At 68.5% G+C, this 57,289-nt stretch carries 52 protein-coding genes and 1 pseudogene (1 of these 53 cut by a window edge); 15 read left to right on the forward strand and 38 right to left on the reverse strand.

From position 1 onward, the window contains the following. Positions 1–374: 374 nt before the first annotated feature. From AC5Y47_RS10590 to AC5Y47_RS10605, 4 genes are all read right to left on the reverse strand, one after another. Positions 375–1,370, reverse strand: a complete 996-nt coding sequence (locus AC5Y47_RS10590; RefSeq protein WP_473140180.1) for an NAD(P)-dependent oxidoreductase — start codon at positions 1,368–1,370, stop codon at positions 375–377. 283 nt (positions 1,371–1,653) lie between these two features. After that, on the reverse strand, positions 1,654–2,148 hold the full coding sequence (locus tag AC5Y47_RS10595) for a DUF456 domain-containing protein (protein ID WP_499943923.1): 495 nt from the start codon (positions 2,146–2,148) through the stop codon (positions 1,654–1,656). 15 nt (positions 2,149–2,163) lie between these two features. Beyond that, entirely contained in the window at positions 2,164–2,619 is a 456-nt protein-coding gene (locus tag AC5Y47_RS10600) for a nuclear transport factor 2 family protein (protein WP_499943924.1), read from the reverse strand. Next, complete coding sequence (locus AC5Y47_RS10605) at positions 2,616–3,092, reverse strand: DUF3237 domain-containing protein (RefSeq protein ID WP_499943925.1); 477 nt, start codon at positions 3,090–3,092, stop codon at positions 2,616–2,618. Before AC5Y47_RS10605 ends, AC5Y47_RS10600 begins: the two co-directional genes overlap by 4 nt. A gap of 92 nt (positions 3,093–3,184) precedes the next feature. On the opposite strand from AC5Y47_RS10605, the gene AC5Y47_RS10610 reads away from it, so the two are divergent. After that, positions 3,185–3,814 (forward strand): winged helix-turn-helix transcriptional regulator, encoded by a 630-nt coding sequence (locus tag AC5Y47_RS10610; RefSeq protein WP_499943926.1) that lies wholly within the window; start codon positions 3,185–3,187, stop codon positions 3,812–3,814. A 4-nt stretch (positions 3,815–3,818) separates the two neighbouring features. Here AC5Y47_RS10610 and AC5Y47_RS10615 read toward each other — a convergent pair whose 3' ends face one another. The 3 genes from AC5Y47_RS10615 to mtnA form a co-directional block, all read right to left on the reverse strand. Continuing rightward, positions 3,819–4,172: a VOC family protein gene (locus tag AC5Y47_RS10615; RefSeq protein WP_499943927.1), complete on the reverse strand. Its 354-nt coding sequence runs from the start codon at positions 4,170–4,172 to the stop codon at positions 3,819–3,821. Positions 4,173–4,251: 79 nt separating this feature from the next. Beyond that, entirely contained in the window at positions 4,252–5,838 is a 1,587-nt protein-coding gene (locus AC5Y47_RS10620; RefSeq protein WP_499943928.1) for a PE family protein, read from the reverse strand. 277 nt (positions 5,839–6,115) lie between these two features. Continuing rightward, positions 6,116–7,090 (reverse strand): S-methyl-5-thioribose-1-phosphate isomerase, encoded by a 975-nt coding sequence (gene mtnA, locus AC5Y47_RS10625; protein WP_499943929.1) that lies wholly within the window; start codon positions 7,088–7,090, stop codon positions 6,116–6,118. Between the two features lie 59 nt (positions 7,091–7,149). On the opposite strand from mtnA, the gene AC5Y47_RS10630 reads away from it, so the two are divergent. From AC5Y47_RS10630 to AC5Y47_RS10640, 3 genes are read left to right on the forward strand one after another with little or no spacing between them, the layout of a single operon-like run. Next, a complete protein-coding gene (locus AC5Y47_RS10630) occupies positions 7,150–8,460 on the forward strand; it encodes a VWA domain-containing protein (protein WP_499943930.1) in 1,311 nt (436 codons plus the stop codon). Between the two features lie 41 nt (positions 8,461–8,501). Next, positions 8,502–11,084: a flavin-containing monooxygenase gene (locus tag AC5Y47_RS10635; RefSeq protein WP_499943931.1), complete on the forward strand. Its 2,583-nt coding sequence runs from the start codon at positions 8,502–8,504 to the stop codon at positions 11,082–11,084. 45 nt (positions 11,085–11,129) lie between these two features. Then, the gene (locus AC5Y47_RS10640; protein WP_499943932.1) at positions 11,130–11,891 is read left to right on the forward strand and encodes an alpha/beta hydrolase family protein; all 762 of its coding nucleotides are present in this window, start codon (positions 11,130–11,132) and stop codon (positions 11,889–11,891) included. Between the two features lie 2 nt (positions 11,892–11,893). On the opposite strand, the gene AC5Y47_RS10645 is transcribed toward AC5Y47_RS10640, so the two are convergent. The 7 genes from AC5Y47_RS10645 to AC5Y47_RS10675 all read right to left on the reverse strand — a co-directional run bounded on the left by AC5Y47_RS10645 (position 11,894) and on the right by AC5Y47_RS10675 (position 18,885). Continuing rightward, a complete protein-coding gene (locus AC5Y47_RS10645; RefSeq protein ID WP_499943933.1) occupies positions 11,894–14,506 on the reverse strand; it encodes a LuxR C-terminal-related transcriptional regulator in 2,613 nt (870 codons plus the stop codon). A gap of 56 nt (positions 14,507–14,562) precedes the next feature. Continuing rightward, positions 14,563–14,751, reverse strand: a complete 189-nt coding sequence (locus AC5Y47_RS10650; protein WP_499943934.1) for a hypothetical protein — start codon at positions 14,749–14,751, stop codon at positions 14,563–14,565. Between the two features lie 63 nt (positions 14,752–14,814). Beyond that, positions 14,815–15,897, reverse strand: coding sequence for a hypothetical protein (locus tag AC5Y47_RS10655; protein WP_499943935.1), 1,083 nt, complete (start codon positions 15,895–15,897; stop codon positions 14,815–14,817). 14 nt (positions 15,898–15,911) lie between these two features. After that, positions 15,912–16,214, reverse strand: coding sequence for a DUF732 domain-containing protein (locus AC5Y47_RS10660; RefSeq protein WP_499943936.1), 303 nt, complete (start codon positions 16,212–16,214; stop codon positions 15,912–15,914). A gap of 110 nt (positions 16,215–16,324) precedes the next feature. Continuing rightward, a complete protein-coding gene (locus tag AC5Y47_RS10665) occupies positions 16,325–16,984 on the reverse strand; it encodes a class I SAM-dependent methyltransferase (RefSeq protein WP_499943937.1) in 660 nt (219 codons plus the stop codon). Between the two features lie 5 nt (positions 16,985–16,989). Beyond that, positions 16,990–18,480: a bifunctional phosphatase PAP2/diacylglycerol kinase family protein gene (locus AC5Y47_RS10670; protein ID WP_499943938.1), complete on the reverse strand. Its 1,491-nt coding sequence runs from the start codon at positions 18,478–18,480 to the stop codon at positions 16,990–16,992. A gap of 90 nt (positions 18,481–18,570) precedes the next feature. Further along, positions 18,571–18,885, reverse strand: coding sequence for a hypothetical protein (locus AC5Y47_RS10675; protein ID WP_499943939.1), 315 nt, complete (start codon positions 18,883–18,885; stop codon positions 18,571–18,573). A 95-nt stretch (positions 18,886–18,980) separates the two neighbouring features. Between AC5Y47_RS10675 and AC5Y47_RS10680 the strand changes: the two genes are divergently transcribed. Beyond that, entirely contained in the window at positions 18,981–19,211 is a 231-nt protein-coding gene (locus AC5Y47_RS10680; protein WP_499943940.1) for a hypothetical protein, read from the forward strand. On the opposite strand, the gene AC5Y47_RS10685 is transcribed toward AC5Y47_RS10680, so the two are convergent. Together AC5Y47_RS10685 and AC5Y47_RS10690 are read right to left on the reverse strand one after the other, a co-directional pair. After that, positions 19,208–20,080, reverse strand: a complete 873-nt coding sequence (locus AC5Y47_RS10685) for a glycoside hydrolase family 16 protein (protein ID WP_499943941.1) — start codon at positions 20,078–20,080, stop codon at positions 19,208–19,210. The genes AC5Y47_RS10680 and AC5Y47_RS10685 overlap by 4 nt on opposite strands. A gap of 62 nt (positions 20,081–20,142) precedes the next feature. After that, the gene (locus AC5Y47_RS10690; RefSeq protein ID WP_499943942.1) at positions 20,143–21,156 is read right to left on the reverse strand and encodes an NADP-dependent oxidoreductase; all 1,014 of its coding nucleotides are present in this window, start codon (positions 21,154–21,156) and stop codon (positions 20,143–20,145) included. A gap of 47 nt (positions 21,157–21,203) precedes the next feature. Here AC5Y47_RS10690 and AC5Y47_RS10695 point away from each other — a divergent pair, with 47 nt between their 5' ends. After that, positions 21,204–21,926 (forward strand): DUF3060 domain-containing protein, encoded by a 723-nt coding sequence (locus AC5Y47_RS10695; protein ID WP_499943943.1) that lies wholly within the window; start codon positions 21,204–21,206, stop codon positions 21,924–21,926. On the opposite strand, the gene AC5Y47_RS10700 is transcribed toward AC5Y47_RS10695, so the two are convergent. The 3 genes from AC5Y47_RS10700 to AC5Y47_RS10710 all read right to left on the reverse strand — a co-directional run bounded on the left by AC5Y47_RS10700 (position 21,927) and on the right by AC5Y47_RS10710 (position 25,850). Beyond that, a complete protein-coding gene (locus AC5Y47_RS10700) occupies positions 21,927–22,337 on the reverse strand; it encodes an Rv0313 family protein (protein WP_499943944.1) in 411 nt (136 codons plus the stop codon). Positions 22,338–22,407: 70 nt separating this feature from the next. Beyond that, a complete protein-coding gene (locus tag AC5Y47_RS10705) occupies positions 22,408–23,808 on the reverse strand; it encodes a DUF7159 family protein (protein ID WP_499943945.1) in 1,401 nt (466 codons plus the stop codon). A gap of 161 nt (positions 23,809–23,969) precedes the next feature. After that, positions 23,970–25,850: an Hsp70 family protein gene (locus AC5Y47_RS10710; RefSeq protein WP_499943946.1), complete on the reverse strand. Its 1,881-nt coding sequence runs from the start codon at positions 25,848–25,850 to the stop codon at positions 23,970–23,972. Positions 25,851–26,048: 198 nt separating this feature from the next. Here AC5Y47_RS10710 and AC5Y47_RS10715 point away from each other — a divergent pair, with 198 nt between their 5' ends. Next, positions 26,049–26,552: a nuclear transport factor 2 family protein gene (locus AC5Y47_RS10715; protein WP_499943947.1), complete on the forward strand. Its 504-nt coding sequence runs from the start codon at positions 26,049–26,051 to the stop codon at positions 26,550–26,552. 68 nt (positions 26,553–26,620) lie between these two features. Here the strand turns inward: AC5Y47_RS10715 and AC5Y47_RS10720 are convergent, their stop codons facing one another. After that, positions 26,621–27,289: a L,D-transpeptidase family protein gene (locus tag AC5Y47_RS10720; RefSeq protein WP_499943948.1), complete on the reverse strand. Its 669-nt coding sequence runs from the start codon at positions 27,287–27,289 to the stop codon at positions 26,621–26,623. Positions 27,290–27,331: 42 nt separating this feature from the next. Beyond that, complete coding sequence (locus tag AC5Y47_RS10725; RefSeq protein ID WP_499943949.1) at positions 27,332–28,033, reverse strand: phosphatase PAP2 family protein; 702 nt, start codon at positions 28,031–28,033, stop codon at positions 27,332–27,334. Here AC5Y47_RS10725 and AC5Y47_RS10730 point away from each other — a divergent pair. From AC5Y47_RS10730 to AC5Y47_RS10740, 3 genes are read left to right on the forward strand one after another with little or no spacing between them, the layout of a single operon-like run. Then, entirely contained in the window at positions 28,032–28,514 is a 483-nt protein-coding gene (locus AC5Y47_RS10730; protein ID WP_499943950.1) for a hypothetical protein, read from the forward strand. The two genes, AC5Y47_RS10725 and AC5Y47_RS10730, sit on opposite strands and share 2 nt — an antisense overlap. Before the next feature lie 24 nt (positions 28,515–28,538). After that, complete coding sequence (gene bluB, locus AC5Y47_RS10735) at positions 28,539–29,222, forward strand: 5,6-dimethylbenzimidazole synthase (protein WP_499943951.1); 684 nt, start codon at positions 28,539–28,541, stop codon at positions 29,220–29,222. Next, the gene (locus AC5Y47_RS10740; RefSeq protein WP_499943952.1) at positions 29,212–30,639 is read left to right on the forward strand and encodes a sulfatase family protein; all 1,428 of its coding nucleotides are present in this window, start codon (positions 29,212–29,214) and stop codon (positions 30,637–30,639) included. Before bluB ends, AC5Y47_RS10740 begins: the two co-directional genes overlap by 11 nt. On the opposite strand, the gene AC5Y47_RS10745 is transcribed toward AC5Y47_RS10740, so the two are convergent. Further along, positions 30,628–31,413: a trans-aconitate 2-methyltransferase gene (locus AC5Y47_RS10745; protein WP_499943954.1), complete on the reverse strand. Its 786-nt coding sequence runs from the start codon at positions 31,411–31,413 to the stop codon at positions 30,628–30,630. The two genes, AC5Y47_RS10740 and AC5Y47_RS10745, sit on opposite strands and share 12 nt — an antisense overlap. Before the next feature lie 153 nt (positions 31,414–31,566). Between AC5Y47_RS10745 and AC5Y47_RS10750 the strand changes: the two genes are divergently transcribed. Continuing rightward, positions 31,567–32,781, forward strand: a complete 1,215-nt coding sequence (locus tag AC5Y47_RS10750) for an alpha/beta hydrolase family protein (protein ID WP_499943955.1) — start codon at positions 31,567–31,569, stop codon at positions 32,779–32,781. On the opposite strand, the gene eccE is transcribed toward AC5Y47_RS10750, so the two are convergent. The 14 genes from eccE to AC5Y47_RS10820 all read right to left on the reverse strand — a co-directional run bounded on the left by eccE (position 32,768) and on the right by AC5Y47_RS10820 (position 51,265). Beyond that, on the reverse strand, positions 32,768–33,802 hold the full coding sequence (gene eccE, locus AC5Y47_RS10755; RefSeq protein WP_499943956.1) for a type VII secretion protein EccE: 1,035 nt from the start codon (positions 33,800–33,802) through the stop codon (positions 32,768–32,770). The genes AC5Y47_RS10750 and eccE overlap by 14 nt on opposite strands. Further along, complete coding sequence (mycP, locus tag AC5Y47_RS10760; RefSeq protein WP_499943957.1) at positions 33,799–35,196, reverse strand: type VII secretion-associated serine protease mycosin; 1,398 nt, start codon at positions 35,194–35,196, stop codon at positions 33,799–33,801. Before mycP ends, eccE begins: the two co-directional genes overlap by 4 nt. Continuing rightward, entirely contained in the window at positions 35,193–36,593 is a 1,401-nt protein-coding gene (gene eccD, locus AC5Y47_RS10765) for a type VII secretion integral membrane protein EccD (RefSeq protein WP_499944087.1), read from the reverse strand. Before eccD ends, mycP begins: the two co-directional genes overlap by 4 nt. A gap of 81 nt (positions 36,594–36,674) precedes the next feature. Further along, entirely contained in the window at positions 36,675–37,532 is an 858-nt protein-coding gene (locus tag AC5Y47_RS10770) for an ESX secretion-associated protein EspG (protein ID WP_499944088.1), read from the reverse strand. 8 nt (positions 37,533–37,540) lie between these two features. Beyond that, positions 37,541–37,831: a WXG100 family type VII secretion target gene (locus tag AC5Y47_RS10775; RefSeq protein ID WP_499943958.1), complete on the reverse strand. Its 291-nt coding sequence runs from the start codon at positions 37,829–37,831 to the stop codon at positions 37,541–37,543. A 28-nt stretch (positions 37,832–37,859) separates the two neighbouring features. Beyond that, on the reverse strand, positions 37,860–38,153 hold the full coding sequence (esxG, locus tag AC5Y47_RS10780) for a type VII secretion system protein EsxG (protein ID WP_499943959.1): 294 nt from the start codon (positions 38,151–38,153) through the stop codon (positions 37,860–37,862). A gap of 36 nt (positions 38,154–38,189) precedes the next feature. Beyond that, entirely contained in the window at positions 38,190–39,710 is a 1,521-nt protein-coding gene (locus AC5Y47_RS10785; RefSeq protein WP_499943960.1) for a PPE family protein, read from the reverse strand. Between the two features lie 2 nt (positions 39,711–39,712). Further along, the gene (locus tag AC5Y47_RS10790) at positions 39,713–40,021 is read right to left on the reverse strand and encodes a PE family protein (RefSeq protein WP_499943961.1); all 309 of its coding nucleotides are present in this window, start codon (positions 40,019–40,021) and stop codon (positions 39,713–39,715) included. Then, positions 40,018–44,010, reverse strand: a complete 3,993-nt coding sequence (eccCa, locus tag AC5Y47_RS10795) for a type VII secretion protein EccCa (RefSeq protein ID WP_499943962.1) — start codon at positions 44,008–44,010, stop codon at positions 40,018–40,020. Before eccCa ends, AC5Y47_RS10790 begins: the two co-directional genes overlap by 4 nt. Continuing rightward, complete coding sequence (gene eccB / locus AC5Y47_RS10800; protein ID WP_499943963.1) at positions 44,007–45,605, reverse strand: type VII secretion protein EccB; 1,599 nt, start codon at positions 45,603–45,605, stop codon at positions 44,007–44,009. The genes eccCa and eccB overlap by 4 nt, the downstream gene beginning before the upstream one ends. Next, positions 45,602–47,434, reverse strand: coding sequence for a type VII secretion AAA-ATPase EccA (gene eccA / locus AC5Y47_RS10805; RefSeq protein ID WP_499943964.1), 1,833 nt, complete (start codon positions 47,432–47,434; stop codon positions 45,602–45,604). The genes eccB and eccA overlap by 4 nt, the downstream gene beginning before the upstream one ends. A gap of 272 nt (positions 47,435–47,706) precedes the next feature. After that, positions 47,707–48,609 carry a class I SAM-dependent methyltransferase gene (locus AC5Y47_RS10810; RefSeq protein ID WP_499943965.1) on the reverse strand — a complete coding sequence of 301 codons (903 nt, stop codon included), beginning with the start codon at positions 48,607–48,609 and terminating at the stop codon, positions 47,707–47,709. A gap of 30 nt (positions 48,610–48,639) precedes the next feature. Further along, the gene (locus tag AC5Y47_RS10815) at positions 48,640–50,223 is read right to left on the reverse strand and encodes a PPE family protein (protein ID WP_499943966.1); all 1,584 of its coding nucleotides are present in this window, start codon (positions 50,221–50,223) and stop codon (positions 48,640–48,642) included. A gap of 133 nt (positions 50,224–50,356) precedes the next feature. After that, positions 50,357–51,265, reverse strand: a complete 909-nt coding sequence (locus AC5Y47_RS10820; protein WP_499943967.1) for an oxygenase MpaB family protein — start codon at positions 51,263–51,265, stop codon at positions 50,357–50,359. 95 nt (positions 51,266–51,360) lie between these two features. On the opposite strand from AC5Y47_RS10820, the gene AC5Y47_RS10825 reads away from it, so the two are divergent. Next, positions 51,361–52,026 (forward strand): TetR/AcrR family transcriptional regulator, encoded by a 666-nt coding sequence (locus tag AC5Y47_RS10825; RefSeq protein ID WP_499943968.1) that lies wholly within the window; start codon positions 51,361–51,363, stop codon positions 52,024–52,026. Here the strand turns inward: AC5Y47_RS10825 and AC5Y47_RS10830 are convergent. Continuing rightward, on the reverse strand, positions 52,023–52,604 hold the full coding sequence (locus AC5Y47_RS10830) for a VOC family protein (RefSeq protein WP_499943969.1): 582 nt from the start codon (positions 52,602–52,604) through the stop codon (positions 52,023–52,025). The two genes, AC5Y47_RS10825 and AC5Y47_RS10830, sit on opposite strands and share 4 nt — an antisense overlap. A 70-nt stretch (positions 52,605–52,674) precedes the next feature. On the opposite strand from AC5Y47_RS10830, the gene AC5Y47_RS10835 reads away from it, so the two are divergent. The 3 genes from AC5Y47_RS10835 to AC5Y47_RS10845 are packed head-to-tail and all read left to right on the forward strand — an operon-like array spanning position 52,675 to position 56,658. Next, entirely contained in the window at positions 52,675–53,313 is a 639-nt protein-coding gene (locus AC5Y47_RS10835; protein ID WP_499943970.1) for a TetR/AcrR family transcriptional regulator, read from the forward strand. Continuing rightward, entirely contained in the window at positions 53,310–54,425 is a 1,116-nt protein-coding gene (locus AC5Y47_RS10840; RefSeq protein ID WP_499943971.1) for an alpha/beta hydrolase, read from the forward strand. The genes AC5Y47_RS10835 and AC5Y47_RS10840 overlap by 4 nt, the downstream gene beginning before the upstream one ends. 58 nt (positions 54,426–54,483) lie before the next feature. Beyond that, entirely contained in the window at positions 54,484–56,658 is a 2,175-nt protein-coding gene (locus AC5Y47_RS10845; RefSeq protein WP_499943972.1) for an acyl-CoA dehydrogenase family protein, read from the forward strand. Between the two features lie 263 nt (positions 56,659–56,921). Here AC5Y47_RS10845 and fadD2 read toward each other — a convergent pair. Beyond that, positions 56,922–57,289, reverse strand: a pseudogene (fadD2, locus tag AC5Y47_RS10850) (long-chain-fatty-acid--CoA ligase FadD2) (its annotated part continues 1,294 nt past the right edge of the window); the annotation flags it as partial.

Raw genomic sequence — 57,289 nt, forward strand, 5'->3', positions numbered from 1 at the left:
TTCATTAACTCCTGCCATCTCATACCTGCGGCCAAAGTTTCCGCCATCGCGCCGAGCATTCGTCGCCCACAACGGCGGTCCGCAGCACGCCTGCTGCTCTCCGGGTCCAATTGCCGCTGCTGCGCTTCGGCACCGATCAGCCGGAACGCCGCGCCCTCAACCCTCCTCCGATACGAACCGCCCCACCACCACTACGTGGCGGCGGGGTCCAAATTCGCGCGGTCGGCCTTCGTGGCGCGTCAGTGGGGACCGTCGTCCAGGCCGTTGCCGGCCACGACACCCGGCGCGATGAAGTCTGCGACCTGATCCTTCGCTGCGTCGATGTACTCGCTGATTCGCGCACTGGGCCACGCTTCCCCGCTAAGAGCAACGCGTCAGCTACCGGCAACCACCGCGTTCGACGGCGATCCTCCACTCAGGAACGTGCGTATCTGTTCTGCGGCCACGGCGTAGCAGAGGGCGTTCGTTCCTGGCACGGTCCGCGCCATGTGAGGGCTGATGATCGTGCCTGGGCAATCCCAGAGGCGATGGTCTTCCGGCAGCGGCTCAGGCTCAGTGACGTCGAGGGCCGCCCGCAGTCGCCCAGTCTGCAACTCCGCTACGAGTGCGTCGGTGTCAACGATCTTGCCGCGGGCGGCGTTGACGACCAGGGCGCCATCCGGGAGTGCACCGAGGAATGCCACGTCGACCATGCCCTGCGTCGAGTCGGTCAGCGGCGCGGTAATAACGACCGCATCGCACGTCGGCAGAATCTCGGGCACTGCTTCCGGGCTGAGCACGCCGGCGCGTTCCCGACTGGCAATAAGGACAGGTAGAGCGTCGAATGCCCGCAGTCGCTCGGCGACGGCCCCACCAATTGCACCCGCTCCGAGAATCAACACCCGGCTCCCAGCGAGAGTGTCGGCGGCAACGCGACGATGCGCCCACGTGTGCTCCCGCTTGAAATCCACGAGCGCCGGCCACTGACGGTAGAGGCACAGGATCGCTGACAGCACCCACTCAGAGACGGGTCCGGCATGTGCCCCGCGGGCGGTGGCCAGGATGACGTCAGGCGGCACGTCAGAAGCCCACTCGTCGGCCCCCGCGGACAGAAGCTGAACCATGCGGAGGCCGCGGAGTTCTTTCAACAGCGGGATCGGGCGATGGCTGCTGCGGTACGGCGGGATCAGGATCGCAGCGTCGCACTGCTCAGGTGAGAGTGGCCCGCTGGGGTCGTAGATGACGACCTCGAGTCCGTCGACGCGACCAAGCAGGTCAACGCCGACTCTGTCGTCGTCCTCGTGACTGACGAGCACTCGCATCGGAATGTTTCTCCTCAGTTGCCGGTCGAACGGACGGATGAGCGGCGAAGTCGCCAGACCGGGAACCATACTGCTACCGGATGCGGGTCATGCTCCTTCCGACCCACCCCAACGCCCCTCGCAAATCAGCACCTCGTTGTCACACCGATGTCACAACTGAGGCCCACAACCCCGGACTTGGGCGGACAGGACCAGACGATTCGCCCAGCTCGGCAGACCAGCGCAAACCTCGACAGAGCCGACCAGACGCCGCCGTTCGACTTCCCAAGCTGAATACGCGGGTTCGATTCCCGTCATCGGCTCCACGACAGCGCATTTACCGGCGCTGCGCATATCGGGCTGCCGAGATGAATCAAGATGCCAACTGGGTTAGGCACACCCCGAACACCCACGCAACCGTGGCGAGCAGCGCGCCGGCGAGCTCGACACCCATCGACAACGCGACGCCTTTCACGGCGTGCTTCGTCGATGCCCATGCCAGCCGCTGGTCTCCGCGGGCGGCCAGTTCCGCCGCGTAGACGCCCAGCACGAAGCCGATCGCCAGGCCGATCACCGGGATCACGAAGAAACCAATGATGCCCAGTCCCGCGCCCGCCGCCAAACTCAGCGTGCGCACGTCGGCGGCACGCATCCGCTTCACCGGCCAGGTGTACTTGATAAATGTCGCCGCACCGAGCAGCACGACCACCACGCCGAGCGTCACCCACGCGGTGATGTTGTTCTCCACGACGGCCCACACCACGATCGCACCGAGCACCAGCAGCGTGCCCGGCAATACCGGCACCACGATGCCGATGATTCCGACGGCGATCGCGAGTGCTACGAGGACGATGCCGACAGCACTCATCTTCTCAAGGTATCTCTAGTGGTCGCTACGGTTCGTGTCCACCAGCGCGGGAGCAGCCCGATCCTCAACAAACGTTTTTCGCGCGCTGACGAGGCGCCCGAAGGCGACACCGTCGACGAACGTGTCCTTGCGTGCCACCTGCCAATCGTCGGTCACGGTCACCAGATCGATGCAGTCCCAGCTGACCGCCCGACCGGGTCCGTCGCCCTCCGGCAATAGACAGGTCAGCGTCCAATCCAAAACCCAATGCCGAGAACCGAATTGGGTTCGGTGGACGTCGAACCCGAAGCCGGGGAGTGCGGCGAACATGGCCGTGAACTCGTCATGCACGGCGACACGACCGGTCACCGGGCCTCGGCCGTGATGCAGCCAGAACATGGTGTCTGCGGCATGGAGCGCGACGATCGCGTCGACGTCGCGGGACTCCCAGGCCAGTAGGTAGCGCCGGTAGAGGGCGCGTAACGCGCTCATCGGACCGCGAAAACTCGGTAGCGGACCTCAGAAAGCGACACCTCGTTGATGGCCACCGTGTGAATTGCGTTGAGCCACCGGTAGCGGGGATCGTCGGTGTCGAACAGGGGGCTGGATCGGGCGATCATCTCGTCGTGCCGGATCAGCTCGCCCGCGGCGAACCGGTCGGTCGCCGCACGACTCATGTGCACCCGGCCGGTGTTGGTGACGTGGATGTGCGCCCCGTCGTCCGTCCGCAGCGTGGCCCGAACATCCAGTCGTGCCACCCGGTCGGTGCCGAACAGTATCCAGTCGCCGCCGCCCGGCAAGATGTCGCCGGCGATGCGGGGACCCTCGCAGCGCCCGCGCCGGACCACGTAGGTGAACCGGGTGCCTACCGGCGTCGGGAAGATCTGCACCGGGTCGAATTCGATGCGAATGTCGAGCAAGTGCTCCAGCGACGGGCGTGCGTCGATATCGACGAGGACGGTCATAGTGGTTCCTTCCGACACTCCGAAGCTACGCCTATCACTTGGAGAAACCAAGTGATAACTTGGTATAGGCAAGTATCTGATACGGTCATGGTGTGGCAGCCAAGTCGTACGGTCAGCATTGCGCGCTGGCGAAAAGCCTTGACCTGGTTGGCGATCGCTGGACATTGCTCGTGGTGCGGGAGCTGCTCGACGGTCCGCGCCGTTATGTCGATCTGCTGCATGGGCTGTCACCGATCGCGACCGACATGCTGGCGGCACGGCTGCGGGATCTGGAAAACAACGGCTTGGTCGCGCGTCGCGACCTGCCGCCACCGGCCGCGGCGAAGGTCTACGAATTGACCGACGAGGGCCGTGCGCTCGAGGACGTGGTCAATGCGTTCGCCCGATGGGGCCGTCGTCTGCTCCACACTCGCAATCCCGGCGATCAGGTGCGTCCCGAATGGCTCGCCAGGGCGGTGCGGGCGTACGTGCGAGCCGAACGACCCGGCGTCGACCTGGTGCTGCAACTGACGACGCCGGAGGGATCGACCACGTTGCACATCGACGAGAACACCGTCGAACCTACGACGGCAGAGCCGGACGTCACCTTGAGCGGCCCGGTGGAAGCCCTTGCGGCAGCGACGAATCCAGCTCATTTCGCCGACTTGGTCTCGTCCGGAGCCCTGACCGTCGAGGGTCGCCGCGCCGCCGTGCGTCAACTCGCGGTGATATTCGGTCGATAGCCGGTTAATAAACTTCGCGAAAACCGCTGATCAAGGTGATCGTGTTGCCATCCGGGTCGATCAGCGCCGACAGCCGCACTCCCTTGTTCACGTCCTGGATCTCCCCCGGCGCGTATCCGCGCTCGGCGAGATCACCGACCGCCGCATCCAAATCCTCGACGGCGAGGTTGACCGCCGTCCTGCCGGCCTTCTCCGCGTCGGCGAAAACCTGGATCCAGCCCGTGCTGGTCGACCGCCACTCGGCCAGTGTCGGCATCGGGTTGTTGCTAGGCGGCGCACCGAAGAAGCCGGAGTACCAGTGCGTTGCCGCTTCGATGTCGGTCACCGGAACGACCGCCAGCACATGCTGTACCTGCATTGAGTGCCTCCCTTCCGGTTGGTAAGACTCCGACCGGAAGGCAAATTCATCGGCAGACCAGCAGTAGCTCAGGATCGGACTACGGAACCCCGGGCGATCCGTCCAAACCGAGCACCCCGCCGGTGCCGCCGGCGCCGGCCTTTCCGGCTTTGCCCGGGTTGACGCTGGTGCCGCCGCTGCCGCCGTCACCGCCATTGCCGATCAGCAGGGCGTTGCCACCCTGACCACCGTCGCCGCCGACGCCGCTCGGGTTGATGGTGACGTTCATCCCGCCGTCACCACCGTGGCCGCCGTTGCCGATCAGCCCGGCCGTGCCACCAGCCCCGCCCTTCCCACCGATAATCGCGCTGGTACCGCCGGCGCCGCCGGCGCCGCCCTCGCCGAAGAGCAATCCCGCCTGGCCGCCGGCCCCACCGTCCCCGCCGATCGCGGCGTTCGAGGCGGCACCACCGCCGCCACCGCTGCCGCCGGTTCCGATGAGCATGCCGGCGCGGCCGCCGGCCCCGCCCTTCCCGCCGATGGCGGCTGATGTGCCGCCGGCACCGCCCGTGCCGCCGGCTCCGGCGAATAAGCCGGCCGCGCCACCGGCCCCACCGTCACCGGCAAACAAGCCCCCACCGCCACCGGCGCCGCCGTCCCCGCCATCGCCGAAGAACATGCCGGCCGCCCCACCGGCCCCGCCACTACCGTTGATCGCGCCGCCGCCTCCGCCGGTGCCGCCGGTCCCGCCGTCACCGCCGAAGGTGCCCCCGTGGCCACCGGCCCCGCCATCACCGTTGATTGCACCGGCTTTGGCGCCCGCACCGCCGAAGCCGCCGGTACCGCCGCTACCGACGAACCCGCCGGCACCGCCGGCACCGCCCGGGCCCGCGACGGCGGTCTCGGTGTACCCGCCCATCCCGCCAGTCCCGCCGCTGCCGAACAGCCCCGCGGTGCCACCGACTCCGCCCGCCCCACCGTTGCCTCCGACGCCGTTACCGCTGCCACCCGCGCCACCGGCGCCGCCCGAGCTGAACAACCCGCCTGCCCCGCCCGCGCCGCCGTTGCCGCCGGAGCCCGCGGCGTTGAATCCGCCGGCGCCACCGCTGCCACCAGCGCCGAACAAGAGCCCACCGGCTCCACCGGTGCCGCCGTTGGTGGTGCCCGGACCGCCCGCCCCGCCTGCCCCACCGGTGCCCAGCAGCCCCGCGGCGCCGCCGGCACCTCCGTTTTGACCGGCCCCGCCGGACCCGCCGTTGCCGCCGCTGCCGATCAGGATTCCGCCGGCTCCGCCGTTGGCCCCACTGCCCGGGGCTCCGTTGATTCCGTTGCCGATCAGGGGACGCCCGGTCAGCGCCAGGAAGGGCGCATTGATCGCGGTGAGGACAGGTTGCAGGGGTGTGGCGGCGGTGGCTTCAGCACTGGCATACGAGGCCGCACCGGTAGTCAAGGTCTGCACGAATTGATCATGAAACGCCGCCGCCCGGGCGCTGATCGCCTGATATCCCTGGCCGTGCCCGGAAAACAGCGTCGCGATTACTGCTGAGATCTCGTCGGCGCCCGCCGCCAGTACCGCCGTCGTCTGCGCTCTCGCGGCAACGTTGGCGGCGTTCAACGCCGATTCGATATCGGCCAGATTCGCTGCTGCCGTTGCCAGCGCCTCTGGCGCTGCGAATAGAAACGACATATTGGACACCTCCCAGTGCGCCATGGCGCTCAGGCCATGCCCCCCCGGGGAATCGCCGCGATCAATATGCGGCTAGATACATGATCTCGCTTCAGAGCACGACATCGTGGGGTTTCGCCGAGATTGAGGGCTGACATCGACCCGTCGGTGTGAAACGTCGGCTTTGATTGTGAATCCACGGCTTCGCCGGTGAGCGCAGGGCGAAAAAATCGACGATTCCTCGCCCAGGCTTCACCCGCAACGCCCAGGCTTCACCCGCAACGCCCAGGCTTCACAGTCAAAGCGAGGGCGGGGCGTAGCGCCCGCGCTCGGTGACCACCGCGCTGATCAATCCAAACGGCGTCACGTCGAAGGCGGGGTTGAACACCGCGGCATCCAACGGAGTGACGGCAGACCCGGCAAAGGTCCGCAGTTCGTCAGGCGCGCGTTCCTCGATGGCGATTTCGGCACCCGTGCCAAGCGACCCGTCGATCGTGGACGAGGGTGCCACGACGACGACAGGCACATCGTGGTGACGCGCCGCGATGGCCAAGCCGTAGGTGCCGATTTTGTTGGCGACGTCGCCATTCGACGCGATCCGGTCGGCGCCGACGAGCACGCAGTCGACGAGGCCACGCGCCATCGCCGCCGCGGCCGCGCCGTCCGGTTGCACCCGGTACGGCACACCCGCCTGGGCCAGCTCCCAGGCGGTGAGCCGGGCGCCCTGCAGCAGTGGTCGGGTCTCGTCGACCAGCACCGACTCCACCAGTCCGCGCTCGTGCAGATGCCAGACGACGCCCAGCGCGCTGCCCCACGCCACGGTGGCGAGATGGCCGGCATTGCAATGACTCAGCAACCGCAGCGGCCGGCGACCGCACAACTCCAGGACGATCTCGGCGGCGCAAGCGGATGCGGTCCGGTTCAGCCGCTCGTCCTCGTCGAGAATTTCCAGGGCTTCGGCGAGCACGGCTTCGGCACCCTGGTCCAGCCGCTCCAGCGCACGTGCCACTCCCCAGCTGAGGTTCACCGCGGTCGGTCGGGCCGCCGCAACTCGATGAGCCGCAGCCCGGACGTCGCCGCCCTCGCAGACCGCGAGCACCACGCCGAGCGCGCCCGCCGCCCCCAGCGCCGGCGCTCCGCGCACGGCCAGGCGACGGATCGCGTCGATCAGCTCGTCGACCGTGCGCAGCCGCAACAGGCGGTAATCAACCGGCAGCGCGGTCTGGTCGATGATCGTGACCGCATCGCCGTCCCAGTCGATGGTCCTGTGCACCAGCCGACCCTACGCACGCCCGTTTACGCTGTAGCCACGATCGGACGAATCGGAGGGTCATGGCCGAGTTGACCAAGGGCGCCAACGCACCGGTACCCACTGCCGAGCTGACCGTCGAAGTCAGTTGGCAGGCCGTCGCCGGAGTCGATGCCGACGCCAGCGCGCTGCTGCTGACCACGGCGGGAAAGGTGCGCGACGACACCGATCTCATCTTCTACAACCAGCCCACCTCGCGTGACGGGTCGGTGCGGCACACCGGTTCGATCCAGACGGGCGGGGACCGCCTGGTGGTCAACGCACCGGCCGTCCCCGACGTCGTCGACCGCATCGCGTTCGTGGCCTCCATTCACGACGCCGCCGCCAAGCGTCAGTCATTCGCGCAACTGCCCGGACTGTCGATCAAGGTGTCATCCGGCGGCACACCGGTGGCGAGCTATTCGATCTCTGGGCTGACCACCGAGACCGGACTGATCTTCGGCGAGTTGTACCGCCGGCAGGGCGCGTGGAAGTTCCGCGCGGTCGGCCAGGGCTACGACACGGGGCTGGCCGGCATCGCGACCGAGTTCGGGATCTCCGTCGACGACAAACCGGCCACGCCGCCGCCCGCGCCCCAAGCGCCCCAAACGCCGCAAGCGCCGCCGACGATCGACATGAACAAGCAGCGACAGATCAACCTGCGCAAGGCCGTCTCGGACAAGTCGCCGGTACTGCTGAAGAAATTCGACGCCGCCACCGTCTCCCTGGAAAAGCGGGGATTCCTCGGCGAGCGCGCCGAGGTGATCCTGGTGCTCGACGTCTCCGGCTCGTCGCGCCCGTTGTTCAGCAACGGCAGCTACCAGGAACTCATCGACCGGTTCCTCGCTCTCGCACTGCTTTTCGACGACAACGGCACCGTCGACACCCTCCTGTTCGATCACCGCGTGCACGAAGGTGAACCCGTCACCCTGGCCAACCGCGAAGGCTGGACCGACCGCGCCATCAACCGCAAGGGCATCTGGGGCATGACGAAGTACGCCCCGCCGATCGAGCAGATCGCCGGCAATCTGGAGCGCGGCGCCCGGCTGCCCACCTACGTCGCCTTCATCACCGACGGCGGCAACAGCGACCGTAAGAACGCCGCGGACGCCGTCCTGCGCGCGTCCGGGTTGCCGATGTTCATCCAGTTCATGGCGATCGGGCGGGAAAGCGACTTCCCGTTCCTGCACAAACTCGACGAACTGACCGGCCGCGAGATCGACAACGCCGGGTTCTTCGCCGTCGAGCAGGTGCGGGCACTGAGCGACGAAGCGTTCTACGACAAGGTCATGACGGAGTTCCCGGATTGGCTGGGCGCGGCGCGTAATGCCGGCATTGTCGGCAGAGGGTTCTGAGCGCTCTACCAAAACGCGCCCCAGTGGCCAATGATGGGCGCATGAGTGATGTACACCACACCGATGTGGACGTCGTCGTCGTGGGCGCCGGCTTCGCGGGCCTGTACGCCGCGTATCGCTTGCGGTGCGCGGACCATTCGATGCGCATCTTTGAGGCGGGCGACGATATCGGCGGCACCTGGTATTGGAATCGCTACCCGGGGGCCCGCGTCGACATACCGAGCCTGGACTACATGTTCAGCTTCGATCCGGAGTGGTCGCGGGACTGGCAGTGGTCGGAGAAGTACGCCACCCAGCCCGAGATCCTGCGGTATCTGAACCACGTCGCAGACAAGCACGACCTTCGTCGCGACATGCAATTCGGCACCCGGGTCACCCACGCGCACTGGGACGACGATCTGCCCGGGTATCATGTGCGCACCGACGACGGCCGCGAAATCACCTGCCGCTACCTGATCATGGCGACCGGCTGCCTGTCGGTGCCGAAAGAGCTCGACATCCGCGGCATCGAGAACTTCGCCGGTGAGGTGTATTTCACCAGTCGCTGGCCACATGAGCCGGTCGACTTCACCGGTAAACGTGTCGGGGTGATCGGCACCGGGTCGTCGGGGATTCAGTCGATCCCGCTGATCGCGGCGCAGGCCGCGCAGCTCACGGTATTCCAACGGACGCCGTGCTTTTCGATCCCCGCGCACAACGGTCCGATCGCACCGGACAAGCTGGCCGCGCTCGCCGACGACGGTGCCTACCGGCAGGCGGCCCGGTACTCGTTCGGCGGGGTGCCGGTGGAACGCACCATCACCCCGTGGTTCTCGGTGCCCCTCGAGGAAAGGCAGCGACGATACGAAGAGTGTTGGCGGCGCGGCGAATTGCTGGAGGTGCTCAATCTCTACGCCGACACCATGAGCAACCCGCTGGCCAACGCCGACTTCGCCGACTTCGTCCGCGCCAAGATCCGCGGCATCGTGCACGATCCACAGACGGCGGATACGTTGTGCCCCACCACCTATCCCGTCGGCGCCAAACGACTGTGCCTGGACACCGGCTACTACGCCACGTTCAACCTGCCCCATGTGCGGCTGGTCAACCTGCAGCAGCAGCCGCTGCTGGGCGTGTCGAGCACCGGGATCGACACCGCCGGTGAGTCTTTCGAATTCGACGCGATCGTGTTCGCCACCGGCTTCGACGCCATCACCGGCGCGGTCGCGGCGATCGACATCGTCGGCCGCGACGGACTCGAGCTGAAGACAAAATGGTCGAACGGTCCGGACACGTACCTGGGGCTGACCACCGAAGGGTTCCCGAACTTCTTCCTGATCGCCGGCCCCAACAGCCCCTCGGTGCTGTCGAACATGGCGGTGTCGATCGAGCAACACGTCGACTTCGTCGCCGACACGCTGACGTATCTGCGCAACCGCGGCTTCGACCGGATCGAACCCACCGTGCTCGCCGAGGCCGGCTGGATGCAGCACGTGGCCGATGCGGCAGCCATAACACTGTTCCCGCAAGCGAATTCGTGGTACGTCGGCGCCAACATCCCCGGCAAGCCGCGGGTGTTCATGGCCTACGCCGCCGGGGTCGACTTCTACCGGGTGGCGTGCGACGAGTTGGTGGCTCGCGACTACCTGGGTTTCCGGTTGTCCGGCCAGGACGGTTCGCAATGCAACGACGGCATAATCCGCCGCTTGCAGCCCGACGTCCAGATGGTGCTGGAGCAGATGGCGTTGTTGGACCTGCCGCCGTTGGAGTCGCTCGGCGTCGACGGGATACGGGCCTTCATGGACGAGACCAACCTCGCGCGCCCACCCGGCCCCGACGTCGGCGCAATAGTCGACGGAACGCTACCCGGCGCTGCCGGCCCGCTGAACTACCGGTTGTACCGGCCCGCGAGTCCGGGTCCGCATCCCGTCGTCGTCTATTTCCACGGCGGCGGTTGGGTTCTCGGCGACGCGGCATCCGACGAGCCGCTGTGCCGCGACCTGTGCGTGCGCAGCGACACGCTCATCGTGTCAGTGGACTACCGACATGCCCCCGAACACCGATTCCCGGCGGCATTCGAAGACGGCTGGGCCGCTGCGCAATGGATCGCCGAGCACGCCGAAGAACTCGGCGGCATTCCCGGCCAGCTCGTCGTCGGCGGCTGGAGCGCGGGCGCCGGAATCGCCGCCGTGGTCTGCCAATTCGCCAGGGAGGCGGCCCGGCCGACCATTCTCGGGCAGGCCCTGCTCACTCCGGTCACCGATTCCGACCAGACCCGACCGTCTTACCTCGAGAACGCCGAGGGCTACGGTCTGACCGCCCCGCTGATGGCCTGGTTCTTCGACCAGTACGCCGACCCGGACGTCCGCACCGACCCGAGGATCGCCCCGTTGCGCACCCCGGATCTGTCGGCGCTGCCACCGGCGGTCGTGGTGGCGGCGGAGTTCGACCCGCTGCGCGACGAAGGTATCGCGTACGCGGAAGCCCTTGCGGCAGCCGGGGTTCCGACCGAGCTCGTGCGGGCGAGGGGGCACACGCATCTGTCGCTGACGATGGTCGACATGGTGGTGTCCGGAGCCCCCGTCCGGGCCCAGATCGCCGAGGCGCTGCGGGGTTTCTTCGCACTCAGCGCGGCCACGCACTGACGCCGCGCGTTGTCACGAGCACGGTACGACCACAGGCGATAGACGATGGGCGAACGCGTCACCTTCGAGAGTTCCACGGGCCCGAACCTGGCCGGGATCGTCGACCCGCCGGAACAGGAATCGCGCGGCTGGGGTGTGTTCGCCCACGGCTTCACCCTGGGCAAGGAATCACCGGCGGCGGCTCGCATCTGCAAGCAACTGGCCTCCGACGGGATCGGCATGTTGCGCTTCGACGCGCTGGGACTCAATGGCTCCGAAGGCGACTGGGGAGACGGGTCGTTCACCGTCAAGGTCGACGACATCGTCAAGGCCTGCGAGTTCATGGCGGACCGCGGCACGCCTGCCGACATCCTGGTAGGGCACTCGTGGGGCGGCGCCGCGGTACTCGCCGCGGCACACCAGGTGCCCGGTGTCCGCGCGGTCGTAACGGTAGCCGCGCCGGTGGACCCCAGCCACGTGGAGAAGCACTACGACGCGGTGGTGGACCGCTGTCTGTCCGAGGGCAGAGCCGAATGGATGGTGGGCGGGCGCACACTGACCCTCAAACGAGCGTTCGTCGAGGACGTCCGCGCGGCCCATCTGCACGACAGGATCAAGAGCCTGCGCCTGCCGCTGCTGATCCTGCACTCACCCACCGACAACACCGTCGACATCGAAAACGCCAGCGAGATCTTCCGATTGGCCCGTCACCCGCGCAGCTTCGTTTCCCTGGAGGGCTCCGATCATCTGCTCACCGCCCGCGGCCAAGCTCGCCGGGCCGGACGCATCATCGGCGCGTGGGCCGACGCATATCTCGACGAGTCCTGACGTCAGCGTCGTAGCAGGGCCGCGAGTTCCTCGCGACTGGAGACGCCGGTCTTGGCCATGGCTCGATAGATGTGGCCCTCGACGGTGCGCACCGACAGCGTCAGACGTTCGGCCACCGCACGGCTGGACAGGCCCTCGCCCAGCAGCGTCACGATCTCATGCTCCCGCACGGTGAACGGAACGCGCGTGCTGGCCTGCCGTAGCGCGGGCGTCGACGCCCCGCCGCAGCGCTGGGCCAGCGCGTCGGCCCGCGTCGAGCAACCCAGCGCCGATCCTCGTAACCCCTTGTGGCGGTAGGTGATTGCCGCATGGGCAGCCGCATCCGTCGCGGCCACCAGGTCGCCCATCTTTTCGAACTCCTCAGACACCGAGGTTAATCCGGCCGCGTCACCCGCATTCAACGCGGCAGCGAACCTGGCGGCCACCGCTACCCGGGGACCCTCGACGATCGTTTCCAGCTCCCCCAACCGGACCGCGACCGAGCCGTCGCCGAACTGCGCCGCGGTCTGCAGGCACACCACCTCGGAGCCGAATTGACCTCTCGCACACGTCTTTTCGGCGGCAGACAAGGCGATCTTGATCGCGTCACTGACGACACCCTGGGCGGCAGCCAGCCAGGCGCGGGCGAGTTCTCGTTCATACTCGACGAAGCCGTAACTTCGGTGGTGTTCGGTTTCGACTGCGTCGAGCGCGGCGGCCGCTTCGTCGGTCCGGCCGGACATGGCCAGCGCCGTGGTGAGCGGAACGAGGTAGCGGTAGCGAAATCCGTTGGAATCGCCCATGAACAACTCGACCACGGTCCCCAGCAGCGCCCTTGCTTCGTCCAGTCGGCCCGACGCGGCGGCGACCCGGCCCCGGATCCCCATGCTGAGTTGCTGGGCGACACCGGGAACGTCGGTCGTCTGCCGGCGCGCCTGCTCGGCCAGCGAACCCGCCTCAGTCAACCGGCCACACTGCAGCAGCGCGCCGACATGCCGGTCGACGATCAGGAGCCGCATGTGCGCGGCCGTGCCCACGCGCTCTGCATAGGCATAACCGATTTCAGCCGCCCGGCTGGCCTCCGCAGCGCACCCCGCGTCCCCGTGCGCCACGGCGAGCGCCCACGCCGCTGCCGAGCTCATGATTCCGGGCAGTTGCTCGAGATCCAGGCCGGCGCCGAACTCCCGGGCCTTCGCAGGCTGCGCCATCGACGCCCAATAAACGGTCAGGTAGGCGTCGGACCAGCTGCGCGTGTCCGCCGTCGCCATCCCGGCGGCTTCGTCGAAATGTCGCTTCGCGCCGTCGGGATCGGCGAGTGCCCACAGCTTGCTGAAGCCTCGATGCCCGAGCAGGTACACGTGGTCGGCCACGCTGAAGCCCTCGGTCGGAGTGGCGGCCACCACCGCGTCGGCCTCCTCGCCGCGGCCTTGCCACGCCAGCGCGAACGAGCGGATGTGGTAGGCCTGCACTCCCGCGCCCGCCTGGATCGCCGCTTCGGCCAGCCGGTCGGCCAGCGGAGCATCGGCCAGGAACATGGCGCCCTCGGCCGCGGTGAGCAGCAAGCCCGGGTCTGCCGGAAGGTCGGAGTCGACGCTCAATACCGCGCGCCGCACCACCATTCGCGCCTCGTCGCGTTCCGGGGACGCGGCCAACTCTTCGGCGACCCGGCCCCGCAGTCGGCGCAATCTGGTGGGCGCGGCCCGTTTGCGGCGCAGCTCGCCATACAGCGGGTGGGCCAGCCGGACCTGCACGCCGCCGTCGACCGTGGCCAGCGTGATCAAGCCGCGCACGTCGGCTTCCTCGACGGCCACCGGGTCGGTGATCCGCGACAAGGACGCCAGCTCGATCGGCTCCCCCACCGCAAGCGCGTCCACCACCTCGCCGACCGCGCCCGGGAGGGTGCCCATCCGCGACTCGATCAGTTCGGCCAAGCTGGGCGGCACGACGGGTTCACCAGTCCAGCGCCAGTAACCGTGCCGTATAGCAAACCGTCCGTCGGACACCTCTTGCTCGACGATGTTGCGCAGATACAGCGCATTGCCGCGGGTTAGTTTCCAAATGCGTTGCGCGGCAGCGGGATCCACCGGACCGTCCAGTGTTGCCGACAACAGCGTGGCGACCTCGTCGGCCGAGAGGGGTTGCAGGTCGAGCCGTTCGAATGCGGCACCGCGCCACACGTCCTGCACCGCAACGGGAACCGGCTCGCCACTGCGGATGGTCAGTAGGACTTTCGCCGCGCGACGTTCGACGATCTGGTGCAGGACGAACGCCGACAAGTCGTCGAGCAGATGCGCGTCGTCGACGGCGACCGCCACCGGTGTGCGGGGCGCTCCGGCGGTCAGCGACTCGATCACGTTGCGGACCAGATGCACCAGCTGGCTGTGGTCGGGATCCGGCAGACTCACCCACGAAGCGAAGGCCCCCAACGGAAGCGATCGCGCGGATGCGCTGCCGACCGCCCAACGGATCTCATACCCTTCGGCGGCCGCCGCGGCGAGTGCTTCATGCGCCACCCGGCTCTTTCCGACGCCGGCGGTGCCCCAGACGATGATTCCGGACGCCGTGGCGTCGGAAATGGCGGCTTCGATGACCGCCAATTCCTGCGACCGTCCGATCAGCGGCCACGAAAGACGCACGCCGATAGCGTAGCCCGCTACGCAACTGACGGAAGCCGATTCTGAACCTCGCGCCGCTACTGTTGCAGGGCAATGAGTTTCGCCTCAGCCAGCCGATAGACACCGTCGAGGGAACCGTTTTCGACACCGACGTATTCGCAGATCACTTCCCGCGCGACACCGGCGTCGCGCAGCCGCAGGGCCAGCGAGTACGGCAGCGGGAGTTTGCGCAGCGCTTGCTCACGCTCGCTCAGAACGTCGGACACCGCATCAGCGTGCGGTCCGGCATCCGGGATCGACTGAGTAGCGCGGTACTCGATTCGGCAGCTTCAGGGATTACGCACGCATTCGTAGGTCAGCGGAACCTCCGGGCCCGACTCCACCACCTCGAAACTGTCCACCCCGACCTTGCTGAACGACTGGGCGGTGATCCCGAGGCTTTCCCATTTGGCGGTGTTGTTGGAATCGTCGGCGAACGTCAGGGGTATCTGCCCGCCGTCGGCCAGCAGCATCCCATATGTCTTGAGCGCCTTGATGATCACCTTCTCCGAGGCCGAGAACGGTGACTCGTCGAAGTCGGCCTTGAGCCGGAACCGCACCCCGTAGGGAGGAGCGTTCGGGTCCTCGCTGTCCGGGCCGCCGGCGTGCGTCGCCGGACGCACGTACACCTTCGCCTTCATCCGGGGATTGGGCAGGATGAATCGCAGCGGGTGGTTGACCGCACCCGCGGCGACTTCGTCGGCGGTGGGCAGCAGCGCAGCGATCGGGAACCCGGCGGCGTCGGCACTGGTGCACTGGTCACCCCGCAGCGTCTCCGGGTACTTCTTTTTCAAATCCCACACGAAGAAGGCGTGCGCGGTTATCGAATCGCCCTTCTTGCCGCCCAGATAGATCTCGTACAGCTTGTGCTCGTCACGTTCGGCGACCAACAGGTGGCAGTCGCTCTGGCCGTCGGTGCTGCCGGTCACGTCGCAACTCAAATCCGACGAACCCTCGAAATGGGCGCCGGCCGGCACCGGCATCTTGGCCGGAACCTTGTCGCAGTCCGGCCCGCCGTCGCAGTAACTGTCGTCGGCGACCACCTGCATGCGTGGTGAGTTCTTGTCGGCGAAGAACAGCGGAATGGAGAAGTCGACCTGGAAAACGTTGTCGTTGCCCCAACCACCCATGTTGCTGAGCGCGGCGATGATGGCGGCACTGCGCGCGGAGACCTTGGCTCCGCTGACGTTGTTGGTGAACGGCTGGTTCCCGTCGAACAACGGTCCCCCGGCACCGGGTTTGCCGCCGCTCGGCTGGGCACTCGAACCCGGGCTGGAAGCGGCGGGTTGGTTGCTGCCGCCCTTACTGCACCCCGCGCACACCAACACCAGCGCGCAGAGCACGGCCAGCGTCTTGCTGCAGTTGTTGCCCACAGCGCATCGCTGAATCAGTGGTTGGCGAAGTCGGGGCAGAGGTTGGTCGTCGAGGCGCTGACGAACAACGTTCCCTGGCTGAAGCCGTACCGCTGTTCGACCTTGGTCATCTCGTCCAGCACCGAAGCACCACCGCGCAGGTCGCTGCACACCTGGTTGCCCGCGGCAATCGTCTGGGCCGGAGTCTTGTTCGGCAGGTGGACGTTGTTGACCTGCAGCTCGTCGAGGAAGCTGTTGGGGTCGGCCGCCGCCGATGGCGCCCAGACCACGGCCAGGACGGCCAGCGCGGGTGTGGCGAGTCGCAGCATCGTTTTCATGGGCGGGTCCTTTCGCACGGTTGCTGGAAACGCGTGAGCCGCACCCCCGACATATGCGTTCAGCTAGGACGATCTTTGCGCATTTCGGCTGTTTTGAATAGCCGGATCATTCAATCCGGCCGACGCGCGTGGTAGATCGAGAAGGATCCCGTCACCGTCGGAATAACCGCTTTCTCGGCGACGTCCACGAAGCCGGCCTGCCCGATCAACTCCGGCAGGATGCCGTCTGCGTTGGGCTGGGTATCGGCCTTGCCGTCGACGCGTTGCACGCCCCGGAACAGAAACCGCATCAGCGCGCTGCGCTGCCATCCGTAGTCGGCGATGACGAGTTCGCCGCCGGGCCGCAGCAGCGCGAACATGTTGGCGATGATCGCCTTCTTCATCGGCACCGGGCATTGATGCAGCACCAGACTGGACACCGCTCTGTCGGCGCTGCCCGGCCCGACGCGTTCGGCCGCCTGGTCGCCCATGGCCTGCACGAATTCCACGTCCACGCCGGCCTTGCGCACCTTGTCCCGCGCAATGGCCAGGATCTGCGTGTCGGGATCCACCCCGATCACCCGCGCGTCCGGCTGCGCCTGCTTCACCCTGATCGCCAAAGATGCTGTGCCACAGCCGATATCGACAACAAGCTGACCGGATTGCAGACCGAGTTGCGCGATCGCGGCCGAGCGCCAACGCTGCTCACGGGTCAGTAGCGCGATGACCGTGTCGTAATACCTGGTGTACTTCGGGTCACCTGCGGCCGGCGTGAACGACGGTGTCGACATGAGCGTCAGTCACCCGGCCGATAAACCGGAAGCGCCCGATATTTCGACATGAACGTGGCCTCGTCGTACTTGTCGCCGACCTCGCCGTCGTGGGCGATCACCGTCGGCCCGTCCACGGCGGTGAAGGTGAACTGCGGCACCTGCATCTCGTGGTACAGCGGGCTGCGTTGCAACCGTCCCAGCGCGAGGGCCGCCACGATCCTGGTGCGCGCCAGCCGCCGGCCGGTTTCCAGAATGCGCACGTCGATCAGTCCGTCGTCCATCCTGGTCCGCCGGGCCGGCGCGAATCCCGTTGGCAGATAAAGGGAATTGCCGACGAAGAACAGCGATGTCTGCAGCGTCTTGTTGTCGTAGCGGATGCGCACCGGCTGTTCGTTGCGCAGCGTGCTCAGCATGGCGTAGAACCCGGCCAGCGGCTTGCCGATGCGCCGCTCCAGCTTTTCGCGCCTGCGCACGAACGCGGGGTAAGCGCCGATGCTGGCGGTGTTGACCACCATGTGGCTTTCGTTGAGGCACATCAGGTCCACCGCGGCCACGCTGCCACGCCGGACCGCCTGCACGGTCTTGGTCACCGTGTCGCAGCCGATGTCCTTCGCGAAGTGGTTGAACGTGCCGGCCGGAAAGACCGCCAGCGGCAGCTGCGCTGCGACGGCGACGGCCGCCGCCGCGGACACCGTGCCGTCGCCGCCGGCGACACCGAGTACCTCGGCACGTGCGGCGGCGTCGCGCAGCACCGGTATCGGGTCTTCACCGGGCACCAGTTCGACGATCTCGGTCTGCGGCAGTTCGGCACGAACCTGTTCGAGGACGCGGGCCCCGGTGCCGCTGCCCGAGGCCGGGTTGACCACCAGCACGATGCCCGAGCCGTCCGGCCGCTCCGGCACCGGAACCCACAGCGGTTCGGTTTTCGGCAGCGAGGTCTCGACGATCGGCGGCACCAGGCGACTGCCCGCGACGGCGATGCCGGCCCCGATGCCGAAGCCGATCACGACGTCGCCGGGATAGTGGGCGCCGGTGGCCACCCGCGACAGTCCGACCAGACCCGCCAGCACGGCCAAACCGAAGCCCAGTGGCGGATTTTCCAGACCCACACCGACCGCGAACGCGGCGGCGCTGGCGGAGTGCCCGGACGGCAGCGAGTTCGAGGTCGGCCGGCGGCGCGGCCGTCTGATCAGCGGGACCGACTCGTAACGCGGACGTGGGCGCTGCCGAATCCGCTTGGCGCCCTGGTTGGTGAACAGACTGGCCACGCCGAGCGTCACCAGTCCCCGCACCGCGCCGCGCCGCGCCGAATGCTTTCCAGTCGCGAGCAGGACTGCGGCGATGGCGAACCACAGCTTGGAATGGTCGGCCGCCCGGGTCAACGGCGGCATCGCCGTGTCCAGCAGCGGGGTCGGAGTTTCCGCGATGGCCTCGAACAGTTCGCGATCCAGCGCCCCCAGCCCGCGGGTGATCTGTTTGATGCTGTGCAGTGGTCGCGTCGGCCGCAGGTTCACCAGGCCAACCTTAACGCGTCAGCGCATTCGGATCGGATCGCCGGGATGCGGACTCAGCGGCGGGGTTTCATGGTCATCCACCCGGACGGATCACGTCCGTTCGCCTTTCCGGCGCAGGGTCCAGGCCGGCACCCAGTGCGTCACCGCCTTCTGCCTGGCCCCGAACTGCACCGGATAGGTCACCAGCCCCCACCAGTCGCCCTGCTCGCAGATACCCCAGCAGCTCAGCGTGCCCTCCACCACCTTGTGCAGCTGCAGACCGTTGGGGTGGTAGCGGCCGGACCGGTGTGGTTCGCGCGGGAACAACGCGGTCAGGTCGACCAGCACCGCGACGGGCGGACGCACCACGCGGAACGGGCCCCGCAGCGGTTGCCCGTTGTATCCGATCGACGCCAGGCGACCCATTTGTCGATCATACGTTCGAACGAAATCCCGGCCCAGGTTTCGTCAGACCCTGCTCGGGCAATTCATCGGTGCAACAAGTCCGGAAGGGGATTCCCATGAAGACCGTTGTCGCCGCCGGCATCCTCGCGGCAGCAGGCGGGCTGATGACCACCGCGGTGGGCCTGGCCAACGCCGACGAAGTGCAGGTAGAGGGCACCTATTCGACGCTGGCCGCATGCCAGGCGGACGGCCCGCACGTCGAGATCACGCACAACGACGGCGCCTACACGCATTGGGATTGCCGCCAGGGCGACGACGGGCTGTGGAACCTGTATCTGAGTAACTAGAAGACGCGCACCCAGTCGACAAGCATGTCCGACGGGTAGTTGCCGGCCGCGGGGTCACCGCCACCGGATCCGCCGACCGCCAGGTTCAGCACCGGGAACACGGTGTAGCCGGGGTCGTTGAACGGCCATTCCTTGAAGGGCTCGTCGAGGTTCTCGATCCCGGTCGCCGGCACCGAGAAGTAGGGCGGCGCGCCGTCGGTGTAGTCGACCCAGAAGTACATGCCGGTGACGTCCCAGCGGACGCGCCAGTTGTGCCAGGCGCCGTCCACACCGATCGGGTGCGTCTCGAACGCCGTCCCGTCCGGGTTGGCGTGCACTGTGGTGCCCGACGGCCAGGTGCCGTTGCCGTACCACTCGATCAGGTCGATCTCGCCGCTGCGGCCCGGGTCGTCGTTGGACAACCACCAGGCGGGCCACATGCCCGGTCCCAGGCAGTTCATCTTGATCCGGGCTTCCCAGGTGGTGCCGACGCCGCCCCGCCACAGACCGTGGACCAGGCCGCCGAAGACCCCGCCGCCGTCGCGCGTGGCGCGCAGCACCAGGTTGGAGTTGCCGTCGAGGAAGACGTTCTGCCGGCTGTCGCGGTACTGACCCCAGAACTGCGGCTGGTCGAAGCCGACCGGATTACGGATCGGCGTACGGTGATTGGAAATGGCCCACTTGGACGGGTCGGGGGCCGAGCCGGCCGGACCGTCGAACTCGTCGTGCCAGATGAAGGCGCCGGACGCGCCCGCGGCCGGGGCGGCCGGCGCGGGGGCCGGCGCGGCCGGTCGGGACGGGCTTGCACCCGCCGGGGGGGTCGGGATCGCGGCTGCCAGCGCGCCGAATCCCGCCATCATGATCATGCGGCGACGGTCCATCTGTGGCATGGCAAGGGACGATAGCAGCCCGCCCGGTGCTGCGCGGAGTCTGGCGAGGTGTGCCGCGCGACTCAGCCGGGATCGCTGACCTTGACCAGGGTCTTGCCGATGTTCGCCCCGGTGAATAGTCCGTTGAGGGCGTCGACGCACGATTCGATGCCGTCGAAGATGGTCTGGCGGTGCCGCAGCCGTCCCTGAGCTTCCCAGCTGCGCAGGTTGGCGAAGGCCTCGTCGAAGCGACCCCACTGATCCAGTGCGTTGAACCCTTGCATCAGCGCGGTCTTGGACAGCAGGTTGACGTAGTTGGCCGGTCCCGGATGCTCCCCCGTGAGGTAGCTGGAGATGACCCCGCACAGCACGACCCGAGCCTTGGGTGCCAGCCGCCCGAGCACCGCGTCGAGGATCGGTCCGCCGACATTGTCGAAATAGACGTCCACCCGGCGCGGGCAGTGTTGCTTCAGCGCGGCCGCCAGGTCGTCGTTCTTGTAGTCGATGCAGGCGTCGAAACCGAAGTCCTCCACCACCGCCCGGCATTTGGCCGGGCCCCCGGCGATGCCCACCACCCGGGCCCCGGCGATCTTGGCGATCTGTCCCGCCACCGATCCGGTCGCGCCCGCCGCGGCCGAGACCACCACCGTCTCCCCCGGCTGCGGTCGGCCGATGTCGGTCATGCCGAAGTAGGCGGTGGCCCCGGTGGGGCCGTACACCGACATGATGGCCAGTTGGTCGTCCTCGCCCGGGATCGGTGTGCTGAACACGTCATCGCGGATGATGACGTATTCCTGGAAGCCGGTCAGTGTCGTGACGATGTCGCCGACAGCGTATGCGTCGCAACGGGATTCGACGACCTCCCCGATTCCGGCGGCCCGGATGACTTCGCCGATCTGTACCGGCGGCAGGTAGCTGGGCTGGTCGTCGAGCCAGGTCCGGACGGCAGCGTCCAGGCCCACGTAGGTGGTGCGCAGCAGTGCCTCCCCGGCCGCGGGCGCCGGTGCCGGACGGGTGACGAGTTCGGTGTCGTCGGGCCGGACGAGCCCAGCGGGACGGCGGCGCAACAGGACCTGACGATTCGGCAATGCGGGCACGGACGCGAGCCTATTCGCCCGTGCTGTGGATATGGGAACATCTGCCCATGAACCCGCAGGACGACCCGGAAGCCCGGATCCGCGAGCTGGAGCAGCCGCTGGCGGACGCGGCGCGCGCATCCGAACTGGGCTCTGACAGCGGCGGCGGCTACAGCTATCCGCCGCCGCCGCCGGGGCCGGTGCCGCCCCCGGTCAACGCATCGATGGGGCCCGGTGGGCCCCCGCCCTATGGCTACCCGCCCCCCTACCCCGGTGGGACGCCCCGATCGTCATCGGGGTTCCGGTGGTTCTGGATTCTGGCCGCCGTCGCCATCGTCGGCGTGCTGGTGCTGGTGGGTGGCATCGCCGCCTACGTCGCCCGCCAGTTCTCCGACACCGAAACCGCCGTCACGCCCACCACCGAGACCACGTCGGCGACCGCCGCCTCCGGCGGCGCCACGGCACCGCAAACCGGTAAGACCCGCGCGCCGAGTTCGGCGCCGTCACCTTCGGCGACCGCACCGGCCGGCCAGGAGGTGGTGGTCTCGGGCATCAACGAGAACCGCACCGTGACCTGCAATGGCAACGCCGTCACCGTCAGCGGCATCTCCAACACGGTGACCCTGACCGGTCACTGCGCGACGGTCACGGTGTCCGGCTTGCAGAACATCGTCACCGTCGACACGGCCGACACCATCGACGCGTCCGGCCTGAACAACAAGATCACCTACCACTCCGGCTCGCCGAAGATCAGCAAGAGCGGCAGCAACAACGTGGTCGAGCAGGGCTAGCTAGGGGTTCTCCGGCGCGTCGTCGGCCGCCGGGTCGTCGAGCACGCTGACCGCGATGCCGTATGGCAGGAACCGCACCTTGCGCTTGGGGTCGGTGTTGGTCTTGTTGGCGCGTAGCGCGTCGAGTTCGGTGGCATACACCTGCTCCACGCGCGCGTCGCCGTCGGCGCCGACGGTGTAGATGGCCCAGACGCCGTCACCGGTCTCGCCGGTGGTCTCGGGCTCGGGCCGCGGGCGGCGCGGCGCGAACTCGTCGAACAGCGCCGACCATCCGGAGCGGGCGCCCGGCGCGGCGACGAACTTGCCGATCCGCTCGAATGCGTCGCGCAGACCCTCGGTACCTTCCCGGATCACCCGGTCCAAATCGTCGGGGTCGAAGCCGAACGCCCCGGACGAACCACTGTCGCTCACGCGACCTCCTACCAACTGGAAATGGATTACCACCAGTCTGCGCTCAACCGGCGCGATGCGCCACCAAGCGCTAAGGAGCCGGTGGGGGCGGCGGGGGCGGCGCGTTGATCGGGATCGGGATCGAGAAGAACGGTAGGTGCAGGTAGGCCGTCATGATCGGGGTCGGCGCGGCCGGGGCGGGCGCGGGCGGCGGGGCCGCCGGGGCGGGCGCCGACGGCGGCGGAGCCTGCTGCACGGGGGTCTGCACCGGTGGCGGGGCCTGTCGGGTGGGCTGGCGGCGGGGCTGGGGCGCCGGGGCCATGGCCGCCGGGGCCGGGGCCGGTTTGGTGACCGTCTGGGGCGCCGGGGCCACCACGACCGGCGGTGGGGCGGCCACCTCGGTCGGCGGCGGCGCGGCGGCCGGAGGCGCACTCGTCGGCGGCAGGGCGGCGGGCGGTGGCGCACTCGCCTGCGACAGCAGCTGCGCGGGCAACTCGGTAGCCGGTGCCTGCGGTGTCTGGACGATCTCACGCTGCTCGGACCGTTGGGCCGAGCTGGGCCGGACATCGGAGGCCAGCGAGATCACCAACGCGCCCGCCACGACGGCGGCGACCCCGGCTACGGCACCACCGACCATCGCCAAGGGTCGGCGGTTGCCGCGGACCACCGGGTCGTCGTCGGCTGCGTCGTCCACCGCGCTGTAGGCCAGCGAACCCTCGTCCACCCCGGCCATCGCGCACACGTCGAGGTAGCTCGGGGTCAGGGCGCGCGGGCTCACCTCCCCGGTGCCCGGGTCCAGCGCATAGGCCAGGGCCGACGTCGAGGACGCGAACAGCGGCGCATTCGCCGAGGCCAGCGCCGCGCCGCGGGCCAGTGCCAGCTCCGGCTCCTCGGGACAGCTGACCGGCAAAGACGTGGCGGCTTCCAGGGTGGGCTTGACGCCGACGATGTCGACCCCGCAGCCGACCAGGAAGACGCCGTCGGCGCGTGCTTGTGGGCCGTCCAGTCCGGCGACCATCGTCACCAGTTCGGCTGCCACCGAATCGCGCAACGACTGTCGGTGCAGGTCCACGATCGAGCCGTCGGCGATGTCGACGACGGCCAGGGTCGCGCTGTCGGACTCGACGAACAGCATCGCGATGTACTGGTAGTCGAGTGCGGCGCCCACGGTCTGGGCCAGCGCCGCCGCGGCCAGCAGCGGCGACACCAGCATCACCCCGCCGACCTCGCGGGAGGCGAGTTCGGCGCGCAGCGCAGCGACCTGGCTCGGGTCGGTCCAGGTGAGCCCGGTCGAGGTGAGTTGATGCCCGCCCTCGAGGGCGCCTTCCCAGGTGCCGATCAGCGCGCCGATCACCTGGGTCGTCGAATCACCGGCGGACGCCGGGACTTCGATGCTGTCTTCCTCGACGGTGACGCCGTCGGCGTTCGCGCCCTCGATCAGCAACATTCGGACCGCCGAGGGCTCCATCGATACCCCGAGCACGATGTCCATAACCCCTCCAAGCTGGTGCGAGCTAGTTACGGGGTCTAGGCGGACCGGCCTACCGCGCGGGCCGCCTTCGACGAAATGGTTTAACTGGCTTCTATGCAGTTTGCCAGGAAAAACCCTACTCGCGCACGTCGGGGTCGAGCGTTGTTCTGATCAACCTCAAATCATGGACTGCCGGGACTCGAGAACGGGTTCTGTGGACCCGGATCCTGCTGGAGCTGGGTCTGCGGAACCTGGTTCTGGGGGGCTCCGTTGGCCGGCACCTGGATCGGTATCGGAACCGGGATCAGCGGGACGTGCAACCACTGCGTGGTCATCCGCACCGACGACGGCGACTCCGGGGCGCTCGGCGCCTCCGCCGCGCTGGGTGCCTCCGCGGCCGCCGGTGCCTCCGCCGCCGAGGGCGGGGGCGCGGTGGTGGTGACTGTTGTCGTGGCGACCGGCGGCCTGGTCGTGGTCACCGGCGCCGGCCTGGTCGTCGTCATCGGGGGCGCCGGCGGTGGTGTCTCCTGGCTGGGCGGTGGCGCCACCACACTCGGGGCCGGCGCCTCGCTGGGAGGCGGCAGCGGGCTGGGCTCGACCGGACTGGCCGGGGCCGGGCTGGGCAGCTTGGCGCTGGGAGAGGACGGTGTCGGTGCCACGCTGGGCACGATCGCGGGCTTGTGCGGCGCCTGGCGCTGCTCGAGGGCGGTCAATGTGATGGCCACCCCCCCGATAGCCGTCATCGCGACCGCCGCGCAGAGCCCGATCAGCACCTGCGACAGCCGGACGCGTCGCCACGGCGGCTCCTTGGGCGGATCGATCACGTTCAGCCGCATCGAGAAGCAGGGGCCGTCTTCGTTGTAGGAGTCGCCCTCGAACCGGGTCAGCACTTCGGGGAACTCGGTTTGCGACCAGGCCAACTCGCGATCGGTCAACGCGTCGTGGTCGATTACCAGCACGTCGCGAGCCGGTGGCGAGTCGAGCAGGGCGGTGCCGGCGACTCCCGCCATCACACCGATGGACGCGCGGGTCCGCAGGTCGAGCAGGTCGCCGCGGTCGGCCAGCAGCAACGCCCCCTGCGCGGCGGCGCACAACGGCTGCGCGGCGGTCAGGACCGGAATCCGGGTGTGCGCCGAAAGGCGTTGGGCGACAAGCGGAATGCTGGCTCCGCCGCCGACTGTGACCAATGCGGCCAGGTCGGCGAAACGGAAGTCATGCTGTGCCAGCATGTCGTCGAACGCATAGACCAGGCCGCTGAACCGGTCTCGAATCAGGTCCTCGAACTTGTCGCGGGTCAATTCCAGTGCCGCACTGGCACCGGAAAGCTCGACCGAGAGCTCGGTCACCGCATCGGTCGACAGTCGCTCCTTGGCCTCCCGGCACTGCGCCTGCAACCGGCCCAACCGGCCCACGTCGGCGTCTTCGTGACCGAGCATGTCGATGGCGTGCAGTAGTACCGCCTGGTCGATCTGGTTGCCCGAGAATTCCTCGTAACGCATTGTGGCGCCGACAGGTTCGAAGTCAGCCTTGATCTCCAGCAGTGTCACCTGCGTTGCGGACGCACCGAAATCCAGCAGTCCCACCACGCCGCCCGGCGGGAGTTCCGCCTCGGCTTTGACCGCCGTCAGCCCTGCTATGGCATCGGAGACCAGGCGCGGGGCCATCCCGCTGCGCACGAAGCCGACGTGGGTACGCAAGGCGTTTCGCAATGCCTGCACGGTGCCCGGTTTCCAGTGCGCGGGAACGGCGATCGCGATCTCGGCGGCACTGGAGTCGGCCCCGGCCGCGACGACCATGGCCTCCAGCGCCTCGACCGTCAGCAGGTCGGGGTCGTGCGCCGAGCCGTCCGGGGAGACCAGTGCCACCGAGTCGCCGATGCGCTCCACGAAGCCACTCATCGGCAGGCCCAGTTCGGTCGCACTCGAGTTTTCCTCGGGCGCAACGAGTTTCGGGGCGCAATGCGGATACAGGGTGAGCACGGCGCGACGGACGACCGGAGAACTCCCGTTCGTCGCCGCGACCATGTTCATGGTCCCGATCGACAACCCCAGCGGGTCGTACATATGGCCAATACTTTCGTCGACAGGGTCGGTAGCCAGCGCGTCAACCATAGCCGCGGTGCGGCTGAATATGGTTCGGCCCCAACCTCATTGGTATCCGGTCGTGGCCGTGTCGTCATCAAAAAGGTACCCGCGTCACTCTTGACAGACCGCACCCGCCGGCGTTCGATTCACCGCCCCTGCGCTGAGGGCGCCGCCCCGATGTGCTGCAATGACCGGGTGAGCCTTCCCGAGTTCCCCGTGGCAGACGTCGAAGCGATCAAACAGGTCAAGTACCGCTACCTGCGGGCGATGGACACCAAGCACTGGGACGAGTTCGCGGACACCATGACCGAGGACATCGTCGGCGCCTACGGCTCGTCGCTGGGCAAGGAGTTGCACTTCGACAACCGCAAGGACCTGGTGGAGTACCTGAGCTCGGCGATGGGGCCCGGTGTGGTCACCGAACACCGGGTGACGCATCCGGAGGTCACCGTCACCGGCGACACCGCGTCGGGCATCTGGTACCTGCAGGACCGGGTCATCGTGGCCGAGTACGACTTCATGCTGATCGGGGCGGCGTTCTACCGCGACCAGTACCGGCGCACCCCGGACGGGTGGCGGATCAGCGCCACCGGATACGACCGCACCTACGAGGCGACGATGTCGGTGGCGGACCTGAAGTTCCACCTCAAGCCCGGCCGCGCGCGGGCGGACCTAGCCTGACGAGAAGACGCAAAAGCCCCTGATTTGCGGAGCAAATCGGGGCTTTTGCGTCTTCTCGCGGGGGAACGCTACTTGGCGATCGCGATGACGGCGCCGGGACGCAGCCACTTGATGATCGACACCAGCGTGGCGTCGTCGATTGCCACGCAACCCTCGGTGGGTCCGCCGTCGGTGGTGTGAAAGAAGAATGCGGCGCCGCCGCCGGGCACCTTGTTCTTGTTGACGCCCATCACCACCGAGTGCTTGTACTGCGGGATCTGCAGGTTCTCGCTTTCGGCAGTGTTGAAGGAACACTGGGCTTTCTGACACACCTGCATCGAGTTGAAGGTGGGACTGTGATCGTCACCGCTCCACCAGTGATTGGGTCCGACCTGCGTATAGGGCAGTCCCCCACCGGGATTGGGCGCGGTTCCGAAGGCGGAGTCCAGGGTGTACACCCCCATCGGGGTGGCGGGATAGCCGCTTCGGGCCTGCGGCGCCATGCCCGCCGAGCCGACATGGGTGGGTATCCCGGTCTTGAGCGGTTGCCAGCCGGCCGCGGTGCGCTGGTAGATGTCCATCTTGGCGTTCGAACCACCGGTGGAGACAACCGAAACCACTTGTGTCGCATTGCCGACCGAGTTCGCGAACCACGGATTGCCCGCGGCGCCGGCCACCTGCGCGGATCCCGTCGCCAACACCGCCGCCGCACCGACGGCGCATACCGCAGCACACAGCAGAGCTACCAGTCGGCGCATCGTTTCATCGTCAGACCGGCCGAGGTGAGGGTCAAGTAAAGGTTAAGGCCCGATTGGGTCACGCGGCCGTGATGAACACTCGACCGGTTGCGGCCGAAACACCCACAGGCACAGCAGGAAATACACGTATCCCAGTGCCCAGCCGGCGATCACGTCCGAGGGGTGATGCACGTTGAGGGCGACGCGCGCGACGCCGACGATGAACACCGCCAGCGCCCCCAGCGCCATCGCGGCGACACGCACCGGCGCGCGGGTCAACAGCGGCCACGCAAACGTCAGCAAGGCGAGCACACCGCACATGGCCTCGAGGGCATGCCCGGACGGAAACGACGACTCCGGAATCACCACCAGCGCCGTCGCCGGGCGCGGCCGCCCGGCCAGGCCCTTGGCCAGCATCGTCACCAGTCCGTTGAGCGGCCCACAGAACAACAACAACAACGCCATCCGCACCCGGCGGCGCACCAGAGCCAGCACGGTGGCCGCCAACCCCACCAACCGCATCGGGACCGGACCCAGGACGAAAGACACAGCAACCCAGAACCGCACCCAACCGTCGTGCTTGACGCCGACGTCGTGCGCCGGGTTCAGCAGCGACCAGTCGAAAGCCACCAGCCAGCCCCACTCCTGACGGTGCCCGACCCACAACATGACGTAGAGCAGCACCGCGGCCGCGGCCAGACCCGTCGCCCACGAAGCTCGCAGGATCGGTGCGCGCACGGCGAAACCACCCCATACTGGCGTCATGGCGGTGATTGTTCGGAAGTTGTTCGGCGTCGGCAAATTACCTGCGGATCTGCGGGCCCGGCTGGACGACGAGGGACTTCTGTACCTGGCCGAGTCCATCCCGGTCACCCGACGGTTCAGCGGCGCCATTCCCGGCATCCGGTCCCAAGGCAGCATCGCCGGCTACGTGGGCGCGCTGGCGTTCACCTCGCAGCGGGCCCTGGCGACGCTGTCGGTGGTGCCGAAACTGGCTGGCCGCGCGATGGACGTGCGATGGGACGAGCCGAACAGCGGAGCCGCCCGCGCGGAGATATCCGCAACGGGATTGCAGCTCGACCTGGACACCGCCGCCGTCAACCAGCGTTTCCACGGCCATCTCTCGCTGCATTTCAAGGACGCGATCGACGAAGACGTGCTGGCCCTGCTGCCGCGGCGGTCGCTGGCTTTCGACGTGCCGCCCGAGTATGTGATCCGGGCGGTGGGCGTCACCTACAGTCCCTGACGGTCGCGTTCCTACGATGGCCCAGTGACAGATCACGCGTTCACCGCGGCAGAACGCCGCGCCGTGTACCGGGTGATCTCCGAACGACGAGACATGCGCCGCTTCGTACCGGGCGGCGAGGTGCGCGAGGAGGTGCTGACACGTCTGCTGCAAGCGGCACACGCCGCGCCCAGTGTGGGGTTGATGCAGCCGTGGCGGTTCATCCGGATCACCGACACCCGGCTTCGGCACCGGATTCATGCACTCGTCGACGCCGAGCGTGCGCATACCGGGAGTGCGCTGGGGCCGCGGGAAGCCGAGTTTCTGGCGCTCAAGGTCGAAGGCGTCCTGGACTGCGCGGAGTTGCTGGTCGTAGCGCTGTGCGACGGCCGGGACGCGCACGTCTTCGGCCGGCGCACGCTGCCGCAGATGGACCTGGCCTCGGTGTCGTGCGCGATCCAGAACCTGTGGCTGGCGGCCCGGTCCGAAGGTCTGGGCATGGGTTGGGTGTCGCTGTTCGATCCGCGGCGGTTGGCGGCGTTGCTGCAGATGCCCGCCGACGCCGAACCGGTGGCGATCCTGTGCCTGGGGCCGGTGCCGGAGTTCCCGGATCGGCCGGTGCTGGAATTGGACCGCTGGGCCGTGGCGCGACCGTTGCACGAGTTCGTCACGGAGAACCGATGGAGCCCGGCCGCACACGTACGAAGGGTGACCGACCTTGACGAATGACCACGCAGGCGCGGCCGGCAAGAACATTCTGCTGGTGCACTGGCACGACCTGGGGCGCTACCTCGGCGCGTACGGGCACCCCGACGTGTCGAGTCCGCGACTGGACCGCCTGGCCGCCGAGGGCATCCTGTTCACCCGGGCGCACGCCACCGCGCCGCTGTGCTCGCCGTCGCGCGGCTCGCTGTTCACTGGTCGCTATCCACAGAGCAACGGTCTGATCGGTCTGGCGCACCACGGCTGGGAATACCGCAGCGACGTGCGCACCTTGCCCCAGTTGTTGAACGAATCCGGTTGGTACTCTGCGCTTTTCGGTATGCAGCATGAGACGTCCTACCCCAAGCGGCTGGGTTTCGACGAGTTCGACGTGTCCAACTCCTACTGCGAGTACGTGGTGGACAAGGTCGAACGATGGCTGCACGAATGGGTGCGGGACGGCAACTCCGAGGACCCGTCGGCACGGCCGTTCCTGCTCACCGCCGGGTTCTTCGAAACCCACCGGCCCTACCCGCACGACCGGTACCAACCGGCCGACAGCGCCGCCGTCGACCTGCCCGACTACCTACCCGACACTCCCGAGGTGCGCGGCGACCTCGCCGACTTCTACGGGTCCATCAGCACCGCGGACACCGCGGTGGGCACCATCTTGGACACGCTCGCCGAAACCGGCCTGGACGCCAGCACCTGGGTGGTGTTCTTCACCGATCACGGTCCGGCCTTCCCCCGCGCGAAATCCACGCTGTACGACGCCGGAACCGGCATCGCGCTGCTCGTCCGGCCGCCCACCGGGCTGTCGGTGGCGCCGCGGGTCTACGACGAGTTGTTCAGCGGTGTCGACCTGTTGCCGACCTTGTTGGGTCTGCTGGGTGTGACCGTGCCGGACGACGTCGACGGCGTCTCGCATGCCGGCGCCCTGCTGGCGCCCCAGCCGGAAGCGCCGGTGCGCGAGCACCTGTACACCACGAAGACCTACCACGACTCGTTCGACCCGATTCGGGCGATCCGCACCAAGGAATACAGCTACATCGAGAACTACGTCCCGCGGCCACTGCTGGACCTGCCGTGGGACATCGAGCAGAGCCCGTCGGGACTGGCCGTCGCCCCCCTGGTCACGGCACCCCGTCCGGAACGCGAACTCTACGACCTGCGCGCCGATCCCACCGAGAGCAACAACCTGTTGGACGGCACCGGCGCCCGCGACGCGTACACCGACTCCGTCGCGTCGGATCTTGCTGTCCGACTTCATGATTGGCGCCAGCGCACCGGCGACGTGATCCCGTCGGATTTCGCCGGCACCCGCATCTCCGAGCGCTACACCGAAACGTACCTGCGCATCCACCGCACGGTCCCCACCAGCCGATCGGCCATCGCCACCGACCGCGGCATCGAAGACGAGGTCGAGCCGGGGTTAGCCACCTGACCGGCGCGCCGCACCGACCTGCGCCACCAGGAAAACCCGCCGGAACGGGAAGATCGTCGTGCCGTCCGGGCGCGGCGGGTACGCGTCGTCCAGCAGCGGGATGAGTTCGGCGCGGAACTGTTCCCATCCCTCGTCGTCGAGTCGGTCGCGCACCGGCACCAGCGCAGTCCCGGTGATCCATTCCAGCACCGGATGCTCACCGGTCAACTGGTGCAGGTAGGTGGTCTCCCACACGTCGACCCGGCAGCCGGCGTCCATCAGCAGGTCGGCGTAGTGCGACGGCGGCTGCACCACGGCGCCAACCCGAAACGGTATGTCGCGCATGATCTTTGCGTACGGTTCCCGGCGTGCCAGCGCGCGCACCGCGGCATGCGACGGGGTCTCGAAATTGCCCGGGATCTGGACGGCGATCCACGAGCCGGACGCGAGTTGGCCGGTCCACCTGACCAGCAACTCGGAGTGCTCGGGCACCCAGTGCAGCGCGGCGTTGCTGACCACCACGTCGGTGTCCGGCTGGGGCTTCCAGTTACGCAGGTCGGCGGTGTTGGCGTCGATTCCGCGTTCCCGCGCCGCCGCCACCATCTCCGGTGAACTGTCGATCGCCTCGATCACCGCGCTGGGCCAGCGCTTCGCCAGGTAGCGCGTCAGATGTCCGGGACCGCAACCCAGGTCGACCACCCGGCGCGCCCGGTCGGCCCCGACCCGCGACAGCAAGTCGTAGAACGGGCGGCTGCGGTGATCGGCGAAGGCCAGATAGACGTCGGGATCCCACATATCGGTCCTCCTGATCGACACCGTCTTGTGTGTCTTAGACAAACCGTATTACCGGACCGCTCCGCGGTGCGCACCGACGGGGCAGAATTGCGAAATTGACGAGGGGGTCTATTCCTCCTCGATCGCCCAGACCGGCGAGTTACGATCGGCGAGATGTCCGAAACCTCAGAGGTGACCGCCGAAGCGGATCCGATCAGTCCGCCCGTCCCGGTACCCGACGTGCCCGGCGCGGACGCCACCAGCGAGGGATTGCCCGCGACGTCGTCACTGTCGCTGCGCCAGCGGGTGGTCGTGACGGCCTCGGCGGTCGGCGACGTCGCGTTGCGCACGTCGGCGTCGTCGTTGCTCGCCACCACGGTGGCTCCCGCCGTCGTGGCCGCCAACCTGCGCCGGCGCCACGCCGAAAGCGAGCGCGACAGCCTGAAGTTCTACGCCGAACTGGCGGCCGAGCACGATCCGGGTAAGTCGTTCCCGGCGCCGACGCAGCCTCCCACCGACGTGCAGCGCCGGCCCAGCCGACTCGCCGAGCGGGTCGCGTTGGCCACCATCGACAACATCGCCTTCCCCAGCAGCTTCCGCGCCGTCAACCCGGCCATGCGCGAGAGCTGGAGTGCGCTGTCGGCCAACAACATCGTGCACGCCCAGCACTGGCGTCACGACGACGGTCCGCGCCCGACGCTATGCGTGATCCACGGGTTCATGGGCTCGTCGTACGTCTTCAACGGATTGTTCTTCTCTTTGCCGTGGTATTTCCGGTCCGGCTACGACGTCTTGTTGTACACCTTGCCATTTCACGGCAAGCGCGCCGAAAGGTGTTCGCCGTTCAGCGGTTACGGCTATTTCGCGAGCGGGCTGAGCGGGTTCGCCGAGGCGATGGCCCAGGCGGTGCACGACTTTCGCTCGATCGTGGACTACCTGCGCGGCACCGGCGTCGAACGGATCGCGCTGACCGGTCTGTCGCTGGGCGGCTACACATCGGCGCTGGTGGCCTCCGTCGACGACCGGCTCGAGGCCGTCATCCCCAACTGCCCGGTCATCACGCCGGGAGACCTGTTCGCCGAATGGTTCCCGGCCAGTACGCTCGTCGGGCTGGGGTTGCGGCTGACCAGCATCAGCCGCGAAGAGCTGCAGGCCGGCCTGGCCTACCACGGGCCGCTCAACTACCGGCCGCTACTGCCCAAGAATCGTCGGATGATCATCACCGGGCTCGGTGACCGGATGGCGCCGCCGCAACATGCGGTGGCGTTGTGGGAACACTGGGACCGGTGCGCGCTGCACTGGTTCCCGGGCAGCCACGTGCTGCACGTCAGCCAACTGGACTACCTGCGCCGGATGACGCCGTTCCTGCATCAGTTCATGTACGACTGAGCGCGATCACCTGGGTGGCGGCCTCGCTGCTCGGCGCGCGGTGTGCGCCGGGCAGCGAGGTGGGCCACGGCAGCCGGGCGAGCAGCTCGGCGGGTGCCGCGGTGTGCCCGGCGAGGCGACGGGTGGACAGCGGATCCAGCGCCGCCAGCGCCGGACGCTGATTGCCACGTTCCAGCGTCAACCCGGCGGCCGGCGCGGCGCTTCCCGGCGCGTCGTCCGTGCGGAAGGCGCATGCGGCGGCAACCGTGTAAGGCCCGCCGTGGCCGCCGCGCCCGATCTCCAGCGCCGTCCAGGTCTCCCGGGCGGGCTCGGACCGCACCGCGTCAAGGGTCTCGGCCAGTGCCGTGTCCACCGTGATCCGGTATGCCGCAACATGTTCCGACCCGCTCTGCTGGACCGCACGCCAGGTCTCGCGTGCCCCACCCTGGGATGGGGTGGACAGCAGTTCCGGAACATCCTCGGGCACCACAGTGCCGGCCTCCCAGCCGATTTCGCGCAGGTGATCGGCGAGCCGGCGGGCGGCGACCTCCGCGGTCTCGTGCAGCGGGATCCGCGCCGAGCGGGCCTGCAGGGCCGCCAGGTTGTCCACGGCCGACACCGTCAGCCCGATCCAGGTCTCCCGCCGTCCGGATGCGGTGTCCCGGTTGGTGATTCGGACACTGTCGGCGCGGATGCCGTAGCGGTCCAGGTAGCCGGCGATCAGCGGCAACGGCAACACCTCGGACTCCGACGGGCCCGGACCCACCCGCAGCAGCGCCGTGGTGCGGGTCTCGGCGTCCGGTTCGGGGTCCGTCCGGTTACCGCGGCCCAGGATCGCCAGCCGGCGACGCAGGATCGTGGTGACATACAGTCCGCGCCAACGGCCGAACAGCAGGATCAGCGCCACGACGGCGATGCCGATCAGCAGGTGGGCACGGGAGGACTGCCAGGGGTAGGCCATGGCGGCGGGCACGACGGCCAGCAGTGCCAGGGTGATCCGCGCGGCTCCCGGCCACGACGTGGATTCGAGCGACTGGCTCACGGGGTGGGCTCCTTTCGGCGGCGCGTTACCGCCACCGTGGCTGCGGTGACTAGGACGAGCAACGTCAGCACGCCGGCTCCTACCAGCGCGACGTTGCGGGGGGTGGTGTCCGGGGCCGGCGGTGGCGGCGGGACGGCGACCGGTCTGGTGGCCGGGTTCGGCGGCGCGGAGTCGGCCGGCAACTGCCACGTCAGCGCCGCGGCCGCATCCAGGGTGCCGGCTCCGACCATGTTGGACGGGTCCCGCGGGCCGTTCTGCGCGGTGGCGGAGATGCGACGCACCACCTCGGCGGCGGGCAGCGCCGGATACTTGGCGCGTACCAGTGCCGCGACGCCGGAGACGTAACCGGCCGCGTAGCTGGTGCCGCTGAGCGGGATCAGCTGCTGGTGGTCGTCGGGCAGGCCGTTGGCCACACCGCCGCCGTCGGAGTTGCTCACCGAGGCGATGTTCTCCCCCGGTGCGGCGATGCCCACCCACGGACCGGCCATGGTGAATTTCGACGGACGGCCGTCGGGCGCGACCGAGGCCGCCGACAACACGTAGGGCTGCCACCAGGACGGGACGGAGACCGAGGTGACGCCGGCCCAGTTACGCGGGTCGTCGGGTCGACTCAGATCGGTCAGCGGGTTCGAGTCGCACGACGTTCCGCCGGCGACCGAACCGGTGGGGCCGCTGTTTCCGGCGGCGGCCACGATCACCGCGTCCTTCTCCACCGCCGCGTACTTGATCGCCGCGCCCAGCGCGGCCTGGTCCACCGGGCGATCGGCGGGCAGGCAGGTGATCGCGGAAATGTTGATCACCCGGGCACCGCGGTCGGCGGCGTGCACGACCGCCCGGGCCAGCGCCTCGATCTCGGCGGCGGCGCGCGCCAGCGCCGGATCTCCGCCCGGCGTGCGCGGTGAGAACTTGGCCGACGTCACCCGGATGGACAGCAGCCGGGCCGCCGGCGCCACGCCGGAGAACCCGTCGTCACCGGGCTGGCCGGCGACGATACCGGCCACCAGGGTGCCGTGCCCGTCGCAGTCGGTCAGGCCGTCGGTGGACTCCACGAAGTCACCACCGGCATCGACGTTGTTCAGCCGCGGACCGGGCCGTACACCGGTGTCGATGATGGCCACCAGCTGGCCTTCACCGCGCGAGAACTGCCATGCCGCAGGCAGATTCAGCGATGTCTGGCTCGGGGTCGGCAGCCCCGCGTCGGTGCCCGGGATCACCCCGGAGACGCTGCACTGGCCGCGCTGCTCCATGGGCAGCACGGGTCCCGGGGAGCCGGTGGGCGGTTGCGCGGCGGCGTCGACCACCGGCGGGCCGACCGCCAGGGCCGGCGGAGCCGCCAGCCCCGCCTGCACAGCCACCAGAGCGGCTGCCAGACAGGCTGATCCCGCACGCATCATCGATTGAGCACCCAGGCGAACAATCCCACCAGGAACGCCATCACCGGGATCAGGGAGGCATCCAGCCCGGCCGCGAGGAAGCCCAGCAGCCGGCGCAGCGGCAGCGAGTAGCTGTCCGGCGAGGCGACGGCCGGGTTCAGCGCCACCACGACCCACACCAGCACCAGCACGACGAGCACCGCAACCGCGCCCAGGGCAGCGACGTAACGGCCGGTCGCGGTGTAGTGCACCAGCAGCGTGCCGGCCACCAGGAACGGCTGGGCGAGCAGCCAGGCTTTGCAGGCGGCGGAGTCCCACACCCGCGCGCGCAGCGTAGCCGCCAGCGACGTCGCGCCGACCACGTACCAACCCGCCACGCTCAACGTCTCCGGACGCAGCGCGATGGCCACCGAGCCGGCGACACTGAGCAGCACGGCCGCGGCGATGAACCCGTTCTGGTGGGCGTCGCCGATCCGCACCCGCCGCGGCAGATCCTCGAGCACCCGCGACGACGGCGGCGCCGGCGTCGGGTCTCCGGGTGCCGGGATGACGGGCAGCGGGAACCGGGCCCACAGCGCCGAGAGTTGGGCCGCCTGGATGGTGATCAGCAGCGCCGCGACAATCAGCCCGCAGCCGATCGTGAGCAGCGGTGGCTGCCAGAGCAATTCGGCGCCGGCGGCCAGTGCCACCGCGAGCCCCACCACGGCCGTGGTGGTGAACAGTGCCACGGCGCGCTCGCGCTCCGCGCTGGGCACGATCAGGGCGACCAGCGACCAGGCGGCGACGCCCGCCGCGGCCAGCAACACCTGTGCGGCGCCGAAGCTGCCGGGCACCGCCAGCGCCAGCGCACCGGCGATCGGTACCAGAGCGGTGATCGACAGCGCGATCCCGGTGCGCGGGGAACGCGCCGTGATCAGCAGCCCGGTGATCGCGACGAGCGCGGCGATCGCACTGACCGCGACCAGGCCGCCGAGTGCTCCGGTCGCGACGCGATGGGTGACGGCCAGGCCGGTCGCCACCAGGGTCACACCGATCACCGCGGCCAGCGCACCGCGCTGGATGTGCCTGGTGCCCCACGGATTGCGCCGCGAGGTGGAGAAGATCATGGCCGCGTCGGCGATGTCCTCGACGATGCCCGGCGCGGCCGGACCGGCGGGCACCGGCTGCAACGCCAGCAGGTCACCGTCCACCACGCCGACGGTGTCCAGGCTGGCGTCCAGGCTGAACGGCGCCCCGCCAACAGGTGCCAGGCTCAGGTGGGTGGCCGCGCCCGCGTCACCGGCCTCGCCGGCGTCATTGGTGGCCGGAACCACCAAACGCTGTACCGCGGGCAGGATTTCGCGCAGCGGCAGCTCGGCGGGCAAGGCCATCTCCGTCAACCGACTGTCCGCGAGGATTGCGACGCGGACGATCGGCATGACGGTGCCGGCCGTCACCGGACCTCGGTTCGTGGGTGCCGTTGCTGCAACATCGTGCTCTCCGTTTTCTCTTGATGTGTGTTACGTGGTCTGTGCCGAGAAGTCTCGGGACAGCCGGTGTCCGGGGAACCAGTCCCCGTCCGGCAAATAGGAAGTCAGTTGTTCGATCGCGACGGCGGTCGCGAACGGGGTTCCGGGTGCGAACGTCGAGACCCATTCGCCGTCGAACGCGCGGGACGGGCTGACCAGGACCCGTCCCGCCGCGGTGTCGACGATGCTCATGCCCACCTCGGTGGTGGTGTGCCGGCCGTCCCGGTTGCAGCCCGCGACGACCTCCACGTAGCTGCGCTGCCCGGAGAAGACCGACTCGACCACCGGCCGCGCCGAAGCCGGAATGCCCAGGTACTCGAGGACTTCGGCGAGCGGCGCGCCCGAACGCAGTCGCTCGTCGGCCCGGGCACCCACCCGGGTCGGCATGCTGAACTCGTCGAACCGGGCGGGTGGTCGCTGCGACAGTCCGACGCCCAGAACGGGAACCAGCGCCCGCGGGTCGTCGATGTCCATCGCCGTGAAAGTCACCAGCTGGGCGCTGCGCAGCGCCACCACGGTCCGGCCGGCGCGCTGCGCGACGATGCCGCGCAGCATGTCGCTGCTGCCGTCGGGACGGGTGGGTCCCAGGTAACGCAGGTCGAGCCAACGGTCCGGGAAACACACCACTTTGATCCAGTCGGCGACCCGCGGGTTGACGACATCCCCGGTCATCAACCCCATCCGGGTCAGCTCGTCGGCCTGCCGGTCGAAGAACGCGGTTCGCTGCGCGGCGTCACGATACGGCGTCGTGATGGCCAGCACCCACGGAAAGCTGCCCGCTTCAACAGTTTCCGCGATGAACCACGCCTGGTCGACCGTCAGCTCGACGGCATTGGGCATTGCGTCCAAGGTCGGCGCTAGCCGCCCCACTTGGCGGCTTCGGCACCGTCGCGGGCCAGCATCGCCATGGTGTTGGCCTCGTGGGTGCTGGCCATCGACTGATAGGCCCGCACCAGGTCCTCCATGGCCTGGTTCCACTGCACCTGCCAGGCCTGATACGTCAGCCCGGTGTCACCCTGCCAGGCGTTCTGCAACGCGGCCTGCTCGGCGGAGATGTCGGCCCCCAAACCCGTCATGGTGCCGGCATAACCCGCCATGTCCCCGGCATGAGCGAGCATCGCCGGGTAGTTGTACATGATCTGCGACATCAGAAAACCCTTTCTCGTCTGAGCCGGCTCAGAAACCGGTGTAGGTCGACGCGGCCGCGGCATCGGCGGCCACATAGGTACCGGCCGCCTCGCCCAGGTTGGCCTGGGCGATGTCGAGCAACGTGTTCACCCGTGCCGCGACCTCCACGAACCGGGCGTGCGCAGCCTGAAACGCCGCCGCGGACTCCCCCTGGTGAAACGCCTGCGCCGACATCGCGGCCTGCTCCGCCTGACCGATCGTGTGCCGCATCAACCCCGCCTTGGCGCCGAACGCCGACTGCGAGGACACCAACTGCGGAATATGAGCATCCAACAAACTCATGACTCTCCCTTTCCCTTTCCCTGACTCCGAATCCCTCTAACGACCCGCACGCGGTAGTTCGTCTCGCTGACTTTCCGGCCCCCCTTCCTCCCCGGCCTGTTCCCAGGTGCCCGGCATCATGGGAACCTTTGGGCCACCGCCGAATTCGTCGCCGGCCAGTGCCGTCAGCCCGGCGGCCTGCAGCAGTGTCTCCCTGGGTATCGTGCCCGCGAAGCCGAACCTGCCGGCGCCGCTCCGGGAAGCCTGCGCGTCGTCGTCCCAGATGGGGTCGACGGCCGAATCCAGGTCCAGGAACTCGTCGCCGTGCTGGTGCTGAGGCGCGCGCCGGCGTCGCTTGGCCCGAGCCGCCGCGCCGCTGGCCGCCGCCGCCCCGGCCGCGGGAATGGTGGCTGCCGGCGCCTTGGCCGCGGCGCGGCCGCCCACCGTCGGACCCAGGCCCGGTCCCCAGCCGTCGGGCCCGGCAACCACGTACGGGAAAGCCGTCGCCGCCGGGGCCGCGGTCGCCGTGACCGTACCGGCGGGCGCAGCGGCCGCGGGTGCCGGCGCCGGCGTGCCGGCCGGGCTTGCGACGGTCGGGGCGAGCCCGGCCACGCCGACGCTGTGCGGCGCGGTGCCGGCGATCGGGACGGGCGCCTGTTCGGCCGGGATCTCGGGGATCACGTCGACCCGGATCAGGTTCAGCAGCCCCAGGCTGCCCAACCCGACGGCGGCCAACGTCGGCAGCCACGCCGGCGACGTCGCCACCATGCCCCAGAAGGTCCAGCCGACGGGCTGGAAGAACGCCTGATATCCCAGCGCGAACAGCAGCGGCCACCAGGTGACCAGTGCGGCTTGCGGGTTCGTGGCGAAGTCGATGATCATCTGCTGGATCGCCGGCAGCGGATTGGACAGGAAGTCCCACAGCAGTGGGCCGTCGGGCAGCAGTAGCACGTAGTCGCGCAGGAGATTGACGATGATCTGCAGGATGTCGAACTGCGAACCCGAGTCGGCGGCCGCGGCCTCCGCAGCGGGGCTGACGATCGCCGGTGCCGCGGTGGCACGCGGCGCAGTGGCCAACGCCGCGCCCGTCGCCGCCTGGTAAAGACCCATCGTGGCCGCGGCCTGCAACCACATCCGCAGGTAGTCGGCCTCGTTGAGGGCGATCGGAATGGTGTTGACACCGAAGAAGTTCGTGGCCACCAGCACGCCGTGCGCGATGTGGTTGGCGGCCAGTTCCGCCAGCGTGGGCATCGCCGCGAGCGCGGTGGTGTAGGCCGAAGCCGCGATCTCGTGCTGCGCCGCCGTTCCCGCGGCGTCGGCGCCGGCCTGGTGCAGCCACGCGATGTAGGGCTGATGTGCGGCCACATACCGTTCGGCGGTCGCGCCCTGCCAGGCGCCCGCTTGAACTGCCGCCACGAGACCACTGAGTTCGGCTGCCGTCGCGGCATATTCGGCGCTGAGCGCGTTCCAGGCCCCGGCCGCCGCGAACAGCGACGCCGGTCCAGGACCACTACTGAGCAACGCCGAATGCACCTCAGGCGGCGAGGCGATCCAGACCGGCCCCATGGGGGAGCTCATATTCAGCCGCCCGCGATCCCGTACGTCGCAGCGGCCGCCGCGTCACCGGCGAGGTAACTGGCGCCGGCCGTGCCGACACCGACGCCGGCACGACCCAGCTCTTCGACACCCTGGGCCGCCACCGCGGCGTGCTCCTGCCCCTGCGCACTGAACCCGGCGGCGGTCTGCAACGACACCGGGTCCGCCGCCGGCGGCACCACCGCGGTGATCAACGGCGCCGCGGCGGCGTGCGCGGCGGCCAGACGCGCCGTCAGCGCCTCCACCGCGGCGCTGGCGCCGGCCAATCCTTCAGGAACCACTCGCAGCGTCATGACTGACTTCCCTTCTGTTGCGTCTCACCGGATATCGCCGCCGCACCGACGAGCGGGTTGACCAGTTGCACGTAGGTCGGGTAATCGCTGTCGGTGAGCAATATGGCCCGCCCCGCCGGTAGCCGACTGAACCGCTGGCCCCGGATCTTGCCGCTGTCCTGCGGGTTTCCGGCCAGCATCAATGTCGTCGCCTGCAGGTCGTTGAACCTGCGCAGCAACGGGTTGGTCATCAACGCGTGCGACGACCCGGACGCCCGGCCGGTCACGATCACCCGCAGTCCCAGGTCGGCGGCCTGCCCGAGCAGCCCGATCAGCGGGGTCCAGGGCCGCTGTCCGAGGTAAGGGCCGGAGGTCGCGGCGGAGTCCGGGATCTGGTCGACGTCGTCGATGATCAAGTAGTGGGTGTGGCCCTGGAATGTCCAGCGCGACAACTCGGCCGGTGACAGACCGGCCGGTGGCCGGCGTGCCTCGATGAGGTTGGCCAGCCCGATCATCGCCGGGGTGATCCGGTCGATGTTGGCGGTGTACTCGTTGTCGGCGAACAGCGGTTCGTCGACGAGGTGCAACCGGCGGTCCAGCACGGTGAAGGCCACCTGGTCGGAAGTCGAGTTCTCCCGGACGGTGCGGATGATGTGGCGCAGCAGGGTGGTCTTGCCCGACTTGCTGTCGCCGAACACCATCAACAGCGGATTCTCGGCGAAGTCGTGCACCACCGGCGCGAGGTCCTCTTCGCGCTGGCCGATCACCACCTGCTCCGGTCCCCGGTACAGCGCACCCACCGCTGCCGGCGCGAGGTCGGTGGGCAGCAACCGCACCGGCGGCGCCGACTGGCCCGGGTAACGGGCGTTGATCGCCGGGATCTGCTCCAACTCCGGTTCGGCGAACAGGAAATGCTGGGCGGCCATGGTCAACCCGCGACCCGGCAGGTCGTGCGGGACGGCGTCGGCCGGACGGCTCAGTGCCCCGGTCACCCGCACGTTGCTGTCCCGCGCGTCGTGCAGCTTGAGCTCCAGGCGCAGACCAAGCCCGTCGCGCATCGCCAGCGGCACCTCCAGCCAGCTGGGCGTGGTGATGACCACGTGGATGCCGTAGGCCAGGCCGACGTTGACCAGTTCGGTCACCTTGGCCAGCAACGGGTTTCGAGTGTTGAACTGGTCGACGTTGTCGCGGCCGAAACCGTACAGGTTGTCGATGACGAGGAAGACCTCGCCGAACCCGTCGTCCTTGTCCAGGCGGTGGCCGTGTCCGTTCGCGGGACGGTCCCGGAACGCCTCGCGCTGCTGACGGGACAGCAGCAGCTGCTCCAGCTCGCCGAAGGTGCGGCGGATGCGTTCGGGTTCGAGCGCCGAGGCGACACTGCCGACATGGGCCAGGCCTTCCAACGCGCGTAGCTGACCGCCGCCGTAGTCCAGGCAGTAGAAGGTGACGTCGCGCGGCGAGTGCAGGCTGGCAGCCGACATGATGAATGTCTGCAGCGCAGTGGATTTGCCGGACTTGGGGCCGCCGTGGATCACCACGTTGCCGGCCGACGACGTCGCGTCGAACACCAGCGGGTCGCGGCGCATCTCGAAGGGCTTGTCCACCTCGCCGAGCGGCCAGCGCCACTGCCGGGCCGGCACGCCGGCCCGCGCCAGCACCGAGGTCAGCGGGATCGGCTCGTCCAGCGGCGGCAGCCACAGCTGCGGCGCCTTGGGCCCGTATGCGGCCAGTTGCTCGCCGATGGTCGCGATCAGCTTGCGCGGCGGACCGATCGGTTCGTCGTCCTCGGCTCCGGTGATCACGGTGCCCGGATCGGGTTCCACCGGGCCGGCGGTGAACAGCTTGGGCTCCGGAACCGACTGCACCACCAGGGTTTTCGCGGCCTGCGGCGGCTCGTAGATGCCGTCGACGTAGGTGGAGCGGAACTTGATCGGGGTGGCACCCGGCGCGGGCACCAGGAACCCGATGCCCTTGTGCTCCTTGCCCGACTCGATGTGGTAGGCGTCCTCCACTCCGATGATCTGGCGCGACACACTGGGACTGGCCACCTTCAGACCGATCCGGTAGGAGGTGTTCTTGTCGATGTCCTTGATCTTGCCGACGTCCAGTGTCTGCGACGCAAACAGGATGTGGATGCGGAACGAGCGCCCCTTGCGGGCCACGTAGTCGAACAACTCCGCGTATTCCGGGTGGTCGGCCAGCATCAGGGTGAACTCGTCGGCGACCACGAAAAGCGTTGGGATGGGCGGCAGGTCATGCCCGCCGGCCTGGGCGGCTTCGTACTCGGTCACCGAGTTGAACGCGCTGCCCTGCACCCGGCGGCCCGCCTCGCGCAGCAGCATCTCGCGCCTGGCCACCTCGCCGCGCAGCGTGTCGGCGAACCGGTCGGCCAACGACTTCTTCTCGGCCATGTTGGAGATGACCGCGACCACCTGCGGGAAGTTGCGGAAGCTGTCGGCCCCGGCCTCACCCTTGAAGTCGGCGTAGATGACGATCAGCCGGTCGGCGGAGTGAGTGGTCAACAGCGACAACAGAATCGACATCAACGTCTGCGACTTGCCCGAACCGGTCATACCGATCATCAGGCCGTGCGGACCCATCCCGCCCTCGGCCTCGTCCTTGAGGTCGAACATCAGCGGCTCGCCCGTGGCGGTGACGCCGATCGGCACCCGCAACTCGTCGTCGCGGCGTCGCGGCGCGAACAGGGCGGGAACGTCCAGCCGGGACGCATCCGAAATGCCCAGCAGGGTGGTGAAATTCGCGCCGCGCGTGGCCGCCGAGCGCAGCCCGGTATGCGTCGGGTTGGAGTCCCACCGGGACAGCCGACGGGCCAGGTGTGCCGCGTCGTCGGCGCCGAACAGGTCGGCGGCGTCGATATAGGGCTGCCAGCCGCCGGTCTGCCACCGGTCGATGCTGCCGTGGGCGACCCGAAGGATCGGCTTCTCCGGGTCCGAGTACTGCTCGCGGTTTGGCGGCGTGGCCGAGATGTGCAGCACCGTGACGCCGGCCCGACCGGCCGACAGCGGCGAACCGGTCAGGTCGTAGTCGGGATCGTCGACAACAATCAGCAAGTGCCGCAACGCATCCACCGGCTGCCCGGTGAACGCGGGGCGCTCGTCGAGGGCAGGCTCCAACAGGTCGATCAGCTCGTCGGGATCGGTGGTGAGGTAGCGGGCCGGACCGACACCGTCGACCTGGCCGGGAATGTCGACGTGCGGCAACCACTTCAGCCACGACCAGTCGTCGGTCTCCAGATCGCGGGAGGCCAGCGCCACACCGAGCACCGTCGGGTCATGCCAGGTCACCGCCTGGGCGATCCAGGCACGTACCGCCCCGCGGACGTCTGCGCTGTCGCCCAGCACGCTGATTCGGGAGACCTTGCTCAGGTCGATGCCGGCCGGTACGTCCGGCACGGTGCGCTGGGTGTCCAGCAGGCTGCGTAATGCGCTGTGCGACACCGGTTCCAGGTCGACCTCGTCGGCGGTGTCGTTGACCCGCAGCGCCGTGGTCAACGGCGCGGAATGCCGACCGGCGCGTAGCACCAGGAAGTCGGGGTCGTGCGGGTCGCGCTCCCACTGCCGACGGGATCCGGGCACCGCGGCCAGTGCTTCGGGCTCGGGGTGCGACCACTGCGCGGCGGCGCGCTGCTCGGCGGCCTGGGCGCGGATGTTGTCCCGGACCACCGACAGGTACCGCAGATAGTCGGCCCGCTCGGCGTCGACTTCTTCGGTGCGCATCTTGTTGCTGTCGCCGCGGTAGAGCGCGGTCGCGGCAAGCAGCAGCACGAACGGGAAGAACAGCGTCTGCGGCGAGATCAACCGCATGCCGGTGGCGAACAACGCGACGATCATGCCGACGATCAGGATCCCGATCAGGTACGGCATCGCCCGCCGGAACAGCGACGGCGGGATCACCCGCGGCAGCTCCGGCGGCGCCTCGATGGTGATGGTTCCCTTGCGGGCACTCGGCGGCGTCAACCGCCGGCGCGCCTCGAAGATCAGTCTGCTCATCGGGGCTCCCCTTCGGCGGCTACCGGATGGCCCGGTCGGCTGTCCGGCGGCAAACCGTCATGCGCCAGCAGCGCATCGGCGCGCGACAGCGTCGGGCCAGTTGCGAACAAGGACAGGACCGACCACGGGATGGCCAGCGGCGGCGACTTGAGGCCAAGCGCCTCAACCGTTTTGCCGTTGACCCCGGACCGGTCGGACTCGGTGTCGATGCCGTACCGGACACCGGTGTCGGATACCCAGAACAGTGAACCGGTGGCCGGCGCCGCCGGACCCCCGCCCGCGGTCTGGGTGAAGTATCCGGTGCCGGGGGTGAGCGCGACTTTCGCCCCGCCGCCGACCAGTTCGACGGTCCGCACACCCTCTGTGACCGGCAGCGCCGAACCCGAGAGCAACGTCAGCGAGCTGGTGGCAGCGCCGTTCGGCTTGCTCCAGAACGCGCAGGCGACGGGGCTGCTGGCGGCGTCGACGACGGTGACCGGTTGGGCGGGGTAGCGCGAGGTGTCCAGCAGCCGCGACACCGGCAGCTTGGCGACCTCGTCGGCACCCAGCCGCGGCGGTTGTTGCAGGCCATGGGAATTGGTGTTGCGCAAGACCGAGGCCAGCACCGGTGAGATCGACTGCAGACCGTCGGGCAGCACGGCGTAGAACGTGTCCGAGCCGGCCTTGTCCAGCGAGTAGGCCACCACGACCCCGCCGATCGGCGCGGGGAGCGCGAAGCCGGCCGGAGCACCCGCGTTGGGGATGGGTGGTGCGGTCAGCGGCGCCGATTCCGGTATGGCGTTGAACAATCCGGCGGCTATGGGTCGCGGTGCGGGCACCTCGGTGCCCAAGCCCAGCGCGTTGGTGACCGCGCGGTCGGCCAGGTCGATCCGGCTGCGCTTGCCGTCCCACAGCAGCCAGGTTCCGTTCCCTCCCGAAGAGGCTGCGTCCACCAGCAGAGCCTGGGTCGAGCCGATCGCGGCTGCGCGGGTGCCGTCGCTGTACGGCTTGCCCGCAATGACGGTCACGCCGGTGCTGCGCGCGCCGCGGCCAGGCTGCCCGGTGACGGCGTCACACACCGTCCAGGCGGCGTCGCGGGCGCTGCTCTGCACCATGCGTTCCGGGGCACCCGGGATGCCGACCAGGTTGCCGCGCGGAAAGCGGTCCAGCTCAGCGCTTTTCACCGTGGTGGGGTTGACCGGCTGACCGGCGATCAGGCGGGCGGAGGTCAGGTTCAGCACCGGATGCAGCTGGTCGCCGACCCGCACATAGAGCGCGGCGGTGGACCGGTCGGCCAGGACCGCGTTGTTGCCGACCTGCCCGTTGGGCCGGATCAGCGAAAACACAAAGCAGCCAAGCAATCCGGTGATCAGCAGCAGCACACCCATCAGCACGGCCCGGGACTGGGTCCGCAGCGGGTCGACCAGCATCCTGGTGTCGTGCAACGCGATTCCCGAGGCGATGCGGCGCATCACGAACCGCCAGCCGGTCACCTGGTGGCGGGTGACGAAGCCACGACGGTACTCGACCTTGTCGGGGTTGTCGTTGACCGGAGTCCGGGACGCGAACGAACGGCGGTCGTCACCCCATTCGTTGTCGGAGTCGTTCTTGCTCATGCCGGCACCGACAGCCCGAGGCCACGCAGCAGCGGGGCCACCGTATTGCCGACGTCTTGAGCGGTGATTGTCATCAAGTCCTCGTCGGTGAACTCACCCGTGCCGGCTTGTTCGGAATGATCGAGCCGGAACTCACGCTCTTCTTCCGAACGCTCGACCACGTTTCGTACGAAACGGCCGTTGCCGGCGATGTCCAGGTTGCGCCGGTCGATCCCGTTGCTGTCCGGCGACGACGTCTCGGCCAGGTGAGTGAAGAGCCGCTGCATGTCGTCGAGTGCCGCCTGTTCGAACATGCTGTCGCGTTGCTGCGCCATGAGATTTGCGATCTCGGTCAACTCCGACGGCTGGTACGACGGGAAGTCGATGCTGCGGGTGAACCGGGACCGTAGACCCTCGTTGGTGTCCAGGAACTTGTCGAGGTCGGCGCGGTATCCGGCGATGATGACCACCAGCCGGTCGCGGTCGTTCTCCATGCGCGCCAATAGCGTGTCGATGGCCACCAGACCGAAGTCGTTCTTGGCTCCGGTGGCCACCAGGGCATACGCCTCGTCGAGGAACAGCACCCCGTCCAGCGCGCTGTCGATGATCGCGTTGGTCTTGGCCTCGGTCTCACCGATGTGCTGGCCGATCAGGTCGGCGCGGTGCACCTCGCGGATGTTCTCCCGCTTCAGCAGTCCCAGGCCGCAATAGATCTTCGCCACCACCCGGGCGATGGTGGTCTTACCCGTCCCGGGCGGGCCGGCGAACACCAGGTGGTGGGTGCGCTGGGCGACGGTGAGTCCGCGTTGCTGGCGCAGTACGGCCATGGCGACCGAACTCTTGAGCCGGGCAACCTGATTCTTCACCTCGTTCAGGCCGATGAACTCGTTGAGCGCCACCTCCGCTTCGGCCAGCAACGCGGCCTTACGTTCCCGTGCGCCCGGGTCCACGAAGTCGGCGTCGCTGGGTTCGGTGTCGCGGCTCCACGGGTCGGTCCGCGCTTCGATGCGGGCCGCGGTGGTGGTGACCATTCCGAAGCTGGGGTCGGACAGCGCCTGCTCGATCTCTTCGTTCTCCGGGTTGGCCGCGTAGAGCTCGTGCAGCACGTCGCTGGCGGCTTCTTCGTCGACGTGCGCCCGCAGCGCGAGAGCTTTGGCCAGCGCGCCGTCGACCGCCGCCACGGCGATCGGACCCTCGGGCTCCTCGAGGTAGGACAGCGCGGGAGCGAACATCCCCAGCCGGGCCAGCGAGGTACCCAGGGCGATCTTCACCGCGTGCGCGAACGCCGCGTCGAGGTCGGTGTCGTTGACGATCGGGGTGAGCAGCTTGACGACGTCCGACCAGCGTTCGGCCCGATAGTTGATGACCACCGCGATCCAGCGCGCCTCACGCGACTGGGGGCGGCGCTCGGCGATGCGGCTGACGATGTCGTATGCCTGGGCAAACTCCCCGTCGGATGCCAGGGTGGCCGCGTAGGCGAGGTGGAAGTCGTCGGGACTGGTGGCACGGAACTGCAGATACAGGCCAGTGTCGTAGCGGAACCCGAGGGCACCGCGGGCCAGCTCGACCTGCCGCTGCAACACTCCGGCCGTCGCCGCGGTGCGCGAAACCTGTTCCAGCACACGCTTGGACGTGTCGCCGGAAGCGGCCAGGCCGGTCCACGCGTCGCACTGGTCGTGGGCGATCCGGGTGAGCGCGCTGAATCCCGATCGCGCCGCGCTCAGATCCGCCGGGCGCTGCCGTTCGTAGACCGCGATGCCCAGGGCGCGGCAGCACGTGGCGAATCTGCTGACCACGTCCTCGTCGACCCTGCCGTCGGTCCGGGATGCGCGGGGCTGAGCCCCAATCATGCCGATATCACCGCGTTCACGCCCCGCCTTCTTTTGGAAGAAAAGATCACCGCTGGCCGACTCCGCCTGCGGTTAGCCTCACGAAGTTAGCATTCCCTAAGCTAACTGTCGAGGCGGTCGATCGCGTGCGCTTCGCCACATCAATTCCCGTCTTGGCACGTCTGACCAGCATTTCTTGCGCTGGCCGCACTGAGCGGCCGCCCAGGTACACAGCTTACTGAATATGATTTTCATTAACAACGGCGGGGGTCGTTGCCCGCGCCGGGGGCCGGCTACGGCTTGGCGGCGCTGACCAGACTGTTGCGGGCGAACATCGGCGCGGCCTCGGACTCCGGCCCGGGTACCGGCCGGCCCACCTCACGCAGGTAGTCGTTCAGTGGCGTGCCGACGGCCGTCCACCCGTGCTGACCGAACCACTCGGCGGCGGGGGCGCACTGTTCGTTGTAGACCAACTGGAAGAAGGGACGCTGGTTGGCTTCCGGGTCGGCGCGCTCCTCTTCGACCTTGGCTTCGTATTCGTCCTGGGGCAGCGGAGCGCCGTCCTCGACGGCGACGTGACTGCCGAGGGCGGCCAGCGCGTCGATGCCGGTGAACAGCGCCTCCTGAGCAGCGGCCGGAAGATAGATCAGCAGTCCCTCGGCGATCCAGGCCGAGAACTGGGTGGGGTCAAATCCGTTGTCCTGCAACGCTTGTGACCAGTCGTCGCGCAGATCGACGGCGATCTCCCGGCGCTCGGCGCGGGGTTGCACACCGTGCTCGGCGAGCACCTCGCGCTTGAAGTCGAGCACCTGCGGCTGGTCCAGCTCGAAGATCGTCGTCCCGTCCGGCCAGGGCAGCCGGTAGGCCCGGGAGTCCAGTCCGGCCGCCAGGATGACGACCTGTCGGGCGCCGGCGGCGGCGGCGCGCTGGAAGTACGCGTCGAAATATCTGGTGCGACCGCCCTGGAAGTCGACGAAGTGCCGGCCGAAGTCTTCGCTGAGCAACTCGTGGTCGGGCGCCTGACCGTCCAGGACCTCAGCCCAGGAACCGCCGACGGCGCGGCAGAACAATTCCGCGTACGGGTCGACGGCCAGCGGGTCGGGCTTCTGCGCCTCCAGCGCCCGCGCGGTGGCCACGAACAGCGCCGTCGACCCGACGCTCGTGGTGATGTCCCAGCTGTCACCTTCGCTTCGCACCCGCCCGACCTTACGCGTGCCCGCCGAAGTTCAGCCGCGATCCGCATCCCAGCTGCCGGGCAGCATCGGCACCCGTGGACCGCCGCCGAATTCGTCGCCGGCCAGGGCCGTCAGCCCGGCCGCCGCACCGGCTGCTTCGCGGTGCACGGTGCCGGTGAAGCCCAGGTTTGCGGCGCCGCGATCCGAAGCACCGACCCATTCGGTTTCCGGCGGTGCGCCCCAGTCCGGGTTGACATCGACATTCATGTCGGCGAACTCGTCGCCGTGCTCGTGCAGCGCCGAACGCCGCCGTCGGCGTTGGCGAGCCTGCTCGCGTGCGGCGGCGGCCGCGGCGACCGCGGCGGCGTCGGGCTCGGAAGCCTTCCTGCTGGCGCTGGCGCCGGCGCTCATCCCCGAACCGAAGCCGATGCCGGGTCCCCCACCGACCAGGAAGGGAAAACCCGGGCCGGCGGCTGCGGCGGGCGCCGGGGGCGGCGGTCCGGCGCTGGTGACCGAGCTGGCCACGGTCGAGGTCGTCGGCGCCGGGGCCACGGGTGCGGCCGAGGCGACGACGGACGGGGCGGCGGTCCCGACAGCGGGCAGCACGGGTCCCGCGCCAACCGGTGCGAGCGCGACCGGGATCGCGGCGGGCTGGATGGCGCCCAGACCGGCCAGGCCGGCGAAACCGGAGACCGCACCCAGATTGGCCACGGCGCCGCCCATCGCGGCGGCGAACAACTGCGGGGACTGCAGCAGCGGGGCAAGTTGGGCCAGGTGGGTCGGCCAGTCGAATTCGGCCAGCTGAACCACGTACTCGATGGCGCCGGCGGGGTCGGTGAACAGCTCCTGGACGAACGTTTCGAACTGCTGCCCGAACTCCAACGACCGCGCTACCCACCAGATGGGCTGCGTGGCGTCGGTGATGTCGTGCATGTGGATCCCGTTGAGGGTCTCTTCCAGGGGATTCCAGTCGATTTGCCCGTTGGTCAGGGCGCGCAGCAGGTCGGCGACGAGGTAGTCCAGTTGGGTCGGGTCGCCATGGTCGTGACCCTCGTGGCCGTCCTCACCCTCGTGCTCGTCGTCGTGGTCGTGGTCGTCGTCGGCGTGGACGATCTCCGGTGCGGCGGTGGTCTGCGGCGTCGACGCGACCGCGGCGGTGGCCACCGCGTCGTAGGACGCCATCGTGGTGGCCGCCTGGACCCACATCCGCGCGTAGTCGGCCTCGTTCAGCGCGATCGGGATGGTGTTGATTCCGAAGAAGTTGGTCGCGACCAGGATCCCGTGGACCGCGTGGTTGGTTGCCAACTCGACCAGCGTCGGCATCCCGGCCAGTGCGGTGGTGTAAGCGGCGGCCGCGGTCTCGTGCTGGGCAGCGGCGTTGGCACTGTGGGCGCTGGCTTGTGTCAGCCAAGCCAGGTACGGCACGTGCGCCGCGACGTATTGCACGGCGGTCGGCCCCGCCCAGGCCCCGCCCTGCACCGCACCCAGCAGCGCCATCAGTTCGTCGGCAACCTCGGTGTATTCGGTGCTCAGCGCCGACCATGCCGTGGCGGCCGACAGCAGCGGGCCCGGTCCGGGTCCACTGCTGAGCAACGCCGAGTGCACCTCCGGCGGCGACGCGAGCCAGACCGGCATCTCAGCCGGACCGGTTGATGAATATGATTTTCATTATCAGCCATTCGACACCATGGCAGGATCGAGCGCAAGTCCTGTACGGGAAGTGTCGGCGGCCGAATTCGGCTTGGGTTCGGACGACGTCCGTGCGGTGCTAGACGAGCGGGAGACCGGCCTGGATCCGCCGGTCGAGGTCCCACAGCAACACGTTGAACGGGAACTGCCGGACGAACCGCGGCATCAGGCCGTTGCTGATCTTTATCAACGCCATCAACTGGTCGAACAGGAGTTGCCGGCCGGCGTCCCATGGGAACTGCATCTCGTCGCGGAACTGTTGCGGCAGAAAACCCGTGGTGATCAGCAGGGCGATGTTCTCCGGGATCGCACGCAGCAGGCCCGGCATGGGCAGCCGTTTGATGCGCGCGACGGCGATCGGGTACAGATAGGCGCGCACCGCGTCGTCGATGTGCACCTTGCCCAGCGACTCCTGCCAGTACTCGTCGAAGGCCGCACGGTCGGCCGGCCACATCTCCGGCGGCACCTGCAAGGTGGTGCCCAATGTCATCGACTCTTGGTAGTGACGGTCGGCGTCCTCGTCGCTGAGCTCTCCGACGAACGTGCGGTAGACGTCGACACCGCCCTTGTAGAGGCAAGCGGCCACCCACAGCTGCAACGCGGGATCGAAGGCGTTGTACGACACGGGGCTCTCGGGAGTGGAGCGGACCTGGGCGTGGGCCCGATTCACCGCGCGCCGGTAGGCCGCCTTCTGGCTGTCACTTCCGGCCGTGGCAACAGCCAGGTAGGTGAAGGTGGTGCGCGCCCGCTTGATCGGATGCAGGTCGATGCGCCCGCTCTCGACGCGGCTCTCCATCACGCCGTAGCCGACCCCCGGCCGGGCCAATTGCATGATCACGTTGGCAGGCCCGGCCAGCAGCGCCACTCCCATCATGCCGTCGTCGATACCCGACCGTCGCTTGCCGGACGTTCGGACCGTCCGGGCCGGATCCGACACGGCCCGCTCGACATGTCGACGCCGCTGCGGAGCCGCCTCATGAATCGCCATTTGACGGCCCTTTCGCACATTTTTTGTCCGCAAATTGTAAAAACATGTGTTCTCAGATATTTGTCCGCTCTTGCACATGTGTCAAGATGTGTCCCATGGCTCCGGACAGTGAGGGTGCCCGCGCGCGGCCGTACCGCGGCATCGACGCCGCGGTGCGCTCAGCTGAGCGGCGGCGAAAGCTGCTGGCGGCGGGTCTGGACCTGCTGGGCGCCGAGCAGCAGGATCTGTCCACGGTGACCGTTCGCAGCATCTGCCGAGAGGCCGGGGTGGCCACCCGCTATTTCTATGAGAACTTCACCGAGAAAGACGAGTTCATCGGCGCTGTTTTCGACTGGATCATCGCCGATCTGGCGGGAAAGACGCAGGCCGCGGTGATGGCGGCCCCGCCGCATGAGCAGTCCCGCGCCGGGATGGCCAATATCGTCAACACCATCGCCGACGACGCGCGTGTCGGCCGCTTGGTGTTCAGCAACCAACTCGCGGACCCCGTGGTGATCCGCAAACGCGCCGAGTCCACCGCCCTGTTCGCCCTGCTGTCCGGCCAGTACGCGGCCAGCGCACTGCAGATAGCAGCAAACGAGCGCCTCAAGATGGGTGCGCACTTCGCGGTGGGCGGCGTCGGACAGGCCATCAGTGCCTGGTTGGCCAGCGACATCCGGCTCGAGCCCGATCAACTCGTCGACCAATTGACGCTGCTGGTCAGCGAGCTCACCAACCCGGGCCTGTACGGCCTGATCGGGAAGGCCGGAGTCGCCACCTAAGGCGCAGCCGCTACCGGCGGTCGCCGGTCGGCCGCCGTCCTGGGCACCGCCGGGGTGTCGGCATCGGTGAATTCCCGCACCCAGCAGGCGAACTCCAACATGATCCCGTCGGGGTCCTGAAAGTAGAACGAGCGCACGTACACGCCGGGGTGCACCTTGGCGGCGACCTGCATCGGGCTTTCGTCGTGGTTGAGCACCGGACCCACCCGTACGCCCTTGTCCTTCAGCCGCTGCCGGTAGGCGTCGAACTTCTCGGCCGGCACGTGGAACGCGAGATGGTTCATGGTGCTCACCGCGCTGGTGATGTCACCCAGGCCCGGCAGCGCGCCCGGCGAACTCAGCCCCGGCACCCGGTCGGCGGCCTCGGCGAACCAGAAGAACGCCACGCAGTCGCCGTTGCCCGCGTCGAAGAAGAAGTGCTGCCCCGCGCCACCGGGCAGGTCGAGCGACTTGATCAGCGGCATGCCCAGGACGTTGCTGTAGAAGTCCACGGTGCGGGCCATGTCCGAGCACACCAGCGCGACGTGGTTGATCCCGCCGAGTTCGAACTCGGTGTTGACGTTGTGCGGCTTGATCATCGTGCGCCTCCCTACCTATGATCCAAAACTGAATCTAACATCAGATTCAGGTCTGCGGGAGGTGCGTGAGGTGACTGCCGCGGCAGAACCCAGCAGCCGTCCCGCCACGTTTCCGACTCACCGCGGTCGGCGGACCCAGGCCGCCATCGACGCTGCCGCCCGAAAAGTCATCGCGCGCAAGGGAGTTCTGGCTACCACCATCGCGGATATCACCGCCGAAGCGGGCCGTTCCGCCGCATCGTTCTACAACTACTACGACTCGAAAGAGGCGATGGTCCGGCAGTGGGCGCTGCGTTTCCGCGACGAGGCCAACCAGCGCGCGCAGACGGTGACCCAGCACGGTCTGTCCGATCGCGAACGCGCCCACCAGGCCGCGGCGGCGCACTGGCACACCTACCGGCATCGCCTCGCGGAGATGATCGGCGTGTCCCAACTGGCGACGGTCAACGAGGACTTCGCCCAGTACTGGGCCGAAATGTGCTCGTTGCCAATCTCTTTCATCGCCGAATCGGTCAAACGCGCGCAGGCGCAGGGCTATTGCGCGGACGACGACCCACTGCTGCTGGCCGAGGCGATCGTGGCGATGTTCAACCAGTTCTGCTACATCCAACTGACCCGGACGCAGGAACCCGACGATCAGGCCTGCATCCGGACGCTGGCCAACATCTACTACCGGGCCATCTACTGCGAGGAGGATCGCTCGAGTTGACCGAGGTCATCCGCGAGTTCATCGGGTTGCCGTCGCCCACCGCCGGACGTGCCGGGGCGGGCGGACACCCGTGCCAGGGGATCTATCACCACGCATCCGGGCATCGACCGAAGGTGGCGATGATCGCCACCCACTACCAGATCGATTTCTCCGAGCACTACCTCGCCGAGTACGCCGCGACGCGCGGCATCGGGTTCCTGGGCTGGAACACCCGGTTTCGCGGCTTCGAGAGCAGTTTCCTGCTCGACCACGCCCTGGTCGACATCGGGGTGGGGGTGCGCTGGCTGCGTGCCGTGGCCGGTGCGGAAACAGTTGTGCTGCTTGGCAACTCGGGTGGCGGTTCGCTGATGGCGGCCTACCAGTCGCAGGCGGTGGATCCCAATGTCACCCCGCTGGACGGCATGCGCCCCGCCGACGGGGTCACCGAGTTGCCGGCCGCCGACGGCTACGTCGCGACGGCAGCCCATCCAGGACGACCGGACGTGCTGACCGCCTGGATGGACGGTGCGGTCGTCGACGAGAACGATCCCGTCGCAACCGATCCCGATCTGGATCTGTTCGACGGGGACAACCGACCGCCGTACCCGGCGGAGTTCGTCGAGCGTTACCGGGCCGCGCAGGTGGCGCGCAATCACGCCATCACCGACTGGGCCGAAGCCGAGCTGAAACGTGTTCGCGCCGCGGGCTTCTCGGATCGACCGTTCACCGTGATGCGCACCTGGGCCGACCCGCGCATGGTCGACCCCGATATCGAACCGACCAAGCGCCAACCCAACTCGTGTTATGCCGGTACTCCGGAGAAGGCGAACCGCTCGGCGCGCGGCATCGCGGCGGCGACCACACTGCGCAACTGGCTGGGCATGTGGAGTCTGCGGACGGCCCAGACCCGCGCCGAGCCGCATCTGGCCCGCATCACGGTGCCGGCGCTGGTGATCAACGCCGAGGCCGACACCGGCGTCTTCCCGTCCGACGCGCAGCGCATCTACGACGGGCTGGCCGGCACCGACAAGACGCAGGCCGCGATCGACAGCGACCACTACTTCACCACCCCAGGCGCCCGCGACGAGCAGGCCGACACCATCGCGGAGTGGATCGCCAACCGGTGGGGTTGAGTCGCGCCCAACCGACCGGTTGTTAGCTTGGAGGAAACCGCGCACGGGAAGGCGAACAATGCCGATCGCAATCACCCCTGAACATCAAGACCTGGCCGACTCGGTGCGGTCCCTGGTCGAACGGGTAGCGCCCTCGGAGGTGCTGCACGAGGCGATGGAAACGCCGGTGCAGAACCCGCCGCCGTACTGGCAAGCCGCCGCCGACCAGGGTCTGCCGGGTGTGCACCTGGCCGAGTCGGTCGGCGGGCAGGGGTTCGGTGTGCTCGAGCTGGCCATTGTGCTGGCCGAATTCGGATACGGCGCGGTACCCGGACCGTTCGTGCCGTCGGCGATCGCCAGCGCGCTGATCGCCGCGCACGACCCCGAGGCCAAGGTGCTGGCAGAGTTGGCATCCGGGGCAGCCATCGCCGCCTACGCGCTGGACTCCACCCTGACCGCCACCCGGCACGGTGACGCGTTGGTGATCCGCGGCGAGATCCGCGCGGTGCCGGCCGCGGCGCAGGCGTCGATCCTGGTGTTGCCGGTGGCGATCGACAGCGGCGAAGAGTGGGTGGTGCTACGCGCCGAGCAGCTCGAGATCGAGCCGGTGCAGAGTATCGATCCGCTGCGGCCCGTCGCCCACGTGCGGGCCAACGCCGTCGAGGTCGGCGACGACGTGGTGCTGGACAACCTGAGCATGACCACCGCCCACGCGCTGATGACCACGCTGCTCTCGGCCGAGGCGGTGGGCGTGGCGCGCTGGGCGACCGACACCGCGTCGGGCTACGCCAAGATCCGTGAGCAGTTCGGTCGGCCGATCGGGCAGTTCCAGGCCATCAAACACAAGTGCGCCGAGATGGTCGCCGACACCGAACGGGCCACCGCCGCCGTATGGGACGCCGCCCGCGCCCTGGACGAGGGCAGCGAGCACGTCGAGTTCGCCGCGGCGGTGGCGGCCACACTGGCTCCGGCCGCCGCCCAGCGCTGCACCCAGGACTGCATCCAGGTGCACGGCGGCATCGGCTTCACCTGGGAGCACGACACCAACGTCTATTACCGCCGGGCGCTGATGCTGACCGCGTCGTTCGGCCGCAGCTCGGAGTACCCGCAGCGGGTGGTGGACACCGCGACCAGCACCGGGATGCGCGCGGTGGATATCGACCTGGACCCGGAAACCGAGCAGTTGCGGGCGGAGATCAGGGCCGAGGTGACCGCGTTCAAGGACATGGACCGGACGGCGCGCACAGTCGCGATCGCGGAGGCCGGCTGGGTGCTGCCCTACCTGCCCAAGCCGTGGGGCCGGGCGTCCAGTCCGGTCGAGCAGGTGATTATCGCCCAGGAGTTCGCGGCCGGACGGGTCAAGCGGCCGCAGATCGGCATCGCGGCCTGGGTCATCCCGTCGATCGTCGCGTTCGGCACCGAGGAACAGCAGCAGAGGTTCCTGCCGCCGACCTTCCGCGGCGAAATGGTCTGGTGCCAGCTGTTTTCCGAGCCCGGCGCGGGATCCGACCTGGCCGGGTTGTCCACCAAGGCCACGCGGGTGGACGGCGGCTGGCGCATCACCGGGCAGAAGATCTGGACGACGGCCGCGCAGTTCTCGCAATGGGGTGCGTTATTGGCTCGTACCGACCCGAGCGCTCCGAAGCACAACGGCATCACCTATTTCCTGCTGGACATGAAGAGCGAGGGGGTGACGGTCAAGCCGCTGCGTGAGCTCACCGGGCAGGAGTTCTTCAACACCGTCTACATCGACGACGTGTTCGTGCCCGACGAGAACGTGCTGGGTGAGGCGAACCGGGGCTGGGAGGTAAGCCGCAATACCCTTACCGCCGAACGGGTTTCGATCGGCGGCAGCGATCTGAACTTCCTGGCCAGCCTGCCGGCATTCGTCGAGTTCGTCCGTGACGGGCAGTTCGACCAGACCGCTCGGCACCGCGCCGGCCAGTTGATCGCCGAGGGGCACGCCGCCAAGGTGCTCAACCTGCGCTCCACGTTGTTGACGCTGGCCGGGGGCGACGCCATGCCGTCGGCGGCTATCTCCAAACTGCTGTCGATGCGCACCGGGCAGGGCTATGCCGAATTCGCGGTGTCGTCCTTCGGTTCTGATGCGGTGATCGCGGATCCCGAAACGCCGCAAGGCAAATGGGGTGACTACCTGCTGGCCAGCCGGGCCACCACGATCTACGGCGGCACGTCGGAGGTGCAGTTGAACATCATCGCCGAACGGCTGCTCGGCCTCCCCCGCGACCCGTAACCCCTGCGCCCCCTGCGCCCCCTGCGCGATCAGACGCAAAAGCCCCCAAATTCCACCGGAATTGGGGGCTTTTGCGTCTGCTCGCCCTACTCGGCGTCGTCGCCGTCCTCGGCGTCGTCGCCGTCCTCGTCCGAACCCTTCTCGTCCGAGCCCTTCTCGTCCGAGCCCTTCTTGTCCGCGCCTTTTTTGTCGGAACCCTTCTTCTCGGACTTCTCGTTCAGGTCCTTCGCCTTGTCCTTGGCCTCTTCCTTATCGTCGACGTCCAGCTCGCGCAGTTCGCGCTTGAGGATCTTGCCGGTCGGGTTGCGCGGCAGCTCGTCGAGGAAGATGACTTCGCGCGGCACCTTGTAGCGGGCCAGCTCCTCCTTCACGTGCTTCTTGAGGGTGTCCTCGTCGACGTCGGAGCCGTCCTTCTTGACCACGAACGCCCGCAGCCGGTGGCCGTACTCCTTGTCCTCGACGCCGATCGCGGTGGCCTCGACCACCTCGGGATGCCCGCTCAGGCAGTCCTCGACTTCGGCGGGGAACACGTTCTCGCCGCCGGAGACGATCATCTCGTCGTCGCGGCCGCTGACGAAGAGCAGGCCGTCCTCGTCGAAGTAACCGACATCGCCCGAGGACATCAGGCCGT

The sequence above is a fragment of the Mycobacterium sp. NGS22 genome (genome assembly GCF_059813095.1).

Bases quoted from the DNA above. Each gene is read 5' to 3' on its own strand.
- AC5Y47_RS10620 (WP_499943928.1), bottom strand. From the start codon at position 5,838: ATGTCGTTTCTATTCGCAGCGCCAGAGGCGCTGGCAACGGCAGCAGCG.
- AC5Y47_RS10775 (WP_499943958.1), bottom strand. From the start codon at position 37,831: ATGTCGCAGATCATGTACAACTACCCGGCGATGCTCGCTCATGCCGGG.
- eccB (WP_499943963.1), bottom strand. From the start codon at position 45,605: ATGAGCAAGAACGACTCCGACAACGAATGGGGTGACGACCGCCGTTCG.
- AC5Y47_RS10590 (WP_473140180.1), bottom strand. From the start codon at position 1,370: ATGGTTCCCGGTCTGGCGACTTCGCCGCTCATCCGTCCGTTCGACCGG.
- AC5Y47_RS10705 (WP_499943945.1), bottom strand. From the start codon at position 23,808: ATGGACATCGTGCTCGGGGTATCGATGGAGCCCTCGGCGGTCCGAATG.
- AC5Y47_RS10730 (WP_499943950.1), top strand. From the start codon at position 28,032: ATGGCGGTGATTGTTCGGAAGTTGTTCGGCGTCGGCAAATTACCTGCG.
- AC5Y47_RS10685 (WP_499943941.1), bottom strand. From the start codon at position 20,080: ATGCCACAGATGGACCGTCGCCGCATGATCATGATGGCGGGATTCGGC.
- AC5Y47_RS10695 (WP_499943943.1), top strand. From the start codon at position 21,204: ATGAACCCGCAGGACGACCCGGAAGCCCGGATCCGCGAGCTGGAGCAG.
- mycP (WP_499943957.1), bottom strand. From the start codon at position 35,196: ATGATGCGTGCGGGATCAGCCTGTCTGGCAGCCGCTCTGGTGGCTGTG.
- AC5Y47_RS10790 (WP_499943961.1), bottom strand. From the start codon at position 40,021: ATGACGCTGCGAGTGGTTCCTGAAGGATTGGCCGGCGCCAGCGCCGCG.
- AC5Y47_RS10745 (WP_499943954.1), bottom strand. From the start codon at position 31,413: ATGTGGGATCCCGACGTCTATCTGGCCTTCGCCGATCACCGCAGCCGC.
- AC5Y47_RS10615 (WP_499943927.1), bottom strand. From the start codon at position 4,172: ATGCAGGTACAGCATGTGCTGGCGGTCGTTCCGGTGACCGACATCGAA.
- eccCa (WP_499943962.1), bottom strand. From the start codon at position 44,010: ATGAGCAGACTGATCTTCGAGGCGCGCCGGCGGTTGACGCCGCCGAGT.
- AC5Y47_RS10785 (WP_499943960.1), bottom strand. From the start codon at position 39,710: ATGAGCTCCCCCATGGGGCCGGTCTGGATCGCCTCGCCGCCTGAGGTG.
- AC5Y47_RS10710 (WP_499943946.1), bottom strand. From the start codon at position 25,850: ATGTACGACCCGCTGGGGTTGTCGATCGGGACCATGAACATGGTCGCG.
- AC5Y47_RS10825 (WP_499943968.1), top strand. From the start codon at position 51,361: ATGGCTCCGGACAGTGAGGGTGCCCGCGCGCGGCCGTACCGCGGCATC.
- AC5Y47_RS10815 (WP_499943966.1), bottom strand. From the start codon at position 50,223: ATGCCGGTCTGGCTCGCGTCGCCGCCGGAGGTGCACTCGGCGTTGCTC.
- AC5Y47_RS10680 (WP_499943940.1), top strand. From the start codon at position 18,981: ATGAAGACCGTTGTCGCCGCCGGCATCCTCGCGGCAGCAGGCGGGCTG.
- AC5Y47_RS10725 (WP_499943949.1), bottom strand. From the start codon at position 28,033: ATGACGCCAGTATGGGGTGGTTTCGCCGTGCGCGCACCGATCCTGCGA.
- AC5Y47_RS10830 (WP_499943969.1), bottom strand. From the start codon at position 52,604: ATGATCAAGCCGCACAACGTCAACACCGAGTTCGAACTCGGCGGGATC.
- eccD (WP_499944087.1), bottom strand. From the start codon at position 36,593: ATGCCGATCGTCCGCGTCGCAATCCTCGCGGACAGTCGGTTGACGGAG.
- AC5Y47_RS10635 (WP_499943931.1), top strand. From the start codon at position 8,502: ATGAGTGATGTACACCACACCGATGTGGACGTCGTCGTCGTGGGCGCC.
- esxG (WP_499943959.1), bottom strand. From the start codon at position 38,153: ATGAGTTTGTTGGATGCTCATATTCCGCAGTTGGTGTCCTCGCAGTCG.
- AC5Y47_RS10820 (WP_499943967.1), bottom strand. From the start codon at position 51,265: ATGGCGATTCATGAGGCGGCTCCGCAGCGGCGTCGACATGTCGAGCGG.
- AC5Y47_RS10595 (WP_499943923.1), bottom strand. From the start codon at position 2,148: ATGAGTGCTGTCGGCATCGTCCTCGTAGCACTCGCGATCGCCGTCGGA.
- AC5Y47_RS10640 (WP_499943932.1), top strand. From the start codon at position 11,130: ATGGGCGAACGCGTCACCTTCGAGAGTTCCACGGGCCCGAACCTGGCC.
- AC5Y47_RS10665 (WP_499943937.1), bottom strand. From the start codon at position 16,984: ATGTCGACACCGTCGTTCACGCCGGCCGCAGGTGACCCGAAGTACACC.
- AC5Y47_RS10715 (WP_499943947.1), top strand. From the start codon at position 26,049: ATGTGCTGCAATGACCGGGTGAGCCTTCCCGAGTTCCCCGTGGCAGAC.
- AC5Y47_RS10845 (WP_499943972.1), top strand. From the start codon at position 54,484: ATGCCGATCGCAATCACCCCTGAACATCAAGACCTGGCCGACTCGGTG.
- AC5Y47_RS10660 (WP_499943936.1), bottom strand. From the start codon at position 16,214: ATGAAAACGATGCTGCGACTCGCCACACCCGCGCTGGCCGTCCTGGCC.
- AC5Y47_RS10630 (WP_499943930.1), top strand. From the start codon at position 7,150: ATGGCCGAGTTGACCAAGGGCGCCAACGCACCGGTACCCACTGCCGAG.
- AC5Y47_RS10605 (WP_499943925.1), bottom strand. From the start codon at position 3,092: ATGACCGTCCTCGTCGATATCGACGCACGCCCGTCGCTGGAGCACTTG.
- eccA (WP_499943964.1), bottom strand. From the start codon at position 47,434: ATGATTGGGGCTCAGCCCCGCGCATCCCGGACCGACGGCAGGGTCGAC.
- AC5Y47_RS10675 (WP_499943939.1), bottom strand. From the start codon at position 18,885: ATGGGTCGCCTGGCGTCGATCGGATACAACGGGCAACCGCTGCGGGGC.
- AC5Y47_RS10720 (WP_499943948.1), bottom strand. From the start codon at position 27,289: ATGCGCCGACTGGTAGCTCTGCTGTGTGCTGCGGTATGCGCCGTCGGT.
- AC5Y47_RS10600 (WP_499943924.1), bottom strand. From the start codon at position 2,619: ATGAGCGCGTTACGCGCCCTCTACCGGCGCTACCTACTGGCCTGGGAG.
- AC5Y47_RS10750 (WP_499943955.1), top strand. From the start codon at position 31,567: ATGTCCGAAACCTCAGAGGTGACCGCCGAAGCGGATCCGATCAGTCCG.